52 protein-coding genes, 1 tRNA gene and 2 pseudogenes (1 of these 55 running past the window's edge) are annotated in these 57,671 nt (G+C 71.2%); 41 read left to right on the top strand and 14 right to left on the bottom strand.

The features are described from left to right. The 12 genes from IDM29_RS00275 to IDM29_RS00220 all read left to right on the top strand — a co-directional run. Positions 1-874: the 3' portion of a heme o synthase gene (locus IDM29_RS00275; RefSeq protein ID WP_182114146.1), read on the top strand. It extends 53 nt beyond the left edge of the window; only the last 874 of its 927 coding nucleotides appear in the window; its start codon lies beyond the left edge, outside the window; its stop codon occupies positions 872-874. 6 nt (positions 875-880) lie between these two features. Continuing rightward, positions 881-1,864 (top strand): site-specific tyrosine recombinase XerD, encoded by a 984-nt coding sequence (gene xerD / locus IDM29_RS00270; protein WP_182113827.1) that lies wholly within the window; start codon positions 881-883, stop codon positions 1,862-1,864. Positions 1,865-1,957: 93 nt separating this feature from the next. Further along, entirely contained in the window at positions 1,958-2,800 is an 843-nt protein-coding gene (locus IDM29_RS00265) for a ParA family protein (protein WP_182114147.1), read from the top strand. Then, positions 2,790-3,656 carry a ScpA family protein gene (locus IDM29_RS00260; protein WP_182113828.1) on the top strand — a complete coding sequence of 289 codons (867 nt, stop codon included), beginning with the start codon at positions 2,790-2,792 and terminating at the stop codon, positions 3,654-3,656. The genes IDM29_RS00265 and IDM29_RS00260 overlap by 11 nt, the downstream gene beginning before the upstream one ends. Beyond that, positions 3,653-4,318 (top strand): SMC-Scp complex subunit ScpB, encoded by a 666-nt coding sequence (gene scpB, locus IDM29_RS00255; protein WP_182113829.1) that lies wholly within the window; start codon positions 3,653-3,655, stop codon positions 4,316-4,318. The genes IDM29_RS00260 and scpB overlap by 4 nt, the downstream gene beginning before the upstream one ends. Further along, positions 4,315-5,073 (top strand): pseudouridine synthase, encoded by a 759-nt coding sequence (locus tag IDM29_RS00250; RefSeq protein WP_182113830.1) that lies wholly within the window; start codon positions 4,315-4,317, stop codon positions 5,071-5,073. The genes scpB and IDM29_RS00250 overlap by 4 nt, the downstream gene beginning before the upstream one ends. A 67-nt stretch (positions 5,074-5,140) precedes the next feature. Beyond that, entirely contained in the window at positions 5,141-5,503 is a 363-nt protein-coding gene (aroH, locus tag IDM29_RS00245; protein WP_182113831.1) for a chorismate mutase, read from the top strand. Then, the gene (locus IDM29_RS00240; protein ID WP_182113832.1) at positions 5,500-6,609 is read left to right on the top strand and encodes a prephenate dehydrogenase; all 1,110 of its coding nucleotides are present in this window, start codon (positions 5,500-5,502) and stop codon (positions 6,607-6,609) included. The genes aroH and IDM29_RS00240 overlap by 4 nt, the downstream gene beginning before the upstream one ends. Further along, positions 6,606-7,328 carry a (d)CMP kinase gene (cmk, locus tag IDM29_RS00235; protein WP_182113833.1) on the top strand — a complete coding sequence of 241 codons (723 nt, stop codon included), beginning with the start codon at positions 6,606-6,608 and terminating at the stop codon, positions 7,326-7,328. Before IDM29_RS00240 ends, cmk begins: the two co-directional genes overlap by 4 nt. Beyond that, positions 7,325-8,017 (top strand): 1-acyl-sn-glycerol-3-phosphate acyltransferase, encoded by a 693-nt coding sequence (locus IDM29_RS00230; RefSeq protein WP_182113834.1) that lies wholly within the window; start codon positions 7,325-7,327, stop codon positions 8,015-8,017. Before cmk ends, IDM29_RS00230 begins: the two co-directional genes overlap by 4 nt. A gap of 43 nt (positions 8,018-8,060) precedes the next feature. After that, positions 8,061-9,650, top strand: a complete 1,590-nt coding sequence (der, locus tag IDM29_RS00225) for a ribosome biogenesis GTPase Der (protein WP_182113835.1) — start codon at positions 8,061-8,063, stop codon at positions 9,648-9,650. Continuing rightward, positions 9,647-10,738, top strand: a complete 1,092-nt coding sequence (locus IDM29_RS00220) for a hypothetical protein (protein ID WP_182113836.1) — start codon at positions 9,647-9,649, stop codon at positions 10,736-10,738. Before der ends, IDM29_RS00220 begins: the two co-directional genes overlap by 4 nt. Positions 10,739-10,783: 45 nt before the next feature. Here IDM29_RS00220 and IDM29_RS00215 read toward each other — a convergent pair whose 3' ends face one another. Beyond that, positions 10,784-11,296, bottom strand: coding sequence for a hypothetical protein (locus IDM29_RS00215; RefSeq protein WP_182113837.1), 513 nt, complete (start codon positions 11,294-11,296; stop codon positions 10,784-10,786). Between the two features lie 107 nt (positions 11,297-11,403). On the opposite strand from IDM29_RS00215, the gene IDM29_RS00210 reads away from it, so the two are divergent. Beyond that, on the top strand, positions 11,404-11,928 hold the full coding sequence (locus IDM29_RS00210) for a DUF4262 domain-containing protein (RefSeq protein WP_182113838.1): 525 nt from the start codon (positions 11,404-11,406) through the stop codon (positions 11,926-11,928). A gap of 83 nt (positions 11,929-12,011) precedes the next feature. Next, positions 12,012-12,085: transfer RNA gene (locus IDM29_RS00205), tRNA-Pro, on the top strand. 332 nt (positions 12,086-12,417) lie between these two features. Here IDM29_RS00205 and IDM29_RS00200 read toward each other — a convergent pair. Continuing rightward, positions 12,418-12,918 (bottom strand): hypothetical protein, encoded by a 501-nt coding sequence (locus IDM29_RS00200; RefSeq protein ID WP_182113839.1) that lies wholly within the window; start codon positions 12,916-12,918, stop codon positions 12,418-12,420. 764 nt (positions 12,919-13,682) lie between these two features. Here IDM29_RS00200 and IDM29_RS00195 point away from each other — a divergent pair. The 7 genes from IDM29_RS00195 (at position 13,683) to IDM29_RS00165 (ending at position 22,398) form a co-directional block, all read left to right on the top strand. Further along, positions 13,683-14,030 carry a hypothetical protein gene (locus IDM29_RS00195; RefSeq protein WP_182113840.1) on the top strand — a complete coding sequence of 116 codons (348 nt, stop codon included), beginning with the start codon at positions 13,683-13,685 and terminating at the stop codon, positions 14,028-14,030. Continuing rightward, entirely contained in the window at positions 14,018-14,335 is a 318-nt protein-coding gene (locus tag IDM29_RS00190; protein WP_182113841.1) for a hypothetical protein, read from the top strand. Before IDM29_RS00195 ends, IDM29_RS00190 begins: the two co-directional genes overlap by 13 nt. Positions 14,336-14,342: 7 nt before the next feature. After that, positions 14,343-15,380, top strand: a complete 1,038-nt coding sequence (locus IDM29_RS00185) for an ImmA/IrrE family metallo-endopeptidase (RefSeq protein WP_182113842.1) — start codon at positions 14,343-14,345, stop codon at positions 15,378-15,380. A gap of 357 nt (positions 15,381-15,737) precedes the next feature. Further along, positions 15,738-17,006, top strand: a complete 1,269-nt coding sequence (locus tag IDM29_RS00180) for a hypothetical protein (RefSeq protein WP_182113843.1) — start codon at positions 15,738-15,740, stop codon at positions 17,004-17,006. Continuing rightward, positions 17,003-18,685: a hypothetical protein gene (locus IDM29_RS00175; RefSeq protein WP_182113844.1), complete on the top strand. Its 1,683-nt coding sequence runs from the start codon at positions 17,003-17,005 to the stop codon at positions 18,683-18,685. Before IDM29_RS00180 ends, IDM29_RS00175 begins: the two co-directional genes overlap by 4 nt. Then, positions 18,682-21,330, top strand: a complete 2,649-nt coding sequence (locus tag IDM29_RS00170; RefSeq protein WP_182113845.1) for a hypothetical protein — start codon at positions 18,682-18,684, stop codon at positions 21,328-21,330. Before IDM29_RS00175 ends, IDM29_RS00170 begins: the two co-directional genes overlap by 4 nt. A gap of 339 nt (positions 21,331-21,669) precedes the next feature. Then, positions 21,670-22,398 carry a DUF429 domain-containing protein gene (locus IDM29_RS00165; protein WP_182113846.1) on the top strand — a complete coding sequence of 243 codons (729 nt, stop codon included), beginning with the start codon at positions 21,670-21,672 and terminating at the stop codon, positions 22,396-22,398. Between the two features lie 104 nt (positions 22,399-22,502). Here the strand turns inward: IDM29_RS00165 and IDM29_RS00160 are convergent, their stop codons facing one another. After that, positions 22,503-23,123 carry a DUF6308 family protein gene (locus IDM29_RS00160; RefSeq protein ID WP_220458034.1) on the bottom strand — a complete coding sequence of 207 codons (621 nt, stop codon included), beginning with the start codon at positions 23,121-23,123 and terminating at the stop codon, positions 22,503-22,505. A 437-nt stretch (positions 23,124-23,560) separates the two neighbouring features. Between IDM29_RS00160 and IDM29_RS00155 the strand changes: the two genes are divergently transcribed. Continuing rightward, positions 23,561-24,388: a hypothetical protein gene (locus tag IDM29_RS00155; protein WP_182113848.1), complete on the top strand. Its 828-nt coding sequence runs from the start codon at positions 23,561-23,563 to the stop codon at positions 24,386-24,388. Positions 24,389-24,915: 527 nt separating this feature from the next. On the opposite strand, the pseudogene IDM29_RS00150 reads toward IDM29_RS00155, so the two are convergent. The 4 genes and pseudogenes from IDM29_RS00150 to xerC all read right to left on the bottom strand — a co-directional run bounded on the left by IDM29_RS00150 (position 24,916) and on the right by xerC (position 29,323). Further along, positions 24,916-26,073 (bottom strand): annotated as a pseudogene (locus tag IDM29_RS00150) (IS3 family transposase). Between the two features lie 245 nt (positions 26,074-26,318). After that, positions 26,319-27,527: a hypothetical protein gene (locus IDM29_RS00145; RefSeq protein ID WP_182113849.1), complete on the bottom strand. Its 1,209-nt coding sequence runs from the start codon at positions 27,525-27,527 to the stop codon at positions 26,319-26,321. Positions 27,528-27,720: 193 nt separating this feature from the next. Further along, a complete protein-coding gene (locus tag IDM29_RS00140; protein WP_182113850.1) occupies positions 27,721-28,020 on the bottom strand; it encodes a helix-turn-helix domain-containing protein in 300 nt (99 codons plus the stop codon). 151 nt (positions 28,021-28,171) lie between these two features. Then, complete coding sequence (xerC, locus tag IDM29_RS17540) at positions 28,172-29,323, bottom strand: tyrosine recombinase XerC (RefSeq protein ID WP_182113851.1); 1,152 nt, start codon at positions 29,321-29,323, stop codon at positions 28,172-28,174. 456 nt (positions 29,324-29,779) lie between these two features. Here xerC and IDM29_RS00130 point away from each other — a divergent pair, with 456 nt between their 5' ends. Next, a complete protein-coding gene (locus IDM29_RS00130; protein ID WP_223147790.1) occupies positions 29,780-31,468 on the top strand; it encodes a nuclease-related domain-containing DEAD/DEAH box helicase in 1,689 nt (562 codons plus the stop codon). A gap of 286 nt (positions 31,469-31,754) precedes the next feature. Here IDM29_RS00130 and IDM29_RS00125 read toward each other — a convergent pair whose 3' ends face one another. After that, positions 31,755-34,982, bottom strand: coding sequence for an SNF2-related protein (locus IDM29_RS00125; protein ID WP_182113852.1), 3,228 nt, complete (start codon positions 34,980-34,982; stop codon positions 31,755-31,757). Between the two features lie 377 nt (positions 34,983-35,359). Between IDM29_RS00125 and IDM29_RS17755 the strand changes: the two genes are divergently transcribed. From IDM29_RS17755 to IDM29_RS00105, 4 genes are all read left to right on the top strand, one after another. Further along, positions 35,360-35,836: a transposase gene (locus tag IDM29_RS17755; RefSeq protein ID WP_223147789.1), complete on the top strand. Its 477-nt coding sequence runs from the start codon at positions 35,360-35,362 to the stop codon at positions 35,834-35,836. 78 nt (positions 35,837-35,914) lie between these two features. Then, positions 35,915-36,442 (top strand): GNAT family N-acetyltransferase, encoded by a 528-nt coding sequence (locus IDM29_RS17750; protein ID WP_182113854.1) that lies wholly within the window; start codon positions 35,915-35,917, stop codon positions 36,440-36,442. A gap of 573 nt (positions 36,443-37,015) precedes the next feature. Continuing rightward, positions 37,016-37,303 carry a hypothetical protein gene (locus IDM29_RS00110; RefSeq protein WP_182113855.1) on the top strand — a complete coding sequence of 96 codons (288 nt, stop codon included), beginning with the start codon at positions 37,016-37,018 and terminating at the stop codon, positions 37,301-37,303. A gap of 359 nt (positions 37,304-37,662) precedes the next feature. Beyond that, on the top strand, positions 37,663-37,806 hold the full coding sequence (locus tag IDM29_RS00105) for a hypothetical protein (RefSeq protein WP_255491855.1): 144 nt from the start codon (positions 37,663-37,665) through the stop codon (positions 37,804-37,806). A gap of 20 nt (positions 37,807-37,826) precedes the next feature. Here the strand turns inward: IDM29_RS00105 and IDM29_RS00100 are convergent, their stop codons facing one another. From IDM29_RS00100 to IDM29_RS00090, 3 genes are all read right to left on the bottom strand, one after another. Next, a complete protein-coding gene (locus IDM29_RS00100; protein WP_182113856.1) occupies positions 37,827-38,369 on the bottom strand; it encodes a hypothetical protein in 543 nt (180 codons plus the stop codon). A 487-nt stretch (positions 38,370-38,856) separates the two neighbouring features. Next, the gene (locus tag IDM29_RS00095) at positions 38,857-39,738 is read right to left on the bottom strand and encodes a hypothetical protein (protein ID WP_182113857.1); all 882 of its coding nucleotides are present in this window, start codon (positions 39,736-39,738) and stop codon (positions 38,857-38,859) included. Between the two features lie 54 nt (positions 39,739-39,792). After that, positions 39,793-40,332: a hypothetical protein gene (locus IDM29_RS00090; protein ID WP_182113858.1), complete on the bottom strand. Its 540-nt coding sequence runs from the start codon at positions 40,330-40,332 to the stop codon at positions 39,793-39,795. Positions 40,333-40,966: 634 nt separating this feature from the next. Here IDM29_RS00090 and IDM29_RS00085 point away from each other — a divergent pair. From IDM29_RS00085 to IDM29_RS00030, 12 genes are all read left to right on the top strand, one after another. Next, positions 40,967-42,478: a sugar ABC transporter ATP-binding protein gene (locus IDM29_RS00085; protein ID WP_182113859.1), complete on the top strand. Its 1,512-nt coding sequence runs from the start codon at positions 40,967-40,969 to the stop codon at positions 42,476-42,478. Continuing rightward, entirely contained in the window at positions 42,475-43,533 is a 1,059-nt protein-coding gene (locus tag IDM29_RS00080; protein WP_182113860.1) for an ABC transporter permease, read from the top strand. Before IDM29_RS00085 ends, IDM29_RS00080 begins: the two co-directional genes overlap by 4 nt. After that, positions 43,530-44,564: a hypothetical protein gene (locus IDM29_RS00075; RefSeq protein ID WP_182113861.1), complete on the top strand. Its 1,035-nt coding sequence runs from the start codon at positions 43,530-43,532 to the stop codon at positions 44,562-44,564. The genes IDM29_RS00080 and IDM29_RS00075 overlap by 4 nt, the downstream gene beginning before the upstream one ends. Positions 44,565-44,616: 52 nt before the next feature. After that, a complete protein-coding gene (gene lsrB, locus IDM29_RS00070) occupies positions 44,617-45,678 on the top strand; it encodes an autoinducer 2 ABC transporter substrate-binding protein LsrB (protein WP_182113862.1) in 1,062 nt (353 codons plus the stop codon). A gap of 67 nt (positions 45,679-45,745) precedes the next feature. Beyond that, on the top strand, positions 45,746-46,738 hold the full coding sequence (locus IDM29_RS00065; RefSeq protein WP_182113863.1) for a sugar-binding transcriptional regulator: 993 nt from the start codon (positions 45,746-45,748) through the stop codon (positions 46,736-46,738). Then, complete coding sequence (gene lsrK / locus IDM29_RS00060; RefSeq protein WP_188036996.1) at positions 46,735-48,291, top strand: autoinducer-2 kinase; 1,557 nt, start codon at positions 46,735-46,737, stop codon at positions 48,289-48,291. Before IDM29_RS00065 ends, lsrK begins: the two co-directional genes overlap by 4 nt. Positions 48,292-48,328: 37 nt before the next feature. Then, entirely contained in the window at positions 48,329-48,706 is a 378-nt protein-coding gene (locus tag IDM29_RS00055; RefSeq protein ID WP_182113865.1) for a cupin domain-containing protein, read from the top strand. Between the two features lie 58 nt (positions 48,707-48,764). Beyond that, a complete protein-coding gene (gene lsrF, locus IDM29_RS00050; protein ID WP_182113866.1) occupies positions 48,765-49,652 on the top strand; it encodes a 3-hydroxy-5-phosphonooxypentane-2,4-dione thiolase in 888 nt (295 codons plus the stop codon). A 1-nt stretch (position 49,653) separates the two neighbouring features. Further along, positions 49,654-50,859: a class II aldolase/adducin family protein gene (locus IDM29_RS00045; RefSeq protein WP_182113867.1), complete on the top strand. Its 1,206-nt coding sequence runs from the start codon at positions 49,654-49,656 to the stop codon at positions 50,857-50,859. Between the two features lie 78 nt (positions 50,860-50,937). Next, positions 50,938-51,510 (top strand): TetR family transcriptional regulator, encoded by a 573-nt coding sequence (locus tag IDM29_RS00040; protein WP_182113868.1) that lies wholly within the window; start codon positions 50,938-50,940, stop codon positions 51,508-51,510. Between the two features lie 35 nt (positions 51,511-51,545). Next, the gene (locus IDM29_RS00035; RefSeq protein WP_255491856.1) at positions 51,546-52,313 is read left to right on the top strand and encodes an ABC transporter ATP-binding protein; all 768 of its coding nucleotides are present in this window, start codon (positions 51,546-51,548) and stop codon (positions 52,311-52,313) included. Further along, positions 52,310-53,077: an ABC transporter permease gene (locus IDM29_RS00030; RefSeq protein ID WP_182113870.1), complete on the top strand. Its 768-nt coding sequence runs from the start codon at positions 52,310-52,312 to the stop codon at positions 53,075-53,077. The genes IDM29_RS00035 and IDM29_RS00030 overlap by 4 nt, the downstream gene beginning before the upstream one ends. A 16-nt stretch (positions 53,078-53,093) precedes the next feature. On the opposite strand, the gene IDM29_RS00025 is transcribed toward IDM29_RS00030, so the two are convergent. Together IDM29_RS00025 and IDM29_RS00020 are read right to left on the bottom strand one after the other, a co-directional pair. Then, on the bottom strand, positions 53,094-54,005 hold the full coding sequence (locus tag IDM29_RS00025; protein WP_182113871.1) for a sensor domain-containing diguanylate cyclase: 912 nt from the start codon (positions 54,003-54,005) through the stop codon (positions 53,094-53,096). Between the two features lie 80 nt (positions 54,006-54,085). Then, entirely contained in the window at positions 54,086-54,958 is an 873-nt protein-coding gene (locus tag IDM29_RS00020; RefSeq protein ID WP_182113872.1) for a hypothetical protein, read from the bottom strand. A gap of 79 nt (positions 54,959-55,037) precedes the next feature. Here IDM29_RS00020 and IDM29_RS00015 point away from each other — a divergent pair, with 79 nt between their 5' ends. Beyond that, positions 55,038-56,249 (top strand): S1C family serine protease, encoded by a 1,212-nt coding sequence (locus IDM29_RS00015; protein WP_220458035.1) that lies wholly within the window; start codon positions 55,038-55,040, stop codon positions 56,247-56,249. A 16-nt stretch (positions 56,250-56,265) separates the two neighbouring features. Here IDM29_RS00015 and IDM29_RS00010 read toward each other — a convergent pair whose 3' ends face one another. Then, a complete protein-coding gene (locus IDM29_RS00010; protein ID WP_182113873.1) occupies positions 56,266-57,033 on the bottom strand; it encodes a BTAD domain-containing putative transcriptional regulator in 768 nt (255 codons plus the stop codon). A 350-nt stretch (positions 57,034-57,383) separates the two neighbouring features. Here IDM29_RS00010 and IDM29_RS00005 point away from each other — a divergent pair. Then, positions 57,384-57,671: pseudogene (locus IDM29_RS00005) on the top strand (hypothetical protein); the annotation flags it as partial.

Genomic DNA, 57,671 nt, shown 5'->3' with positions numbered 1-57,671 from the left:
GGTCGGGGCGTACGTCGCCCTGACCAAGCCCCGCATCATCGAGCTGCTGCTCATCACGACGGTGCCCACCATGATCCTCGCCGAGCGGGGCTTCCCGGCCGTCGGGCTCGTCCTGGCGACCCTCGTGGGCGGCACCGCGGCCGCGGGCTCGGCCAACGTCTTCAACTGCTACCTCGATCGCGACATCGACGAGGTGATGAACCGCACGAAGCGGCGCCCCCTGGTCACGGGCGAGGTCACGCCCCGCGCGGCGCTGGTGTTCGGGTGGCTGCTCGGCCTCTTCGCGATCGCCTGGTTCGCGGTCCTCGTCAACGTCCTGTCGGCGGCCCTGGCGCTCGGCGCGATCCTGCTCTACGTCGTCGGCTACACGATGATCCTCAAGCGGCGCACGCCGCAGAACATCGTGTGGGGCGGCGCGGCCGGCTGCATGCCGGTGCTGATCGGGTGGTCCGCCGTGACCGACTCGATCGCCTGGGCGCCCGTCGCGCTCTTCGGCGTGATCTTCTTCTGGACGCCGCCGCACTACTGGCCGCTGTCGATGAAGTTCCGCAAGGACTACGCCGCGGCCGGCGTCCCGATGCTGCCCGTCGTCGCGGACGACGTGAAGGTCTCCTGGGAGATGGTCGCCTACACGCTGGGCATGATCGGCTGCTCGCTGGCGCTGGTGCCCCTCGCCGACATGACGTGGGTCTACGCCGTCGCGGCGGGCGGGCTGGGCCTGTGGTTCCTGGGCTCGACCATCGGGCTGCTCCGCCGGGCACGCGCCCCGCGCCCCGGCGTCAAGCTGGGGGAGATGCGGGTCTTCCACGGCTCGATCACGTACCTGACCCTGCTCTTCGTCGCCATCGCGGTCGACCCCTTCCTGCCGGTCTGAGCCGCCGTGGCCGCACCGGCGCGGGACGCGCGGACCGAGGCGGACCGTGCGGCCGGTGACGCCCTCGAGCGCGAGGTCGGCACCTACTTGGACCACCTCGCGGTGGAGCGCGGCCTCGCCGCCAACACGCTGGCCGCGTACCGCCGCGACCTGCGGCGCTACACGGCCCACCTCGCGGCCCGCGGCAGGACGTCGGTGGCTCAGGTGACCGAGGCCGACGTGCAGGACTTCGTCACCTCGGTGCGGACCGGGTCCGACGGTTCCAGCGCGCTGTCGGCGGCGTCGACCGCGCGCACCATCGCGGCGGTCCACGGCTGGCACCGGTTCTGCACCCTGGAGGGCCTGACGGAGCAGGACCCCTCGCGCGCGGTGCGTCCGCCGGCGCAGGCCCGGCGCCTGCCCAAGGCGCTGTCCACCGACGACGTCGAGCGGCTGCTCGAGGCCGCCGGCCTCGGAGACGGCCCCGTGCCGCTGCGCGACCGCGCGCTGCTCGAGCTCCTCTACTCCACGGGCGCGCGCATCAGCGAGGTCGTCGGGCTCGACGTCGACGACCTGGAGCTCGACCCCGCCGCGGCCGCGGCGCGCCTGCTCGGCAAGGGGCGCAAGGAGCGCGTCGTGCCCGTCGGGTCCTTCGCCCGGGAGGCGACGGAGTCCTACCTCGTCCGGGCGCGTCCCGTGCTCGCCGCGGCCGGGCGCGGCACGCCGGCCGTCTTCCTCAACACGCGCGGCGCCCGGCTGAGCCGGCAGAGCGCCTGGGCCGTCCTGCGGCTGGCGGCGGAGCGCGCGGGGCTGGAGCGGGCCGGCGACGTGTCGCCGCACACGCTGCGGCACTCGTTCGCGACCCACCTGCTCGCGGGCGGCGCCGACGTGCGCGTCGTCCAGGAGCTGCTGGGCCACGCCTCGGTGACCACGACGCAGATCTACACGATGGTGACGCCGGACACGCTGCGCGAGGTCTACGCCGCGGCGCACCCCCGCGCCCTGGGCTGAGCCGGCGGCGACGGCGTTTGCGGCGGGGCGCCGGGCGGTGCCTGGGGTAATCTCGGGGCCGTGACCAGCCTGGATCCGGACGCCCCCGAGACGATGGCGACCGACCCGGTCGGCCGCCCGTTGCCGGTGTTCGCCGACCCCGCGCCGCTCGCCTCCCACGGGCCGGCGCGCATCATCGCGCTGTGCAACCAGAAGGGCGGCGTCGGCAAGACGACGACCACCATCAACCTGGGCGCCGCCCTGGCCGACTACGGCCGCCGCGTGCTCATCGTCGACTTCGACCCGCAGGGCGCCGCGTCCGTCGGCCTCGGCACCTCGCCGCACGAGCTCGACAAGACCGTCTACAACCTGCTCATGGAGCGCAGCGCGTCGCTCGCCGACGTCATCCGCCCGACGGCGGTCGAGGGCCTCGACCTGCTGCCGGCGAACATCGACCTGTCGGCCGCCGAGGTGCAGCTGGTCGGCGAGGTCGCGCGCGAGTCGATCCTCTCGCGCGTCCTGCGGCCGGCCGAGGAGGAGTACGACGTCATCCTCGTCGACTGCCAGCCGTCGCTCGGCCTGCTGACGGTCAACGCGCTCACGGCCGCCCACGGCGTGCTCATCCCGCTCGAGTGCGAGTTCTTCGCGCTGCGCGGCGTCGCGCTCCTGGTCGAGACCGTCGAGAAGGTCCGGGACCGGCTCAACCCGCGCCTCGAGGTCGACGGCATCCTGGCCACGATGCACGACCCGCGCACGCTGCACTCCAAGGAGGTGCTCGCGCGCGTGCACGAGGCCTTCGGGGACCAGCTGCTCCACACGGTCATCGGCCGCACGGTGAAGTTCCCGGACTCGTCGGTCGCGGCCGAGCCCATCACCAGCTACGCCCCGTCGCACGCCGGAGCGGCGGCCTACCGCCAGCTCGCGCGCGAGCTCGTGGCGCGCGGCGATGCCGCCTGACGTCGCGGTCGCGACCGCAGCACCCACGACGCCGGCCCGCGGCGAGACCTCGCGCGGGGAGCCCTTCGAGGTCCACCTCGAGAACTTCACGGGGCCGTTCGACCTGCTGCTCGGCCTGATCGCGAAGCACAAGCTCGACATCACCGAGGTGGCCCTGGCCCAGGTGACCGACGAGTTCATCGCCGCGGTCCGCGCCGCCGAGCAGGGTGACGCGCCGTGGGAGCTGGGGCGCATCAGCGAGTTCCTCGTCGTGGCGGCCACGCTGCTCGACCTCAAGGCCGCGCGCCTGCTGCCCACGGGGGTGGTCGAGGACGCCGAGGACCTCGAGATGCTCGAGGCCCGGGACCTGCTGTTCGCGCGGCTGCTGCAGTACCGCGCCTACAAGGAGGCGGCCGCCGCCATGGCGGAGCGGCTCGCGGCGCAGGCGCGCAGCCTGCCGCGCGCCGTGGCCATGGAGCCGCAGCTCGCCGCCCTCCTGCCGGAGCTGGTGCTCGGGATCGGGGCCTCCGAGCTCGCGATCCTCGCGGCGCACGCGCTGCGGCCCCGCGAGGCGCCCCCGGGCGTGGACCTGTCCCACCTGCACGCGCCGGCGGTGTCCGTGCGCGAGCAGGCGGCGGTGCTGGTCGAGCGCCTGCGGCGCCACGGTGCCGGCTCGTTCCGGGCGCTCGTGCAGGACGCCGACTCGACGCTCGTCGTCGTCGTGCGCTTCCTGGCGCTGCTCGAGCTGTTCCGGGAGGGCGTCGTCGCGTTCGACCAGATCGACCCGCTCGGCGAGCTCACCGTGCGGTGGACGGGCGGCGAGGAGGGCGACGTCGACGTCGTCGACGACTACGACGGACAGGACGCACCGGCATGAGCGACGAGACGACCCCGGCGACACCCCCGGCGGAGCCGGAGGCGTCGCCCGCGGTGGACGAGCTGGCCTTCGAGGTCGCGGACCTGCCCGGGGGCGCCGCGGCGGCGGTCGAGGCCGTCCTCATGGTCGCGGACGAGCCGGTGAGCGCCGTGCAGCTCGCGACGGTGCTCGGCCTGCCGACCGAGGAGGTCGAGGGCCTGCTGCTCGCGCTCGCCGCCGAGTACCGCGGGGGACCGGGCCACCGCCCGCGCGGCTTCGAGCTGCGCCACGTCGCGGGCGGGTGGCGCATCTATTCGGCCCCCGCGCACGCCGACGTCGTCGGACGCTTCGTGCTCGACGGGCAGACCGCCCGCCTGACGCAGGCGGCGCTCGAGACGCTCGCCGTGATCGCCTACCGCCAGCCCGTCACGCGCGGCCAGGTCTCGGCGGTCCGCGGCGTGAACGTCGACTCCGTCGTCCGGACGCTGACCGCGCGCGGGCTCGTGGCCGAGCTCGGCACCGAGCCGAGCGGCGCGGTCCTGTACGGCACGACGTCGTACTTCCTGGAGCGCCTGGGCATGAGGAGCCTCGACGAGCTCCCGCCGCTGGCGCCCTACCTGCCTGACATCGAGTCGATCCAGCTGGACGACGACACCCGTAGCACCCGAGGAGCAGACGCATGAGTCCCCAGAAGCAGCGAGACGTGCACGACCCGGACGGGGTGCGGCTGCAGAAGGTGCTCGCGACGGCGGGCCTCGGCTCGCGCCGCGCGTGCGAGCGGCTCATCGAGGCCGGCCGGGTCGAGGTCGACGGCGTGAACGTGCGCGAGCTCGGCGTGCGGGTGGATCCGCGGCGCGCGGTCGTGCACGTCGACGGGATGCGGCTGCAGCTCGACACCTCGCTCGTGACGCTCGCGCTCAACAAGCCGCTCGGCGTCGTCTCGACGATGCACGACCCGCAGGGCCGCCCGTCGCTCGCGGACCTGGTGGCGGACCGCGAGGAGCGCCTGTTCCACGTCGGCCGGCTCGACGCGGAGACGGAGGGCCTGCTGCTGATGACGAACGACGGCGAGCTGGCCAACCGCCTCGCCCACCCCTCGCACGGCGTGCAGAAGACCTACCTGGCGACGGTCGAGGGCCGCCTCAAGGGCATCGTGGGCCAGCGCCTGCGCTCGGGCGTCGTGCTCGAGGACGGGCTGGCGAAGGTCGACGAGTTCCGGGTGGTCGACACGGCCCCGGACCGCACCCTCGTCGAGGTCGTGCTGCACGAGGGCCGCAACCACATCGTGCGCCGCCTCCTGGAGGAGGTCGGCCATCCCGTGACCCGGCTCGTGCGCACCCAGGTCGGTCCGATCCGGCTCGGCTCCCTGCGCCCGGGGCGCACGCGCGTCCTGGGCCGCGAGGAGCTCGGGGCGCTCATGACGGCGGTGGGGCTGTGACCCGGGCGCGGGCGGGTACGCTGCCCGCCGGTCGCGCCGGTCGGCGCGCCGACCAGGGAGGTGCCCGATGACCGTCCGCGCGATCCGCGGGGCGACCCAGCTCGAGCGCGACGACCGCGAGCACCTGTTCGAGCGGACCGCGGAGCTGGTCCGGGCGGTGCTCGAGGCGAACGAGCTCGACACCGACGCGCTCATCTCGATCCTCTTCACGTGCACGCCCGACCTGCGCAGCGACTTCCCCGCCACGGCCGCGCGCGAGATGGGCATGGGATCCGTGCCGCTCATGTGCTCGGTCGAGATCGACGTCCCCGGTGCGCTGCCGCGCGTCGTGCGGCTCATGGCGCACGCCGAGCTCGACCGGCCCCGCGAGGACGTCCGTCACGTGTACCTCCACGGCGCGACGGTGCTGCGTCGCGACCTGGCCCAGTGACCCCGGCCGCCACGCGCGGCCCCGTGCGCGTCGTCGGCACGGGTCTGCTCGGCGCGAGCATCGGCATGGGCCTGCGCGCGCTCGGCGTCGACGTGGTGCTGCACGACCCGTCGCGCACCACCCTCCTGCTCGCGCAGGACGTCGGCGCCGGACGGGTCGCGGCGCCGGACGAGCGCGACGTGCGCCTCGTGGTCGTGGCCGCCCCGCCCGACGTGACCGCCGACGTCGTCGCCGCCGAGCTCGAGGCGTTCCCCGACGCCGTGGTGACCGACGTCGCGAGCGTCAAGGGCGCCGTCCTGGCCGCGCTGCGCGAGCGTGGGGCGGACCTGACGCGCTACGTCGGCTCCCACCCGATGGCGGGCTCGGAGCGCACCGGGCCCACCGCGGCCAGGCCGGACCTGTTCCTCGGCCGGCCCTGGGTCGTCGTCGGCTCCGGCGCCTCCACCGGCGAGGCGCTCCTCGCGGTGCGCGGCCTGGTCACGGACCTCGGCGCGACGCCGATCCTGCTCGAGGCCGACGCCCACGACGACGCCGTCGCCCTCGTCTCGCACGTGCCGCAGATCGCGGCGTCGCTCGTCGCGGCGCGGCTGCGCGAGGCCGACCCGTCCGCGCTCGACCTCGCGGGCCAGGGGCTGCGCGACGTCACGCGCGTGGCCGGCAGCGACCCGGCGCTGTGGACCTCGATCCTCGCCGCGAACGCCGCCGCCGTCGCGCCCGTCCTGCGTGCGCTGCGCGACGACCTCGACGGCGTCGTGACGGCGCTCGAGAGCGCCGCGGTCCCGTCCGGGCAGGCGCCGCCGTCCGGCGCGCTCGGGACCGTCGCGGGCGCGATCGCCGCCGGGAACGCGGGCGTGGCCCGGATCCCGGGCAAGCACGGCGGTGCCCGCACCGCCTACGACGTCGTGACGGTCCTCGTGCCGGACCGGCCGGGCGAGCTCGCCCGGCTGCTGGCGGAGATCGGCGCGGCGGGGATCAACCTGGAGGAGCTCCAGCTCGAGCACGCCCCGCGGCAGGCCGTCGGCCTGGCGTCGGTCTCGGTGCTGCGCGGGCTGGGCGGCCGGCTCGAGGCCGAGCTGCGCGGACGTGGATGGAGGCTGGCCGGATGAGTGCGCTCGTCATCGCCGTCGACGGGCCCTCGGGCTCGGGGAAGTCGAGCGTGTGCCGCCAGGTCGCGGCGCGCCTCGGCCTGGCGTACCTGGACACGGGCGCGATGTACCGCGCGGCGACGTGGTGGTGCCTGGAGCAAGGCATCGACCTCGCCGACGGGCCGGCGGTCAGCGCCGCCGTGCACGCCATGGTCCTCGAGCTGGACCTCAACCCGCGGTTCCCGGTGTTCCGGGTCGGTGGGACCGACGTCGGCACCGCGATCCGCACCGGGGAGATCTCGGCGGCCGTCAGCGCCGTGGCGACGAACCTCGACGTGCGCGCCGACCTCGGCGCCCGCCAGCGGCGCGTCATCGAGGTCGAGCGCGGGACGCAGGGGTTCGCCGAGGGCAGGGGCGTCGTCGTGGAGGGCCGCGACATCACCACCGTCATCGCGCCCGACGCCGACGTCCGCATCCTGCTCACGGCGAGCGAGGAGGCGCGCCTGGCGCGCCGCGCGCGCGAGCTGCACGGGTCCGCCGACGCGACGAGCCTCGCCGCGACGCGGGACCAGGTCGTGCGGCGCGACGAGCAGGACTCCACGGTGGTCGAGTTCCGCACCGCCGCCGACGGGGTCGTGACCGTCGACTCGTCCGAGCTCGACCTCGAGCAGACGGTGGAGGCGGTCCTGGCCGTCGTCGAGCGGTCGACCGGCCGGTCCGCCCACACGCCGACGCCGTGAGCCTGAAGCCGGCGGCGGGCGACCCCGCGTCGAGCCCGCCCGGGGGCAGGCCCGTGCCGCGGTGGTCACGCGCGGTGGGCCGGTTCCTCGCCCACGTCGTGTGGCGCACGCGCGTCGTGGGCGCGCACCACGTGCCCGCCAGCGGGCCCGTGATCCTCGCCGCCAACCACCTCGGCGTGGCCGACGGCCCCGTGCTGCACGGCGCGGCCCCGCGCGGCACGCACATCCTGGTCAAGGAGGAGGCCTTCCGCGGCCCGGTCGGGTCGATCCTGCGCGCCGCGGGGCAGATCCCGGTCGACCGCAGCGGGGGGCGCGCCGCCCTGGTGACGGCCCTGGCCGTGCTGCGGCGCGGCGACGTCGTCGGGATCTTCCCCGAGGGCAACCGCGGCCGGGGCGACGGGTCCACGGGTCGCGCGGGCGTCGCCTGGCTCGCGGTGACGTCCGGCGCGCCGGTCGTGCCGGTCGCCGTGCTGGGGACTCGACGCACGGGGGAGTCCACGGGGCGTCTGCCCGGGCCGCGGCGGCGGCTCCACGTCGAGTTCGGCCCGCCGCTCGTGCTGGAGCGCGCGCCGGGCGTCAGCGGCCGGGCGGCCGTCGAGCAGGCGAACGCGGCCCTGCGCGAGGCGCTCGGCGCCCACGTCGTCGCCGTCGTGGGGCGCGCGGGGCTCCCGCTGCCCGACGACGCCTGACGCCGGTTCGTCGGCGGGGCCTCCGGCAGGGGAGGATGGGCCCATGACCGACCAGCACCGCGACGACGTCGTGCCCGACGCCGCACCCCCCGCCGAGCCCGCAGCCCTTCCCGAGGGCGCCGACGAGTACGGCGAGTACGACGGCGACCTCGACGCCCCCGCGCTCGTCGCGCCCGACGCCTCGGTGCCGCAGACGCCCGAGGAGCTCGCGCGCGAGCAGGCGCTGCGCGCCGGCCTCGACGACTTCGAGCTGGCCGAGGAGGACCTCGCCCTGCTCGACGGCCAGGGCGAGGGCGACGGCACCGCGACGCCGGCGGGCCCGCTGCCCGTGCTCGCCGTCGTCGGCCGGCCCAACGTCGGCAAGTCGACCCTGGTCAACCGCATCCTGGGCCGCCGCGAGGCGGTCGTGGAGGACAAGCCCGGCGTCACGCGCGACCGGGTGAGCTACCCGGCGGAGTGGGCCGGCACGGACTTCACGCTCGTCGACACCGGCGGCTGGGAGGTCGACGTCGCGGGGATCCACGCGCGCGTCGCCGAGCAGGCCGAGATCGCGATCGACCTGGCCGACGTCGTCATCTTCGTCGTCGACGCGACCGTGGGTGCGACGTCGACGGACGAGCAGGTCGTGCGGCTGCTGCGCAAGGCCGGCAAGCCCGTGGTCCTGGCCGCGAACAAGGTCGACGGCCCGCGCGGCGAGTCCGACGCGGCCGAGCTGTGGAGCCTCGGCCTGGGCGAGCCGCACCCGATCTCCGCGCTGCACGGGCGGGGGATGGGCGACCTGCTCGACGCCGCCGTCGACCTGCTGCCCGAGGTCTCCGCCAAGGGCTCGGCGCGACCGGGCGGGCCGCGCCGCGTCGCGCTCGTCGGGCGCCCCAACGTCGGCAAGTCGAGCCTGCTGAACAAGCTGCTCGGCGAGGACCGCGTCGTCGTCGACGCCGAGGCGGGCACGACGCGCGACCCGGTGGACGAGCTCGTCGAGCTCGGCGGCAAGACCTGGTGGTTCGTCGACACCGCGGGCATCCGTCGTCGCGTGCACCAGACCACCGGCGCCGACTTCTACGCCTCGCTGCGCACGCAGGCCGCGATCGAGAAGGCCGAGGTCGCCGTCGTCCTGGTCGACGCGAGCACCAAGATGACCGAGCAGGACACGCGCGTCATCTCGCAGGTCGTCGACGCGGGCCGCGCGCTGGTCATCGCGTACAACAAGTGGGACCTCATGGACGAGGACCGCCGTCCGTACCTGGAGCGCGAGATCGAGCAGGACCTCGTGCAGGTGCAGTGGGCCCCGCGCGTGAACCTGTCCGCCCGGACCGGGTGGCACCGCGACCGGCTCGTGCCGGCGATCGAGAAGTCCCTGGCGTCGTGGGACATGCGCATCCCCACGGGGCGGCTCAACGCCTTCCTCGGCGAGCTCGTCGCCGCGCACCCGCACCCGCTGCGTGGCGGCAAGCAGCCGCGCATCCTGTTCGCCACGCAGGCGGACACGCGCCCGCCGCGCTTCGTCATCTTCGCCACGGGCTTCCTCGAGGCGGGCTACCGCCGGTTCATCGAGCGGCGCCTGCGCGAGACGTTCGGCTTCGAGGGCTCGCCGATCTCCATCTCGGTGCGGGTGCGGGAGAAGCGCAAGCGGTGACCGGGACGCGGGCGCCAGCCGCGCGCGCGGGCCGGGAGACGACCGCCGCGCGCGGCCCGGTGCTGCGCCTCGGCCTGCCCCGCGACCCCGCGGCGACGTCGCACCTGACGACGTTCGTCGTCGCGACCGTCGCGGCGGTGCTGCTCACGCGCGGGTTCCTGGCCGCCACGGGCTACCCGCAGATCGGCGGGGGCGGCCTGCACGTGGCGCACGTGCTGTGGGGCGGCCTGCTGATGGCGCTCGCCTTCGTGCTGCTGCTGTCGTTCGCCGGCCCGGTCGTGCGCCCCGTGGGTGCGCTCGTCGGCGGCGTCGGCTTCGGCCTGTTCGTCGACGAGATCGGCAAGTTCGTCACGTCCGACAACGACTACTTCTACGAACCGACGGCGGCGCTGATCTACGGCACGGTCGTGGTGCTCGTGCTGCTGGGCGAGATGCTGCACGGCCGGCGCGAGCACCACCCCGCGGAGTACCTCGCGGCGGCCGCGGACCAGGCGGTCGCCGGGCTCGCGGGCGGCTTCACGCCGAGCGCCCGGGCGGAGGCCAAGGACCTGCTGGAGCGCGCCGGGCCGGTGCGGGGCGCCGCCGAGGTCGCTGCCGTGCTCGACGTGGTGGACGACGACGAGCACGAGCTGCCCAACCCCGTGGGCGCGGCGAGCCGTGCCGTCGTGCGCACCATGCGCCGGCTCGTCACCGCGCGCTGGGTGCCGTGGGTGACCGTCGGGGTGCTGGTGCTCACGTCCCTGGTCACGGTCGGCCGTGGGCTGGCGGCCTGGTGGGGTGGCGCGGACGTGCTCTGGTGGGTGCTCGCAGGGCTGCTCCTCAGCGCGGCGGCCTCGACGGCGTTGGCCGTCGCGGGGCTCGTCGTGGTGCGCCGCGACCGCCTGGCCGGCTACCTGCTCTTCCGCCGCGCCGTCCTGGTGAGCCTGCTGTTCACGCAGGTGTTCCTCTTCCGGATCCAGGAGTGGACCGCGACCGCTGGCGTGCTCGTGGACCTCGTGGTGCTGGGCCTGGTCGCCGCGGAGCTCAATCAGATCAGCGAGGCGCGGCGCCACCGGAGCGAGCGCGCTGGGGAGCGGTCGGGCGGCTGACGGCCAGCCGGCCCGCAGTGCCACGAGCGGCGCGCGGGCGGCGGATCAGCAGGGCGCGGGGTTCGAGCAGCGGTAGCGCCCGTCGTCGAGCACATCGACCACGTAGCTGCGGCCGGCGGCCGGCTCGCCGTCGAGGTCGTCACGGTCCACGGACCAGACCTCCACCTGCTGCGGCATCCAGCCGCACACCGTGTCGGGCTCGACGGCGATGCGCAGGCGCACGGTCCGGTCGTTCTCGTCCACCACGAGCTGGCTGACCTCGGTGCACTGCCCGTAGGACGCGATGAGGAGGGCGACCTCGTCCAGGTCCGCCTCCTCGACGGGCGCGGTGTCGAGCGTGAAGGCTTCGGGGAGCGCGTCGAGGAAGGCGTCGCGGTCGGCGTCCGAGGTGAGCAGCCGCGGCTTGCGTGCGTCGATGTCGACCACGGCGTCGTCGTCGGCCTCGGACCACCCCACGACGAGGTCGCCGATCTCGCGCCGGTCGTCGAGTCCGGGGCCGGGGGCTGCGCACCCCGCGCACAGGAGGACCACGGCGAGGGCTCCGGCGGTGCGTCGCACGTGGCCTCCGCGGCTCGGGGAGAGGGGCGGGTCCGACCGTAGCGCTCCGGTCGTGTCGGCGCCCGGTCGTAGCGTCGCGGCCAGGACACGACGAGAGGGGTGGCGCGATGTGCGTGGAGTGTGACGAGGCGGCGTGGGGCGAGGGACCGCGGTGGGGCGACGAGTGGTCCTGGTTCGACGAGGAGGCGCGGCGGCCGCGCGGCGCCCGGTACCTGGAGGAGATCGCCGAGACGGGCTGGGCGGTGTGCACGGTCCCGGGCGACGGCCTCGAGCTGCCGTACGGCTACACGGTGGGGCTGACCCGCTACCACGGGCACCCGGAGGTGATGGTCAGCGGGGTCGACTCGTGCGGGGCCATGGAGTACCTCGACCGTGTCGGGGCGCGGGTGCGCGCGGGGGAGCGGTTCGGCTTCGGCGACGAGGTGGAGCTCGGCGCGGAGCGGGGCGTGTTCCTCGCGGTCGACCAGCCCGAGCGCCTGGACATCGCCCAGGCGGTCTACGGCCACCCGGAGACGAGCGTGGTGCCGGCGCTCCAGCTCGTGGTCTCCGACGACGCCGGCCGGTGGCCGTGGGAGCGCGGCTGGCAGGGCTGGGCGCAGGTGCTCTACGGGACGCCGCGGGCGGTCGGCTGACGTCTGGGTGCGTGGAGTGGTCCCCGGTGGGGCCGAGGCTGCGATAGAGTTCTCCAGGCCCTCCGGCGTAGCCGGTCGGCCATCGGGATGTGGCGCAGCTTGGTAGCGCACTTGACTGGGGGTCAAGGGGTCGCAGGTTCAAATCCTGTCATCCCGACAGTGTTAATGCTGGTCAGAGGCCCGCACCGCTTCGGCGGGGCGGGCCTCTGTGCGTCCGGTAGGCCTATCGGTAGGCCTAAGTACGCCCTGGACGAACAGGGACGGCGACGTAGGCAGTTGGATGTCCGGTGGATGCATGAATGAGAACCGCCTGGGTGCGCCACTCCGGCGGCGAGTAACGCCACCAGGCACAGATGTGCTGGCTGCCCGGCGGTCATGTGCGCGGAAGATCAGCGCGAGCTCGTACCGGCGATGGTCCGGTGCACTGACGGGGAGGCGTCGCGTGCGCGACAACGCGCAGCTCGGCGCCCTCCGAGGCGCCGGGGGCGCTCAGTTCGGTGTGGGTGGTGGCACATCAACCGTCACCAGGACGCTCCACCACTCGTCGCCGACCGCCGCATCGGCCTGGATCTGCAGACGCTGTTGCGAGACATCGTTCAGCTCAAGTTGCCAGGTCGCGCGATCGAATGGCTTAAGGGCAACACCGTTGTGCACCGGTGCGAAGGCCTCGTGGTGCGGCGATCGACTCGACGTGTCTATGCCCAACTGGCCCGACGAGAACTGCACGTCCACCGGCGCGTCCAGCAAGCGCACCCGCAACTCCGTCAGCGCCGGCGAGGTCTCCAGTCGCAGACACAATCGGGCGTAGGGGGCCGCGTGCTTCAGCCGCTCCACCTCCCCGCTGATGCGTGGCACCACCTCGTCGTGACGGCGGGCTTCCTCCAGCGCGAGCGTTCCTGACGCGGCTTTCGCCTGTCGGCGGGTGTACCAGGCCGCAGCCACGGCCACAGCTAGGGCGAGAAGCGAGATCACGAGCGCCGCGATGGTCACATGTGGATCATCCCGCCCACTTCGGTCGCCGCGCCCCGATTCGCGGAGAGACGCACCTCCGGCGGCGCCCTACTCCTTCAAGGGATCACTCCGTAGAGGGGCGTCCGTGTCGAACCGCACCCGCTGGGCAGCCGCCCTGCCGTGCCTTCGGCTCTATGCCGAATCAGGAAGCCAAGCGCGGGGACGTCTACCGGGTCCACCGGTCGGCGACCGTCGAACAGGACGACCTCCGTGCTGCGCATCCGATGGTGTGCGTGGCTGAGCAGCCGAGGGACCCTGCAGCCTGGAAGGGTATGGCGCGGGTTTCGACGGGAGCCCAGCCAGAGGACCTGGAGAGCCCTCAGCGCGCCGACCTGCCATTCACGAAGGATGGGCACTGGACGTACCGTTACCTCCGCGCGGTGAAGAAGTCGCTAACTGGGGACCCTGGACTCTGCCCGTTCCAGGTCACCCTGCCCGAGCCTTTGAGGACGGAAGTTCTCGACCACTACAAGAACCGGCCTCGCGCGGACGGCACCACTAGGAAGATGGGTTCACACTGAACCGGATGGCCGGATACTCCCTGACCGAAGCACCTGCCGGCGTCGTGAACCCGGAGGTCTGGACCAAACGGCGTGCCCGACAGGGTCGCTGCGGGGGACTTGTGGTTGCTGTCGTGGGACGGAATCGGCTTGGGCCTTGGCGTGATCTCCGCACACATGCGTGACTACGTCCTGATGTGGCCAGTGACGCTTCCGTCCGAGCCGAGCCACTCTCCAGCTCTGTTGACCGAGGACAGCCCGCTCGGCGTGCCCGTGAGCATCTGGCCCACCCGCGAGACGGGCGTCGGTGACGCGTTGCTGCACCGCCGCCTGGGCCGGCTGCTCACACCCCGCCTCATGGTCGCGATCGAGGACGCGCTCGACGAGGACGAGAGCCCTCCACTACCGATCGCGGCTCCTCCGTCGGACCCGGCCCAGCAGCGCGCCCAGGACGAGGAGATGATCGACCGTTGGGAGGCGATCTGCCTGATGCAGTGGCCAGCGCCGACGGCGACGGACCTCAGGCTTGATCGTGAGGCTGCCGGCCGCCACGGCCTGACGCCAACCCGCCTGAGCCAGTGCTCGAGGTAGACGCTGGCGAAGCGGTCGCGCTCCAATTGGGCGAGGTCCCCCTTGCACCGGAGCAGGCGGAGGCCATCGCAGCCGACCTCGAAGTGGCAGTCACCGAGCTCGTTTCGCCGACGCGCGTAACGGCCACGACCGCCCTCCTGGACCCGGTGTGGAAGAGCGACGTTCTACGGGTAGCGGCTTCTCGTGCCATCGGCGAGGCATCGGCCCGTGACCTCGTTGCCACGGAGTTCGCGCTCGCCGCGCGGTCGTCGAACTCTCCGGCCGACTTGGTCCGCGCGGCGTTCGCTCGCCTTCTGTGCGAGTGAGGCTGCGATGGCCCGCGACCTCCGAGATATGGCGGCTCGCCACGCACATCGGGAGATCGCCGACGCGCTGCTCGACCTCGAGGCTGGCCGGCGCGTTTATGACTTCGCTCGGCTGGCGGACGACCCTGCAGAAGAGCTAGGCATCGTCGGTGAGGTTGAAGTCCACTTCGACACCGTGACGCCCGGAGACTGTGGCGTCTCCGGCTACTACCGGCACGACGGGCCGCGCGGCCCGCAGATTGTCGTGCACCCGTCGGGCGTGTCAACCCGTGACAACTTCACGATCCTGCACGAGTTCGCCCACCACTTGCAGCGCACCCACCTTGCCTGGGCGGACGTGTGGGTCACGATGGGGGAACGCGAGGCCCGACTGCTCAACGAGGGCACCGCCGATGCCGTTGCCGCCGAAATCCTCATCCCTGGCGACCAGGCAGCTTTCTCGGCTTCGGATGTCACCGCCGCGGATCTCGCGCAGGCACATCTGGCGCACCCGTCCGTGTCGCGTTCGGCTGTCGGCTATCGGGCGCTGAGCGACGCACAGCCTGCGGACAACCTCGCCGTTGCGGTCCTCGATCTGGATGGGTGCGTGGTATTCGCCAGGTCCGTGGGAACCGTCATGGCGCCGCGTCGTGGGGCCGTGCAGGAAGCCCTCGCAGCGCTGGTAACCCGAGCCACCGAGGGGTCCGGGCAGGTGTCCGGGACGCTGCTCCCTGGCCTTGAGGCAGGGTCCGGGTATATCCAGGACGGCTTGGCCGCGTCGCTGGCACTCGATGCCAATGGCGAGTACGCGTTCGCCGTAGTCAGGCCACTGCATCGGTACGTTGCACCGCGCTGGTCCAAGGAGCAGCGCGAGTGCTCGAGTCCTGCATGCGAGCACGTGTTCGAGACCGACGACCAGACCAGCTGGTGTCGCCGCTGCCACGCGCCGCTCTGCCCGGAGTGCGGTGCCTGTGCCTGCGAGGCACAACGGGCGGTGTGCAGCGCGTGCGGGTTGACACTCAGCAACGCTGAGGAGTCCGATCCGAGTCGTCATGAGTGCTGGTGACGTCTAGGACGGACAGGGTGAGATGACAAGGCGACGGCGCCTTGGCCGGGGTCATACAGTTGTTCGGGTGGAAGACCTGGCGGCGTTCCTACGTACCCAGCCGCTGGGAGACCCACGTCCGAGTGGAAGTCAGCTGAACTCCCGCTCGAGGACGCGATGATGGGGGCAACACCCCACCTAGAAGGTCTGAAACCACGAACGTCACTTCTCTTGGCAGTTGAGTACGCATAGTGTCGACTGTGCGGACAGCAGCCGCACCTTTTCCGCACAGGAGAGTCCCTTTTACACATGCCAGCAGACCGCTGCCGCAGCGGAACTCGCCGCCGCGGCGAGCCTGCAAGAAGGGGACGGAGCCGCGTGACAACGGACGACGCACTCCTGGGACGGCTGAGCCTTCCGGTCGCTCCCGGTGCACCGGCGACGGTGGTCTGCAAGCACCCCGCGCTGCGCCTCGCCGTCGTCGAGCGTGACTCGGTCGGACACCTGAGCGACGAGTGGGACGTCGCCGGCGTCTACCTCCTTCTCGGCCCCGTCGCCGCGGACGGGACATACGAGGCCTACGTGGGCAAGGCTGCGCTGCAGGGCCTACGGAGCCGGCTGAAGGGCCCGGACCACAGGAACAAGGTCCACTGGACCCGGGCGCTCCTGGTGGCGCGCGACGCAAGCGAAGCCTTCCACTCCGCCGAGGTCGGATGGCTCGAGGGCCGGCTCTGGGACCTGCTGAAGAACGCCCCCGCCGCGACCCTCATCAACAAGCCCCAGCCCAAGGACGAAACGCTCCACCCGTCAGAGCGCGCCTTCCTCGAGGCATGCGTCGGTCCGGTCGCCGGCCTGCTACGGGTGCTCGGCGCGTCCCCGGACACACTCGACCAGCTATCAGCGAAGCCCACCAGGAAGCGCCGCCGCTACGACGAGACCGTCTCCGACCTCATCGACGCCAAGCTCCTGTCGATTGGAGGTGGCCTGCATCCGATGGAGACGAAGTTCACGACGGTGGCGACGGTGCTCGGCGACGGCTCGCTCGAGATCGGCAACGCCAACTACAAGGCGGTGTCGGAGGCTGCCACCGTCGTCGCAGGGTCCAATCGCAATGGTTGGGACTTCTGGGGGGTTCCTTCAGGGTCTGGATCGCTCGTGTCGCTAGCTTCGCTGCGGAACCGCCTTCAGGACAACGCGAAGTCGACCTCCACCGCGCCGGCATCGGCACCGGCAGCACAGAAGCTGCCGTCGCTCGAGAGAACAACCGTCGGCACGGAGAAGCGCGCCAAGAAGGCCGCAGCGAGGCGGCAGCGGTCGTCCGGGGAGACGACCACCTCGCTGGCTGACATGGTGGCTGACGGGTTCTTGAGCCCCCCGGCGCCGGTACGGGCGACATTCCGCGGCGTGTCGTTCGAGGCCGTCGTCGACCCCCAGGGTGCCGTTGTCCTCGGCGGCCGTTCCTACACGCCCTCGGGTGCCGGAAGGGCTGCGAAGACCTCCGTCGCGGGCGCCGACGCCAGCAAGGGCGTCCTCGCCACCGACGGGTGGATCTTCTGGAGTGCGCAGGACTCCGCTGGCGAGTGGGCCACCTTGGCGGAGCTCCGGCGCCGTTACGTCGAGCAGCTGCCTGCGCGGGACGAATCGTGACGACGACTGAGCCTGCCCCCGCCGGCTCCGGTCCGGGCACGCCCCTATGGCTGCAGCGCTCACTCGATGTCCGCGAGGGGCGCGACCCGCTCGGCCTGCAGACCACCACACAGGACCGACTGACGCCGATCCTGCTCCCGGGCATCCTTGAGCTGTCCCGGCGGGCCCGGTACTTCTCGTTCCATGCCTGGCTGTTGCACACGTACCGGGAGCGGAAGTTCAAGGCCGAGAGCAGTGCCCTCTCGAGCTTCATCAAGGCCCGGGAGTGGGACTACGGCCTTGCAGTGCTCCGCTGCCCGCACGACTGTGGCTCGAGCCCGGTGGGTGCCCTCAGCCTGCGAGGCGTTGTGGCCCAGGCTGGCCCGTACCCGCGCGGGGAGTCGGTGAAGAGCGCGTTGGGCGGCTACGGGCTCTACTACCGCTCACCGATGGCCGAGCTCAGACTCGTCGCCCGTGCGGGCACCCCGCTTGGAGAGGGCCCAATCCCGATCGACGTCCTGCACGACACCGACCGCGCCCGAGGTCTTGTTGAGACCTTCAGCGCCGCCGTGACCGACACCAGCTACGTCAAGCACTGGATGTTCACCAGCGACCCGCTGCCGGCTGACGTGCTTGACGAGCTGGCCGAAACCGCCTGCCTATGCCAGCTGCGGGCCCGGCCCGAGGAGCGCAACGCCGTTCACGCTGCGCTGTTCACCATCGACGAGTACGCCGGCGCCGCAATTGCGCCCGGCGATGCCGGCGCAGCACCGGAAGGCGAGGAGGTACCGCCGCTTGTTCTCGACGCCGAGGCAGCGGTCGCCCAACGCCGGGCCAGCTTCGCTCACTACCTGAGCCTCATCGAGGCGGCTCCGACCATCGTCGGGGACGAGTCCGCGTTCCGCGAGTCCTTGTGGTCGTCGTCGGCGGCGCGGTCTGACGCCCACCGGGTCGTGGCTGGCCAGTGGGCGGGGCTCGTCGCCAAGGATGTCTGGCAGGACGCACTGTGCAGCATCTGGGCCGAGTTCGGCCGGGCCGGCTTGGACCGGGCGCGGGCTACTGGTGAGGGCCTGACCTGGACCGAGACGGGGGACCTCACCCGATCGCTGGTCGCCGGACCGCCGCCCCTCGACGCTGCGGCTCCTACAGTCGAGATCGCCGCTGCCGTTGAGGGCGGACAGGTAACCCTCCCCGGCGTCGACGGGACCCTCGCTGCGACCTCTCTCGAGAGCCTGCGGGCTGCCACGGTTGAGCTCAACACAGCCAGCAGCGGCCTGATCGTGCTGCTGGAGCTCCATCGCCGCGCCTACGGCCGGGCCGACCCCGGCTGGACCCAGACCGCCACGGTCCGCTCCGCTTGGCAGCCCTCTGTCGTCGACGTCCTCGCCGCTCTCCATACCCATCTCGCCGAAGGGCCGACCGTCGCCGACACCTTGTGGTATCTCGTGCAGCGCTACGTCATCCGCGTGCATGAGCGCATTGCCTACTCCAAGCTGCCCGAGGACACTTTCCGCTTCCGGTGGGAGGACGGCCGGATGCGCTTCTACGACAACGGCATCGGCCGGTTCCCGCTCGCCGCGATCCGCAAAGATCCGTTGGCGCTCATCTCCCTCGACCTAGGGTTGTGCACTCGCAGCGACTCAGACGAGGCGCAACTGACCGCTCGCGGAACCGCCTTCATAGCCGAGGTCTTCGGGTGAGTGGGACAGGCGTCGAGGGCATCCGCCCCATCGCCGAACTGTTTCGAGGCGACTGCGTCGCCCTTTGGGCCACCACATTCAACATCGAGCTGAGCCTGTTCAACGAATACCTGCTGCGACGCCTCGGCGACAGTCCGCTAAACGCCGTCGTGCTCGCCGACCAGCGTCGCTTGGACGAGTCGCTGGAAGCCATCCCTGCTGAGCGACTCGACACTCTCGGAGCCGTCAACCGCCGCTGGCTGCTGCGCGGAGTCCAGGTGGGCAGCGGCCGCTTCCACCCGAAGTCCTATCTGGCGGTTCGAGCGCGCACTGCCACGCTGATGGTCGGCTCCGGCAATCTCTCCACCGATGGTATCGACGCCGGCCGCGAGGTCTTCAGCTCTTTCACCAGCGGGACCCCGGTCGGTGACACCGCGCTGGCGACCTGGAGGTCCTGGATGCGCCGGCTCGTCGGCGAGTCCGGCGACACCCTGCTGGCCGAGCGCTTCGCCGATCTCGAGCAGCGCCTCCCGAAGCCCGAAGGGCTGACCGCCGTCGCAGACAGCCCGGTGTGGCACAACCTCGACGCGCCGCTCGGACCCCGCTTCTGCGACAAGGTGGCGGCAGCGGCGGACGGGCCCATCGACGAACTGATCGCGACTGCGCCCTTCTTCGACGAGGAAGCCGTGGCACTTGGATCCCTCGTACAGCGGCTCCAACCGAGACTGCTCCGGCTCTACATGACCTCGACCACCTCGGTGGCCGGCGCCGCCCTCCGCCAGCGGCTTCGCGAGGCCGGCTGCGCGGTCGAGCTGTACGCGTACGAGCCTGACCGCTTCACCCACGCCAAGCTCATCGGTGCCGTGGCCGCGGACCGGGGCTGGATGCTCTCGGGCTCGGCGAACCTCTCGCGTGCTGCGCTGACGCTTCCGCCGGGCGTGGCCAACGTCGAGCTAGCCGTCTTCGCGGAGTTGGGTGCCGAGCACCTGCGAGGCGTCTTCCTTCCTCCCGGCGTCCACGCGATACCGCTCAACCTCGACGAGCTCGAGAAGATTACCTACGACGCCGACGACACCCCCGCCCACACCAATAAGGTTCGTCTACAGCGGGCGACGCTGGTTGGTGAGGGCAGGATCCGGGCTCAGACCGAGCCGGCAGCAGAAGAGGGCTGGCAACTCGCCGACCACCAGAACCGCAGCGCACTCGTCCTTGGGATGGGCGCCGCGACGACCGCCGAAGCACTCGTCGGACCCCTCGTGCGTATCGAAGACCAGGCGGGGGAGACGCTCTCGAACTGGGTGGTGCTGGAGGACCCCGACGCACTTGCTCGCACGCTCGCCGCCACGCAGGCCGGCGGATCGTCCCGACCGGTCGAGCTCACCGGTGCCGAGCTCGACACTCCTCTCGGCCGGGCCCTGCTATACCTGCATCGCAATCTCGTCATGGACGCGGCCGAGATCCCGACGGCCACGGCCGGAGGCAGCAGCGTGGTCGGCGACGAGGTCGCCTCCAGCGACACCGACAACCTCTGGGATCGCCTCGAGCGCGAGACGCTCGGCCGCGACCCGCGCGCCGGCACCTACGGCAGGCTCGTGGCCGCACGGGCCCGAACGGACACGCTCACCGACCCCCTCGTCGAGTTGCTCGATGCGATGCGGGAGCGGACCCCGGCGGGGGAGCGCCTGCAGAGCCGTGCTGGCGGATCGGTACTCGCCAGACTGGTGCGCGAGCACACCGAGCGCGGTGAGCGAGCCCACGTGAGGTGGAGCACAAGCGCCCGCATCCGAGTGCGCACCCGCAACGTGCTTCGACGCTGGGCCTCGGCCCAGACGGACCCACGCCTCGCCTGGGTCAACCCGCTGGCCCCCCTACTCAACCTGCAGGCGGTGGCCACGGTCTTCGCCGACCTGTACCTGCGGGCCATCGACGACGACCAGCAGAGCGAACTTGACTCCGCCGACCTCGACGACCTGTGGGTCCGGTGGTTCGCGCCAATCGTCGGGACCGGCCAGCGGGACGGCTGGCTCGACCGCGCGGGACTCAGCACCGCCGAGCTCGCCGAGTACATCACCGACGGCTTCGCCGAGATCTGCAGTGCCCTCTGCTGGTTGGCCCTCCGCCCAGGCTCGTCTCGACGAGAGCGCATCATCCGTTGGCAGTCCCCGCTGGCGGCCGCGCTCGATCGGGGCCTCCTCGTTGACACCGACGACAGCGCGGCGTACGTCTCGCTAATCGTCGGTCACGAGGTATCGCGCGACCAGCTCACTACGGACTTTCTCGAAGCGATCGAGTTCGTCGACGACCGCTTGTGGTGCGAAAAGACGGCCCACGAGCTGGCGCTGGACACCCTCGACCTAGAGACCGCGGCCAGCGACAACTTCGCGAAGGTGGTCGTCCGAGGCGTCGCCGACCCACTCCACGATCCTCGCTTGGCGCGTTTGGTCGCTGCCGTCAGGGCCTACCGCAGAGTCGACGCCGTCGCCGTTTATGCCGCCGACCTCGACTGGCGCATCGTCATCGAACCCGGGCAGAGGGCCTACTTCCTCCCGCAGCTGGGCGCCGATCCATTCGAGTCGGCCGCGCTCTCGGTCGAGGACCTCGACCAGTTGGTAGCCGCGCAGCGGGTTCTGGCTGACCTCTTCCCGCCGACGGTGAAGGTCGCGTAGGCCCCCATAGCGTTGACGATGGGTCGTTCGCAGGTGGCGCTTCGAGTCGGTGGACACTGAGGCCGGCGAGGCATCCATGTTCAGTCGCCGGGGCCGGAGCCCCACTACGTGAGATGGCGAGGGCGGCCGGGGACAAGCGCAACCTCAGCCGCCAACCCGCGAATATGGGCCGTCTCGCTCGGGACATCGTCCGACCGACAAGTGGCTCCACAAACGCGCCGCGGCAGCGGGGTCCGACGGTCAGGTCCGCGAGCGCCTGAAGCCGTCCGCTCTCCGGTCGTGCGCGTCGCAGTGCATGGCGCTCTACTGACGCGCAGGAGGTGCGCGATTATAGGTCGCATGCTCACAGCAGGAATCGACCTGGCGGCGCAGCCTGCCAAGACCGGTGCGGTCGTTGTCGACTGGTCAGGGCGGGCCCCGGTGGTGGTGCAGGCCGTGCGCGGGGCCGATGACGCCGACGTGCTGGCGGTGTGCGCGGTGGTCGCCGAAGCCGGCGGCAAGGTCGGCATCGACTGCCCCCTCGGCTGGCCGCGCGCCTTCGTGGACTACGTCAGCGCCCACGCCGCACACCGTCTCCTCCCTGACCCGCTGCCGTCGTCGGCGGAGCTGCGCCTGAGAGTCACAGGCCACGTGCAGGTGGCCGCTGGCCGGCGGCCGCTGTCCGTCAGTACCGACAAGCTCGGCAGCACCCCCCTGCGGGCCGCGCGGATCCTCGCCGCCGTAGCAGCGGCCCACGGGCCCTCGGCTGCTGAGCGCGCAGGAAGAGCACTAGTGGCCGAGGTGTACCCCGCAGCCAGCCGTCACGCCTGGCGCCTGTCGCCAACCCAGCGGGACCTCGCGCCACTCATCGAGCCGCTGGACGCCCAGGTCATGCCTGCGCTGGCCGGCGCGCTCCTAAACGAGCACGTCTTCGACGCCCTCGTCGCAGCGCTGACCGCGCGGGCTGTCGCCATGGGTCAGACGGTTCTGCCGGAGCAGGACCAGGTCCAATCAGCGGAGGAGGAAGGGTGGATCCACGCACCCACCCCCGGCCACCAGCTCTCCAAACTGCGCGGTTGTGGAAGATAGGGCCGCGGCGCCCGGCGACGCCGGGCTAGGGCCCGCGAATTGTAGGAGCGTCAACGACGGCGGTCGACCGGGTGGCCAGGGCGCGCTAGCCGTCGTGGCGACGGTCACCGCCGCTTCTTCTTCGGCGCCCACATCCACAGGGCCGCGTCCAGGAGCCGTAGCCGACTCGTGTCCCCACGCACATCCCGGTCCGGCAGCCCCGCCTTCAGGGCGTCGGCGAGTTCGTCGATCGCCTCGATGATCTGCGGGGTGCCGATGAGGGCCCGATAGACCTGCGAGTCGATCCGGTAATCGCCCCTGTCCTTCTCGCCCCTCGCGGACGGGATAAGGCCCAGGTACTCGCAGCCGACCTCGTCGCGGACTGGGAACAGCTCGTATCGCTTCCGAGCGCACAGTTTCGAGGGTGTCACCCATGCATTCGGGTTCCTCGTGGCCGGGTCCGACAACGCGGCCTTGACCGCGAGGTACAGCCGCTCCATCGCGAGGAAGTCGAGAGGTCCAGCGACCAGAAGGTCTTTGTGGTCTACGTCCGCGAGTGCCTCAAGGATCGCGGGCCGGTGCGTGTTGCCCTCGAGGATCCGGCGCGTCGCACCCGACCCGACTTCCACCTTCATGAGCGTCACGGCGTGTAGATCGACGGCGGTGATGTCGCTCGGGTCGTTCGGGTGTAGTTCGACGAAACTGGCCCCCGACGTAGTCCCCGGTCCGGTCGTAGTAGCTGGCAACCCGGTCGATCGGGCGTCTTGTCGTGACGCTGGTCAGAGCCTCCATCGACTTCGTCGCCGCCGCCGCGATCAGGGTCGGGTCGACCTCCGGCCAGCCCTCGGGAACCTGCTTCCACACGTCGGCGTCGGCCATGCGGGTGATCGTTGCACGCCTTGGTGCCGCTTCGTGCCGGTCTAGTGCCTATTGGCTGTGCGAGCCCTGCCTGGCGGCATCCGGCGGCGCTCTCGGCGGGGACAGATGGATCGCGCGTCTGATGTTGTCCAGGCACCTGATGGCGGGCGACCACGCCCGTCTTCGGGCGCCGCGTCCCGGAAGTTCGAGTTCATCACTGCGCTCGAAGCTCACGATGACGGCAAATGCGGACCTTGATGGGGACCGAGGGATACGTCCTGGATGAGGCTTCCGGCTTGTCAGTGGCCGCCAGTACCCTCGGAGCATGCCCTATGAGCCAATTGTCCCCGAGGGGCAGCACCTCGGGACATCGCGCAACGTTGATGGCGCTGTCGTTGGGCACCTCTTCGAAGACGGCACAAACGAGCTCAAAGGGCATGCCGCGTGGCGCTGGGTGGACGAGCCCGAAGAGAACTACTCGTCGAGCTACGTGTACGAGGCGCCGCGTGAGCTGACACCAGAGGAGCGAGAGCTCGCCGAGAAGATCGCTGGCCTGATCCTGGCTGGCATCGTTCGGGGCGTCGTCAAGGCGACGCCGCACGTCAAGCGATGGTGGAGCGAGAAGGCTGTCCCAAGCGTGAAATCTGCGTGGAAACGTGTTCCCGCGCCGCGCAAGGCGAGCAGCCAGGTTGCGGTTGCCGAGTCTTCCGCGCTGGACCAGGCCACATTCGTCGCCTCCGCAGCGGAAGCAGAGGTCGCACACGCGAATACCAGGATTACCATGAGCCGCGCCGAGTGGGAGCGGCGATTCTTAGCGATGCTCGCGGCTGGGGCCTTTCAAGAGGAGCAGCAACGAATCCTCCGCAATGCTCAAGTCGAGGATGGTGACCGATCGCTTGAAGCGTCGAGCGCGATGGAGCAGTTGACGGCTCAGCAGTTTGCTGAACGCATCAAGCTAATGCTTGAAGCCAATCCGTTTCTGCTCAACGAGGAGACTTCGGCCAAGTTGATGAGAGTCTTCAGCGCGAGGTCGGAGTCGTCTGACGACCCGGGCAGCGGAGGACCACGGCAACGGCGGCTGGGTCCACCGGCGGCACCTGATGCGGCAGGAATCGCTATCGCATCGCGGAAGCCGAAGAACCCTGTCGAGTGAGGTTGGAACCGCATCGACGACGGGGCGGATCGGGTCAGTAGTTCTTCTCCTCGAGCAACGTTCGCCGACTCGGTCACGGCCAGCGAGTACGCCGAGCTGAAGGACGCCTGCTGTCCGTGGGCTTCTGAGCCTAGGAACTGGCGCTCACGCGGCTTGCGGTCTCCGGGTGGCGAGGCTGGTGGATCGTTCCGGCCGATAGTGTTCTGGGACCGAATGCACAGGGGCTCTCTAGGAAGGTTCGGGCCGGAGGGCCCCGGGGACTCCCGGATCCGGCCATCGGGTCCGTGCAGCCCGACGAAGGATCTCATTGACCACGGTCGGCAGGTCGCCTGCCGGTGCGATCTGCGCCTCAGCCATGCGCTGTACGACGTCGGGGTAGTCCTCCTTGAGGGCGACGCCGATCAACCGACTAGCCCAGTCCTTGAAGCTCTCATCGGACCGCTGCGTGTCGCGGCGCCTCCTCAAGAGGTCATCCCAGTTCTCGATGTTGCCGCTGGGTCTGCTGCACGGATAGGTGACAGTCGGTCTCAGGCGGCGAGTGCGACCTGAGGGGTCATGATGGTCTCGTATTCGATCGGTGTCAGGCGACCGAGCCGGGCTTGGCGTCGGCGACGGTGATAGGTCCGCTCGATCCAGGTGATGATGGCCAGTCGCAGCTCCTCGCGGGTGGTCCAGCGGCGCCGGTTAAGGACGTTCTTCTGCAACAGCGAGAAGAAGGACTCCATGGCGGCGTTGTCGCCCGCGGAGGCGACCTGACCCATCGAGCCAACCAGATCGTGGTGAGCCAGGACGCGGGCCACCTTGCGGCTTCGAAACTGGCTGCCTCGGTCCGAGTGCACCACGCATCCGGCCACGTCTCGGCGTCGCTGCACCGCGCTGACCAGGGGGTTCACTGCGATCTGGGAGGTCATGCGGTCGCTGATCGAGTAGCCGACGATCCGGTTGGAGAACACGTCCTTGATCGCGCAAAGGTAGATCTTGCCCTCGCTCGTGGGGTGCTCGGTGATGTCCCAGAGCCATAACCGGTTCGGCGCGGCGGCGGTGAACCGGCGCAGCACCAGGTCCTCGTGGGCCGGCGGGCCGGCCTTCTTGGCGTTCCTTGAGCGCTTCTTGCCGAACACCGACCACCACCGGTTGCCCGAACAGATCCGCCACACCCGCCGGTCGCAGGCGACCAGACCGGCACGGGCGGCCTCGTCGCAAGAGCCGGTAGCCGAACTCGGGGTCGTCGCGGTGGGCGTCGAACAGCGCGTTCGCGAGGTACGCCTCCGCCAGGTCGCGGGCGCTCATCGGGGCGGCGAGCCAGCGGTAGTAGGGCTGGCGGGCGAGCTTGAGGACCCGGCACGTCACCGCGACGGGGATCCCGTCGCCGGCGAGCTCAGTCACGAGCGGGTAGATCATTTTCCCGGCAGATGCGCCTGGGACAGGTAAGCCGCAGCCCGGCGCAGGACCTCGACCTCCTGCTCGAGCAGCCGCTTGCGCCGGCGCAGCTCACGCAGTTCCGCGGGCTCGCTCGCGCTCGAGCCGGGGCGGTTGCCGTCCTCCACGTCGGCATCGCGCAGCCAATTGCGCAGGCACGACTCGGCGATCCCGAAGTCAGCCGTGACCTGCTTGATCGGCGCGTCACCGCGGCGCGCGACCGCCACGACGTCCCGCCGGAACTCCATCGGATAGGGCCTGGGCACGGTGCTCATCCTTCCAGTGGCGCCCTCCGGCACCACAGGTCAGGTGTCACCTATCCGTGCAGCAGACCCTTTGTTGGTTCGCGCTGGGCCCAAGTGTCAACTCATCGTGCCACGCCGCCCCGCCGACTCAGCGGGTCACCGTCCGCAGCCGAGGCCGGTGGCCAGGTTGGGAGCCGCTGCGCGCGCCGGCCGGAGGGTGGCTCAGCACCACCGCTTCGCGGGGCGATCACGGCGACGTCAGCGCGTCAGAAGAGCGGTCCGGTCGGCAAGATGACGGCGGGCTTGGCGGACCCGTCCGGGTCGGGTCGCATGCTCAGGAATGGCACGTCCAGGCTTGTCTTGCGCCCCCGGGCACGAAACCCGCTCCAGGCTGTGCCCGCCGCTGCGCTGGCTGCTCCTGTCGCGACGGACGTAGTCAGCGTGGCGCCGACCGACACCGAGGCGAGGCCGGTCAAGGCGCCTACAACCAGCCGTTCCACTCCAGTCCGGCGAACCTCGCGCCACGCGTGCGACTCGAACGACTTCATCAGTACCTGCGCCGGCCCGGTCAGGGTGTCGTGTACGAAAGCCTGGGCGTCACGCACCGTTTGGGCGCTGAGATCCACGTTCAAGAGTGCCACGGACAGGGCCTGGAACCATGACTGGAACTCGTCCAGGCCGCGGAGCTCGGCGACTTTTCGAGCCGTGACCTGGTAGGTCGGGAAACGGAAGCCTGCCAGTGCCGCGACGTGATCTTCCGAGGGCGAAGTGGGTCGCTCGAGCAGCAGGCCAGCCAAGTCCGCGTCGAACCCCGCGACGAACAACGGCTGCAAGATTTGCGGGTAGCGCTCCACGAGTGCGAGATCCTGGCGGATCTCCCACAGGTGCTGGTAGCCGCGGAAGCGGCCCGTGGGGTGCCGTCCCCCAAGGTCCCGGTTGAAGTCGCCGATCGCGTCGCTCAGGCCGCTCTCGGAGTAGCGACGTAGCAACTCCGAGTCGACCTCGAACGCGGGCAACCCGTCAGCGAAGTCGCGGCAGGTTGCCGGAGGCAGCAGGTCAAGGGCTCCTGATGCGACCAGCGGATATAGTTCGACGAGGGCGCCCGCCGCACCCGCGAGCACCTCACGCAGCTCCGCTGGGTCCCAGCCTGAGCCTGGTGCCGTCGCCCACTCCTCGACCGTGAAGGTCAGCGGATCGAACGCCGTCGCGGCTCGGGCGTACGTCAGGAGCGTGCACACGCGATCCATGAGGTTGTTGGGACCCCACGCGAGGTCCAGGGCACGCATTGTCGTGACGTTGGGTCGGAGTTCACCGGGACGGGTCGCCCTGGGGAGAGCCGTAGGCGTCCGTGCTGCGCCCCGGAGGTGCTCAGCGAGGTCGACGCATTGGGGGCCGCTGAGGCGGCTGATGTCCTCGGGCGTGGCGGGGCCGAAGTCGGTGCCGAACCAAGCCTCGAGGACTTCGTAGGGGAACACGCCTCAGTCCTAGCGGCAACGCCGGGTGTTGGCAATGGTCGGTCAGCAGCGCGGCGTCCGGTCACGCCGCCCTGCGCATTCCAGGACCCTGCGTCGACTCGCTCGAGATGAGCAGCTGGCGCCACGCCACAGTCGTGCGTCGGCGGCCGACACGCCCCATGAGCATGGTCATTCCTCGTCGCACGATCCTCGATCAGGGGGTCGACGGTGCTGAGGGCGTCGACGGCCGTGAGGCCAAGAATTCGTCGATAGCATCGACGGGTACTTTGCAGAGTCTGCCGATGTGGATCGTGCGGATCTCGCCTGCGGCGACGAACTCGTACAGCTTGCTTCGGCCGATACCCAGAACGGCAGCAGCCTCCGGGATGCTGAACACACGCCGCTCGTCAGATTGCAGTGTGATGTTGATGATCGGCTGCTCCGCCTCGCGGATCCGTCGGCGCGACGGTGCGGTACTGGTCGAGACGAGGCGAAGGGGACTCGTGCTGGCCATGGGACCACCTCCTTATCGAAGAGCCTCAGGGTCGCTCGAACTGATAGCCGAGCCGATGACGGCTCTTCATCTGCGTGACGGCGTCATCGCCACGGCTACCCGTATCGCCTCGACGACAGGGTGTGGTGCGGATGACGGCGGCGGGACCCCCTCATTGCGCCGACGCCTGTGCGCTACGAGACCGCTTCGCCGGGGTGAACTGGTTCATCGCCGCCATGTGTCCGGACCGGACGGGTGCGATGGGGTGCCGGTAGACCTCGGCTGTAACAGCTACCGACCGGTGCCCGAGCGTGTCGGAGATGTCTTCGATGGGGACGCCCGCAGCAGAGAGCAGGCTGGCGGCGGCATGCCGGAGCATGTGCGGGTGCAAGTGCTCGAGCTCGGCCTGCTCGGCAAGTCGGGAGTAGGTCCTTCGGACGTTCGACGGATCCAAGGGCGTGCCGACGTCCGTGGTGAAGACCAGGCCTATGGAGTTTTGCCATCCCCGTCCCGCCGTCTCACGGTCGGACTTCTGCTGGGCGTGCTGAGCCTTGAGCGCCTCGACAACCGGGGGAGGGATCTCCAGCGTGCGGTGGCTGGTGCGTGTCTTCGGCGGGACGAGCACCATTGCGCCCATCGGTGTGCGGCGGAGGCTGGCGGCCACCGTGAGCGTCGGGCGCTTGCCCTTGAGCTTGACGTGCTCCCAGGTGAGCCCGGCCGCTTCTCCGGGCCGCAGGCCGAGCAGCAGGGAGACGGTGACGAGGTTGCCCAAGCGGTCGTTCGCCGCGACCTTCAAGAGTCGGCGGGCCTGCTTCACGGTCAGGCCGTAGCGCTCCGCCGTCGGTCCTGTCGGCGCACGAACCTTCGTCGCGACGTTGCGGTCGACGACGTCCCGGCGCATGGCGTAGTCGAGGACGCGCTCGGTGAGGTTGCGTGCCAGACGCATGTACCGCGCCGAACGGCCGAGCTCTTGTAGTTCGAGCAGCATCTTCTCGACGTCCGCGGCGCGCAGCTGCGTCACCGGCGTCGTCCCGATGGCACGGGAGATCCGCCCCCGAAGCAGCGAGGCGTAGTTCGAGAGGGTGTCGTCGGAGACGTGACCCTCGACGTCCCGCGCGAGCCAGAGCTCGGCGACCTCGTCGAAGGTCACGCGCCGGGACGTGAGGTCGATGCCCTTGCGATGAGAGTCCTTGAGAGCGATGAGGTTCGACTTGGCGTCCTCGCGCGTCGACCCGACGACAGCGAGGCGGACGCGCTTGCCGGTGGAATCGGTGCCGAGGTCGAGTTGGCCAACCCAGCACTTGCGCTGCCGGTTGTAGAACACAGCACCGTCCCCGCGCTCCCTGCGCTGTCGTGCCACCCTCGTCACCTCCTCCGCTGACCCCAGATCGGGCCGGTAGGCGTTTGCCTAACCGTTAGCCTAAGTAGGCCAGATGCAAGCGGGCAAAGATGGTCTTTGGTGGACTGCCGTGGCCCCTGACCTGCGAGAACGCTCTCGTTGAAGCCTGCGCCGTGCGACGAGCAGGAGCCTGGGGGTCAAGGGGTCGCAGGTTCAAATCCTGTCATCCCGACAGAGGCCAGAGGGCCGCTGAACTGGGCAGACGCCCGGATCGGCGGCCCTTTCGCTTGGTCCCGTCGAGGGCTTGGTGCACACAGAGGTGCACACATGTCGGCCCCATCGCCCCCGCAGCACGCGCGTTTGTCCTTGCTGCTCACGCACGGAGGCTTGAGCGTCGCCTCGGCTTGCCGATAGGGCAAGTGACGTCCCTCCGAGGAGCCCATGACCGTGGCACGCACCTATCCCGAGCATCCGCTGTTCCCGGACGACGGCGGAGCGGAGCAGACCGTCTTCGAGGCACTGCGCGACCACCTGCCGGACGACGTCGTCGTGCTCGCCGGCACCGCGCTGCAGGACGGCGCCAAGGAGCGTGAGATCGACCTGCTCGTGGTGTGGCCGGGGCTGGGCGTCGCGGCGATCGAGGTGAAGGGCGGGCACGTCGCTCGGGCCGACGGACAGTGGTGGCAGGGATCGGGTGCCGGGCGGCACGCGATCGACCCTGTCAGGCAGGTGCAGGACGCCAAGCACACCCTGCTGGCGTTGCTCGCCCGGCAGGGCCTCGCGGCGGCGCGGACCCGGACGGCGCACCTCGTCGCCCTGCCCCACACGTTCGTCCCGACCGACTGGGACGCGCCAGAGCTGCCGAGGACCATGCTGCTCGACCGGGCGGACGTCGCCGACGGCGGGCGTGCGGCCCACCTCGCGCGTCGGGCGATCGACGAGCACGGGGTCGGTCGCGCGCCCCTGGACGAACCTGCGGCCGAGGCACTGGTCGAGTGGCTGACCGGTGGGTTCCCGTCCCAGGCGGAGGCCCTCGCCGTCGCTGCGCAGTACGAGGACCACCTCGACCGGCTCACGCGGGAGCAGGCGGAGGCGATGCGGTTCCTCGACGCGGTCCGGCGGGTCCATGTCGTCGGTGGCGCGGGGACGGGCAAGACGTGGCTCGCCCTTGAGCACGCCCGCCGTCGTGCCCGAGCGGGGGAGCGGGTCGCGCTCATGTGCTACTCCCGCGGCCTGGCCAGGTATCTCGAGCGGACCACTGCGGCGTGGCCGGTGCGTGAGCGCCCCGCGTACGTCGGGTTGTTCCACGAGCTGCCGGTGCGTTGGGGTGCCGCTCCGGGCGACGACGCCGACCCAACCGACTGGGAGGAGCGCCTGCCGCGCGAGCTCGGCGCCCTCGCCGCGCAGCGCGCCGAGGCAGACCTGTTCGACGCCGTCGTGGTCGACGAGGCGCAGGACTTCGGCGACGAGTGGTGGGCGGCTCTGCTGCGCTGCCTGGGCGACCCCGACGGCGGCCGCCTCGCCGTGTTCTCCGACGACGGTCAGCGGGTGTTCCCCCGCGCCGGCACCGCGCCCGTCGAGCTCACCGTCATCGAGCTCGACGAGAACCTGCGCTCCACCAAGCAGATCGCCCAGCTCTGCGGCGCACTGCACGAGGGCATCACCCGCCCGCGGGGATGGGCGGGGGCGCCGGTGCGCGTCGTCGACGTTCCTGCGGACGCGGCCCTCGGCGCCGCCGATGACGTCGTCGACGCCCTGCTGGACGAAGGGTGGGAGGCCGGACAGATCGCCCTGCTCACCACCGGGCGTCGGCACCCGCTGCAGGTGGAGGCGGTCGAGGTCGCCGGGCACAAGGAGTACTGGGACGGGTTCTTCGCCGGCGAGGACGCGTTCTACGGGCACGTGCTTGGGTTCAAAGGACTCGAGCGGACTGTCGTCGTGCTCGCCGTCAACGGGATCCGAGACGCGGCGCGGGCGCGGAAGATGCTCTACACCGGGCTGTCGCGGGCGCGGGTGCTGCTCGTGGTCGTGGGGCCGCGGGGGTACGTGGAGGACGTCGGCGGGGAGGCGGTGCGGAGGAGGTTGGGGGATGCGTTGGAGTGGGAGTCTCCGGCCGATACGGCCGGGTGATCCTGCCGGCACCGGGGCGGCCATTCGTTGCGTCACATCGCTCGTGTACCCGTGAAGGCCGTGGCGAAGTCCTGAGTCGTCTTCACGGTCCACTGTGCAAGGGCCGGCGGACGGCTCTCGTCCCGCCGGGCTCCTCCAACTTCCTGGCAACGTGGGTGGAGTCGGGCGCAGAGGGCTGCTCGTTGCGTAGGTTTCGGCTACGAGTCGCTGGAGTGGAGAACCAGCGTCCGACTGCAAGGTGGGCATGCCGGAGTGGCTCGCGATCACTAGCCGGGTGCGGTCATCGTCAATCGCCCTCGGGGACACCGAGGATGCAGGAAGCGACCCGCTGGGCTAGGGGCTCGACGATCTCCAGCCGGCTCATTGCGAGTTCGACCTGATCCAGAGCCAGTGGGCTGCGATCCAGGAGCGGTTCGATGTCGGCGAGGCGGCTGTAGGCGCTGCGGCGCCGTTTGCGTGTGGCGCGCGCCTCCAGGCGAGCCGGTTTCACGAGAGCCAGCCAAGCGTCCGCGGCTTGGTGCAGGTCGACGATCCCCGCCTCCGACTCACCGCGTGCAACGCCCGCGATTGCGTCCCAACGGTCGGCGTCGTCGTGCAGGCCAGTGTGTCTGGCGGTCTCCGCCCACCGGCGACACATGCGCTGTAACTGCTCGACTGCGCGCTGGTGCCGTCGCGGGAGCAGCTCGACCTCTGCCCGCTCCGCGCGATCGATGAAACCTGTGAGCACGGTCTCGCAGTGGTCGTCGAACGATGCGCTTGGCGGGTCGCTCGCCAGAAGCTCGCGCAGCCGCGCTGAGACGCGGTTCAGGCCGACGACGGCGGCCGGTTCATCCTCCTCGAGGAGGATCCAACGCGGCGCACCGACCCCAGCACCGCGGACGGCGAAGAACGCCCAAGCAGTGCGCGTTCGGACCGGGCTGATGCGCGCGAGGACGCGGTGCTTTGCGCTCCGGTGGGCTTCGTACGTTGGCCCGGGTACCAGCGCGGCGGGCCCCGCGACGAGTGAGCGGACCGGTTCCAGCGCGTCCTGGAGCCCGTCCCACTGGCCGCGCTCTGCCGCGGCGAGCGTGGCAAAGGTCTCCGCGGTCACGACAGCGCCGGGGGCGAGGGGGATTGGCAGGTTGGAGCCCAGCAGCGCGGCGCTCTCCTCGTTGCGCGCTTGCAGGAGCTCGTCGGCGTGCGTGGCGAACGAGCGCGAGTCCGCCGGCCAGAACACGTCGATGCTGTCGTGAGGGCTGTCCATGCGGTCGACCCGTCCGACGCGCTGCTCGGCGACACGCAGGGTCGTCGGCATGTCGAACTGCACGACAGCCGAGCCGCCCTGCAGGTTGATTCCTTCGTTCATCGCGTCCGAGCACAAGGCGATTCCGCGGGTCTTCGAGTCCGCGGCCAGAACTTCACGCACCTGGTCGCGACCCTTCTGGGCTCCGCCGGTCGCCACGATCACGGGGACCCCGATGTCGGGGACCAGGGACTTGATGACCGCAAGCGTGATCGGGTGGTGGTCGAACGCGAGCACACGCTCGTGGCGGCCGGCGAGCTCCGCGACGAACTCCGCCTTGGTGCGCTCGCGGCGACTCCCCAACTTCTCGACAAGTGATTCGATCTTCCCGTAGCGGGCCGACTCCTCGTCGCAAGCGCTCTTCCACGCCGATGTGTCGGTGAGCCACTCCGGGACGTCGCACGAGAGGTCCACTCGTGGGGGGCCCGCTACTCGCGCGGCGGCCACCTTGGCGAGCATGTCGCCGGTTGGCTGCGCCTTGGCGAGCTCGGGAATGCTGAGACGCTTCACCGCTTCGGCGGTCCCGACGACGTGTTCCAGGAGGGCCGCCTGGGATGACCGCATCGCCGCGCGCACCTGGTGTGCTGCCAGCCCGCGTACCGCACTCAGACGGGTCGTCAGCCAGCGCTCGTCGGTGTACTCACGTCGCAGCCACTCAGGCAGGCTGATGCTCGATCCGATCCGCGCGATCCCGCTGAGGCCATCGGCAAGCTCCCGGATCTGGTCGGCGATCCGGCAGTCCTGTGGCGTCTCGCCAGTCTCGTATGTCGAGGGCACGTGCCTGGGGTAACGGCACACACGCCCCGTGATCGGGTGGCGGTAGGCATCAGGTTCGGCATCGACTAGCTCATTGAGCATCGTCTTGGTCCTGCGGACGGTAAAGCGCTGGATCTCCGCGCGTAGCAAGGTGCGGTCGTCGTCGGTGAGATGCCAGTCCGCCTGGCGCCGGTGGAGTCGGTCGAGGACGTCCAGAGTCGCGTCATCGAAGTTGTCGGCGCCGAGCTGGTCGACGAGCGACAGCAGGTCCTTGGCGCTGCGGTTGATGGGTGTGGCCGTGAACATCAGGACGTGGTCAGCCGCGGTTCCGCGCACGTGTGCCGTGCGGTTTGAATCGTGCGCGAGGAAGTTGTGCGCCTCGTCGATCGCGAGGATCTGTGCGGCGGCGACCGCTTCCTCCTCAACACGCGGCCCTTGCGACGAGGCGCGGCTCAGGAGCCCGTGCGAGACGGTGTTGAGGGTGAGCCCGCATGAGATCGCTTCCCGCGCCCACTGATCCTCGACGGGCGGCGGGCAAACGAGCACGGTGAGGTCGCCGCGGACTCGACCGGTACTCCACAGTCGATCGCGCACGGCACGCGTGAGGTGGGCGCCCATGCGTGTCTTGCCAGAACCGGTCGCGTCGGCGACGAGGACGCTGCCGACGTCTTCGACGACCCACAGCGCCTCGGCGATCCCCGCGACCTGGGACGGCCAGAGACGTGAGATGCCCGCGGTCGAGCCAAGGTACCCGGCCGCCCACTGGCCTTCCAGGAGGTCGGCGCACGCCCGCGCGAGTGCCTCGTGCCATGAGACGAACTGGAGCATGTCGTGCAGCAGTGCGCGCATCTCGTCCGTCCAGGGCGCCCCGATGGACCAGTAGTTCTCGGCCATTTGCCGGACGCCCTCATACCCCTCGCGATCGGCCGTGCGGAGGAAACGGACGTTGGCCTCAAACTGAGAGCGCATCCCGGGGTCGGTGAAGTTGCTCGACCCGAGGGTGGCAGCTTTGTCACCGACGTAGATTTTCGCGTGCAGACGGGTGCGGCCGGGGACGAACCGCACCTCGAACCATCCTGCGTCGAGTGCCTCGATCGTCTGCACGATCTTGGCGGATAGCAGCAGCGAGACGCCGTGCTGCTCGATCCAGTAGGCACGCACCTCGTCGGTGAACGCTGCCGAAGCCGACCCGAACGCCACGCGTTCGGTGGCGAACGGCTCGGTGCCCAGAAGGACGCGTACCTGTCCCGGTTGGGGCTTGTGCGCCGTGGCGGCGACCAGCTCAACGATGTGTGCGATTGACGCAAAACCCGCGAGAACGAGCGGGGTGCGCGAGTCGGTGAGGTCGCTCCAGACGTGGTCCCGTACGTGCGCACCGGCGTGGTTGACAGGGAAGCCCTCAGGCTCGGGCCAGGACATCTGGCCAAGCCTCAAGTTCAGACGGGGTTCCGGTGTCGACGAGAACAGGTCGAGCATGGCGGGGTCGGGGCGCGTGCGTCCGCGGCGAGCCATGCGTTCCTCCCGGGGTCGTCCGATGCCGGCACGCTAGTCGGCACCACCGACAAAGGAATTGCTCGGAAGAGCCGGAGATGCCGCGCCGCCGGTGGTAACGCGTCGTGGCTGCTGGATGTCGTTCCATGGACCCGCGGAGTGGGACCGCTTCGCATGTGAATGACGCACCTTGGCGGCAGTCCACGTGGCCGGCCCAACAGAACTATCGGCATGGCAGTCGGGATCGTTGATCCGTTTAGGCGAGCGGGCCAGGCGCCACCTAGGGCGTGTCTCCCAAGTTGAGCGAGTCCGGTCGCCGATGCTGCTCGGATGAGTCGTGCGCAGGAGCTCAGTGATGCCCAGTGGGAGCGGGTCGCGCGCTTGTGCCGCAGGTGCGCGGGCGGTCGCGGCCGTTTCGGAACCACCGGCAGGTCGTGGAGGGCATCGTTCACCGGTACCGATGCGGGGTCGCCTGGCGTGATCTGCCAGAGCGCTTCGGACCATGGCAGACGGTGTGGAAGAGGCACGCCCGGTTCAGTCGGGACGGCACCTGGGACAGGATCCTGACGGCGGTATTGGCCGACGCGGATGCCGCTGGTGACATCGACTGGGCGGTGAGCATCGACTCCACGATCAATCGCGCTCATCAGCACGCGACCACCCTGCCGCGCGAACGTGTTGATGATCTCCGACCCGCCCACTCACAACCCATCAGCAGTCCCCGCTGGATTGACCCTTCACCTCATCGGCGAAGAGGACCTCGGGGATGTGGGCCGCGCCTACTGGCGCACCTACCTGGACACGCCCGAAGAGATGTCCCTGACGGAGGCAAGCGATGACGTCCGGGCCGCCTGGAACGGCGAGTACGGTCGCTGGCTGGCCGCGGGATCTCTCCTCGCACGAGTCAACGACGGCCTGTGCGGCGCGACATCACCGTCGAGGACCCGCCCTGGCAGGACGTCCCGCCCGGCCCCTTCATCACCGACCTCTTCGTCCTGCCTGAGATCCGACGTCGCGGCATCGGCCGAGCACTTGTGCAGGCGGTCCAATCCGCGCTCCCAACCGGCATCGGCCTACGAGTCGACGACTCGGCAACTGAGGCGCACGCGCTCTACGTCTCCCTCGGTTTCAGACCTGCCACTTATGAGACGCGCCCTAGCTCGCTTCAACTCGGCTCGCGCCGTGATGGACCCCGCCGGGTACCGCGCCGACGTCGCCGCGAGCGGCGACGCGATGGTCGGCTTGTTCGACCAGGCGCTGCACGCCCCGTTGGTGCAGCCCACACGCTGCTGGGCACCCAGACGCTCAGGGACAACCCGGCGAGATGGCTCGGAGGCCAAGCTCCCGACCTCGCCATCGGTGCCGCGACGGGTGGCGCTGGCATCGCTGCAGGTGCCCTTTCCCGAGCAGGGGAGCGCTGGCCGACGTGTGGAGACTGCAGCTGACGCGGCTGCTGCTGCCGGCGCAACGGGCGGTAGCCGGGGCGTCCAAGTTGTGAACCACCTTGGACAGGTCTACCCCGACGTGCTCGATCCCCGCACCGGCGGTCCGGTCCACTTCCCTGACCCAGCCCCGAGCGTGTGCCACGGGACCAGCGGGTGGCATGGGACAGTCGAGCGGACCGCGGGCGCTTCATCACCGAGTGGCACGATCGTGGCTTCGGTCGGCCGGATGGGGTGGTCGTCGTACGACATCCACCACATCCGCCCCGCGAGTTCGGCGGCGATAACGCCTTCGAGAACCTCGTGCGGTCGTCAGGCAAGTACACCAGGACCAGTTCAGCGAGTGGTGGAGGAACTACCCATGACCGCCGTGGCTGACGTGCTCGCGCGATTCGCCGCTCTGAGCACTCCGCAGGAGTACGACGAGTCCATATTCCGGCTCGCGAGCACGATGGACCCGCCAGCGACCGACGCAGAGGTCCAAGCGACCGCACCAGCCAACGCACCGTCAGAGCTCGGTGACCTATGGCGAGCGACACGTACCGCGCGCCTGTTCGAAGACGTCGACTACGGGCAGTGGGGCCTGGTGATCCTGTCACCATCGGCCTCCGCCGGACGAACCGCGAAGGAGAGGGCGCGCCGCCCGAGGACTTCACGGAGCACGACATCGTGGTGGCCGAGTTCCTGGGCGACTCCGACCTGCTCGCAGCGAGTCCTGAGGAGAACGGTCGTGTGCAGTGGCTCGTGGCACTGCCGCTCGACCCTCGCGAGGACTGGTACCGCCTGGAGGGCTCCCTGGCCCACGTCCTGCGTCGCTTCCTTGAGACGGGCGGCGAAAAATACTGGTCGGCTGGACAGCCGTAACGTGGGTGCGAGTGGCGTCCAGCGGAGTGGTGTGTGACCGGCCCTCGTGAGGGCGTCGTCGTAGACGTGTAGGCGGCCACCGCGTGACTCTTCGAGCTGAGTTCCCGCTCAAGTCCGACGTGATCAATGCGATGAGCGCTGTGCACCCGTTCTCGAACGCGCCAACGCGCGAGGCGGTCGGTCACTCGCAGGACTGAACCATGCCGAAGCTCTATCCGGCCCAGTTCCGCACCGAGCGGTCGCGCTCCCGCAGGCCCGCAAGCCCGCCACCACCGTCGCTGCCGATCTGGGTATAGCGGCAGACCCAGGCCCGCAAGTTCCCGGCTGCCCGCCGCCTCTCTTCCGACGGCGTTCAGTACATGGAGTCGCATCTGAAGATCAGCGAGGGTGGTGGCGACATCGCCCCGCGGGTCTACTTCTACGACGACACCGCCGGCGCCATTCGTAAGGTCCACGTGGGCTTCGTTGGTCCCCACTACCTGGTGCCCAACACGCGCTCATGACTGGGCAGCTTGCTGGGGTCTTAGGTGACGTCGCGCGCCGGAAGTCCGTACTCGGGATCAGTGAGCGCGGCCCAGTCGCCGAACCGGGGGCGATCCAGCCAGAAGCCCGCGACCGGCACGTCGCTCATCGTGTAAACGTCGACCTCTGGCTCCGTTTTCACGTCGTGTCGTACGGTGCCTGTGCCGTCCGGCTGGAACTTCTCCTTCACGATCTGGAGGGCCTGGCCCTGCATGTACCTGTTGTCGAGATCGGGATACGTGTAGGTGACGCTGATCCAGCGCCACAGCCGGCCGTCGATCTCGTCGTAGTCGATGTTCCGCCACACCGAGCCACCGGGGGTGAAGAACCGGACGCGTGCCCGTCCGTTAGCGCTCGTCCCGATCACCCAACGTGGTCGCGGTGTACCGTCAGCGTCGCGCGCTGCCGCGTCGACGACCTCGATGATGCCCTTCCCGGACTCGAAGGCTCGATGCGCCTCCTCCTCGCTCAGCCAGCGGTGCCCTCCCACCGGCTCACGCGTGAGCTCGTTCCATCGGGTCGTGTACAGCACGTCGTCAGGCATCGGCACCTCCTTCATCCACCGTGAGACCGTGCTGTTGCCATCGCGGGTGACGATACGGTCGCGGACGAACGGTTCGCTGCCCAGCAGGATTCTCGGGGCAGCCGTCTCCTTATCGAATGGACGCTGGAGCGGGCGTGGTTCTCGGGCAGGTGATCGGACGCCGGCCAGTCCTTTCGAGCGAGCCTGAAGCGCAGGCCGAGCTGGGACGGCCCGTCCGCAAAGAGGGCGGGCTGGTCCGGGTCCGGAGTCGCGCGCCGCGTGCGAGCCACTCGGTTGCCCCTGACCTCGACCGGCGCCTGTCGCGCGACAGGACGACGCGTCGTGTGTGCGCAGCCGTCGGTGAAGGACGGACGTCAGCCGCCCTGACAAGCTGATGACCTGGAGCAACGCACGGGTTCAGTGGGGCTCCAGGTTGCGGAGGCCTCCTGCGCTTCTGGGTGCGAAGCGCAATACGAGGTAGTTCCCGCCCTCGAAGCCGCTTTCGTCTTCAGGAGCGGGAACCCGTGAGGGCTTCTACGGTTCGCAGACTTGTGGGCGTACCGAGCTCGGCGGTCGTCCCCGCACGCTGGTAGTGGCGCACGACTGCGCCGATTGCGGAGGCGTCGTGAGCCAGAGAGCGGGCGTCGAGGACGGCGATCGACGGTCCGGCTGTACGGGCTGAGATCGGCCAGGGTCGGGAGCGGCTCCGATGAATCGTCCCTCCCGTCGCACTGGCCCGGAACACGACCGTCCCATTCGCCGCGTCCGTGCCGGCGCCGTCGGCGACTACGAGTGACCCCCAGGGGATGCGGGACTCGAGACCGTGGTCGCGGATCACGAGCGCCGAGGGCGTCAGCCACAGACCGCCTGACGACATGCGCCCCGTTGCGGCAAGTGCCACCGGGACCAGCCAGAAGGCGCCCGCCGCGAACAAGAGCGTGCCAGCGCCGGGGGCGTCTCTGGCGGTGAGTGCAAGCCCGCTGCCGACGAGAGGAACCGCGATGAGCAGCCACATCCCCACGGTGAGGGCGAGATGGCTGGCGGGTGCGGTGATCGCGGTGGCGGGCTCGCCGTCCAGGGTGGTCAGGCGCGGTGCGGGTCCGCGCGGACCGGTGCCGCGCTCCCTGCCGTTCCGTACGGAGCGGCCCCAGAGGATGAGCACCGCGAGAGTCAGAATCCATGCCCCCACCGCCAGCAGGGCCGGGTGCGTTGTGCCGCCGGCTGCGACGACAAGGCCGACGACTCCAATGCCGGCGACCACCGGGACCTCGAGGCGGCGTGTTGACCTCTCCTGAGCCTCCAGACGTCGGCGTAGCTCGGCGATCTCTAGCGAGGTGTGCGCCGGCGGGCCGGCTTCTTCGGGGTCGTGCCGCGGTCTTTGCGCGCTCATCCGAAGAGACCTTCCCAAGCGTCCGTGAGGCCGTCGCCGATGGCGTCCACCGCGTCACCGACCGCACCGTGAGGGGACGCCGTATTCCGGATTGGTCAGGCCCTCCCAGTTCCCGAAGTCGGGCCTATCCATCCAGAAGGCGCCGACCGGGGCATTGGTCAATGTGTAGGCATCGACGTTCGGCTCGAGTTTGGAGTCGTCCTTCACGCGACCTGTGCCGTCGGGGCGGAACTCCTCGGTGAGGATGCGGGTCGCCTGCAGCCGCATGTAGCGCGTCTGGTCGTCGGGGTACACGTACGTGATGCAGATCCAGCGCCACAGTCGGCCATCGATGTCGTCGTAGTCGATCTGGCGCCACACCGCACCGCCCGGGGTGAAGAACTGGACGCGAACTCTGCCCTTGGCGCCGGCGCCGATGACCCACCGTGGGCGCGGGACATCGCCATCACCACGCGTCGCGGCGTCGACGATCGTGATGATGCCCGATCCGGACTCGAACGCCCGTCGCGCTTCGTCCTCAGGCAGCCAACGGTGCTTCATCGCCGGCCGGCCCGTCAGGGGGTTCCACCGGCTGGTGTACAGGACCTCAGTCATCGTCTCCTCCGTCATGGACCGTAGACGGTGCCGGTGACGTCACGGATGATGACACCGTTCTCGGCGGCGTACTCAATGATCTCCAGTGGCACCCCGTTGACCCGGTTCGGCGGAGATGCAGGTGAGGTCGTGTGGGCTGCTTCGTCCGAGAGGTCGGATCATGCCGAGGCCGCTGGTCGAGGCTCTTCGATCGCTCGGCGGCTCCGGCTCCGTGATCGGCGTGAGCAAGGACGTCTGATCTAGGCCGCGGGATGCGGAGGGACCGCTCCAGGCGCTCGATCACCCGCAGTAGCCGCGTCCGCTGCTGCTCCTCACGACTCAGCGGTAGCGCGGCGCGGACCTCTCGATGACGGGCCCTCCGGGTCGCTCGCCCACCCAGAACGGCTCGATGTCGGCCGTCGTCACGCAGATGTGCGCCGCGCAGGTCGGACGCCGACGGGAACCGGATGAGGCCGTCGGGAAGTACGCACCGAGCGGACCCGGCGACGAGGAGCGCGTCCGCGCGGCACGTCACGAAACCGCAACGACGGGTGCCCAGATCCTTGCGCTCGCCTCGAACCCGGCCCTACGTTGAGCGCACTCGCTCAGCGCGTGAGCATCTGCTCAGGCCTTACGAGAGGCAGCGTCAACGGTGATGCGTCCCGACAGCTCGAACCACGACCCCGTGGCCCCGGTCGCGGTGCTCGAGGGCATCTGGAAGTCCTACGGCGGGGTCGCCGTGCTCAAGGACGTGAGCATCGACCTGCAGGCCGGTGAGATCCACGCGCTCGTCGGCGGGAACGGTGCCGGCAAGTCGACCCTCATGAAGATCGTGACCGGTGTGGTGAGCCCGGACGCCGGGAGGATCGCGATCGCGGGGGAGGAGGTCCGACGCCTCTCGCCCCGAGCCGCTCACGCCAACGGCGTGTACCTGGTGCCGCAGGAGCCCGAGCTCTTCCCGAACCTGTCCGTCCTCGAGAACGTGCAGCTCTCCCTGGGCCGCGACCGCGTGCCGCCGGCACGGGTGCGGCAGGTCGCGGAGCAGCTCGGCGCGTCGATCGACCTCGACGCCCGCGCCTCGGACCTGTCGATCTCCGACCAGCAGCTGGTCGAGCTCGTGCGCGGCATCCTGCGCGGTGCGCGGCTGCTCATCGTCGACGAGCCGACGTCGGCCCTCACGGCACGCGAGGTGGAGCGGCTGTTCACCCAGCTGCGCACGCTCGCCGCCGACGGCGTCGGCATCTTCTACGTCTCGCACCGCATGCCGGAGATCTTCGCGCTGTGCGATCGCGTGACGGTGCTGCGCGACGGCGCGACCTGCCTCCAGGAGCGCACCGCCGACACGTCGATCCCCGCCCTCGTCGCGGCGATGGTGCCGGACTCCGTCGCCGCGGTCCGCCCCGAGCGCCGCGCCGCCCAGCAGCCGGACAGCCCGCCGGCACTGTCGCTGCGCGAGCTGTCCGGCAACGGGTTCCGGGACATCACCCTCGACGTCTTCCCGGGCGAGGTGCTCGGCATCGCCGGCGTCGTCGGCTCCGGACGCACCGAGCTCGCGGAGACCGTCTTCGGGCTGCGTCCCGGACGGGGCAGCGTGAGGCTCGGCGGGCGCGGGTACAGCCGTCGGAGCCCGCGACGCAGCATGACCCGCGGCCTGTCGTACGTCCCCGAGGACCGCCACGAGAACGGCGTCTTCCTCCTGGGGTCGATCGTGGAGAACATCTCCTCGACCGTGCTCGCCGCGGTCAGCAGGGCGGGCTTCGTCGATCGCCGGAGCGACCGGGCACTGACGGACGAGATGTGCCGCGACCTGGCCATCCAGACGGGGTCGCGGGACCGGCACGTCGCCAACCTGTCTGGCGGCAACCAGCAGAAGGTCTCGCTCGCGAAGGCGCTCGCCCCGCGTCCGGGCGTGATCATGCTCGATGAGCCCTCGCGCGGCATCGACGTCGCTGCGCGCGCGGACCTCTACCGGCTGGTCGAGAAGCTCGCCGCCGAGGGCCTGGCGGTGCTGCTCATCTCCTCCGACTTCGAGGAGGTGGTCCAGCTCAGCAGCCGCGTGGTCGTGATGCGGGACGGCCGTCTGACCGACGAGCTGGTCGGTGACGCCATCACCCTCGAGAACGTCCGCAACACGGCCTTCGGTGCGCTGAAGGGGGTGTCAGCATGAGGGTCCCTGCCTTCCTCCGGGCCCGCGAGGCCGTGACGATCATCGGGGCGCTGCTCTTCCTCCTCGTCGTCGGCCTGGTGCAGTCGCGGTTCGTCGAGGTCGGGAACCTCGTGCGGATGGCCAACTCGGCCGTCATCCTCGCGCTGCTCGCCGCCGGCGTCGCGCTGGTGATCATCACCCGGAACATCGACGTCTCGGTCGGCTCCACCATGGCGCTGACGGGCATCCTCGGCGGCCTCATGCTCCGCGACGGGGTCCCAGCCGCCCTCACGGTGCTCGCCGTGGTCGCGGCAGGCGCCGCTCTCGGCGCGATCAACGGCGTCGGGGTCACGTACGGCCACGTGCCGTCCATCGTCATGACCCTCGGCACACTCGGCGCCTACCGGGGCATCTCCTTCATCATCACCGGAGGCCACTCGGTCGAGAACATCCCGGCCAGCTACAAGCGCATCGGCACGCTCGAGGTCCTCGGGATGCCCGTGCTGGTGTGGACGGCGCTCGCGCTGCTCGTCGCCCTGATGCTCGTCATGGCGCGAACCCGCACCGGCCGGCACATCTACGCGACGGGCGACAACGCCACCGGCGCCCACCTCATCGGGGTCCGCACCAACGGCATGGTCGTGCTCGCCTTCACGGCGTCCGGCACGCTCGCCGCCGTCGCCGCCCTGGTCTTCCTCGCCCAGATCGGCTCGGTGTCGAACCAGGCGGGCATGGGGATCGAGATGCGGGCGATCGCCGCAGCCGTCATCGGCGGAGTGGCCCTCAGCGGTGGCGTGGGCAGCATCCTGGGCGCGACGTTCGGCGCCGTGTTCATCACGACGGTCACGAGCTCGCTCAGCTTCCTCGGGATCCCCGGCTTCTGGGCGGACACGGTCATCGGAGCCATCCTCCTGGCCGCCCTGTTCGCCGACTCCCGCGTGCGGGCCGGCCTGGAGCGGCGTCGTCGCGCTGCTCGGTACCGCACCGACGAGGTGCCGGGAGACGAGCCAGTCGAACCCCCGCCGGCGGCCGCGGTCGCCGAGAGCACGCGCGTCACCTCGGGAGGGGCATCGTGAACGACCGCATCCGTGTGCTGCTCGCGCCGCTGGCGCGGTGGGAGGGCGCTCTCGTCGTGGTGCTGGCCGTCGAGATCCTCGTGTTCGGTGCCCTCAACCCCCGCTTCCTGGACCCGACCCGCCTGATCGGCTCGACGTCGGACTTCCTGTACCTGGGCATCATCGCCCTGCCGCTCGCCATCGTGATGATGACCGGCGGCATCGACATCTCGATCGGCTCGATCGTCAGCCTCTCGGCGATCGTGACCGGCGTCCTGTTCGCGAACGGCACGAACATCTGGCTGGCCTGCGTCGGCGGGCTCGCGGCGGCGCTCCTCGCCGGGCTGGTCAACGGCGGTGCCATCCTGCTCACCGGCGCGAACCCCATGGTCATCACCCTGGGCACGCAGTTCCTGTTCGCCGGGCTGGCGGTGGGGATCTCCGGACTCGCCAACGTGTCCTCCTTCGAGGGGATCTCGGGACTGCCCGACGGGTTCGTGGAGATCGGGAACGGCAAGACCTTCGGCCTGCCCAACATGCTGCTGATCTTCGGCGTCGCGGCGGTCGTCTTCACGGTGCTGCTGCACGGCACGTCGTTCGGGCGCCAGGCGCGGTTGATCGGCGCGAACCCGCGGGCCGCCGTCTACAGCGGCTTCTCGGTCGGACGGATCACGCTCACCGGTTACCTGCTGACCGCTCTCGGCGCCGGGGTCGCCGGCCTGCTCCTGACCTCGTACCTGGCCTCCGCGCGGGCCGACATCGGGTCCTCGGTGCTGATGCCCGTCTTGACGCTCGTCGTCATCGGCGGCGTGAGCATGTTCGGCGGCGAGGGAACCATCGGCGGCGTCGTCATCGCCGCCTTCGTCATCGGGTTCCTGCAGCAGGGGCTGCGGTTCGCCGGGATGACCGAGTCCCAGGTCGCCGTGGCGACCGGCACGGCGCTCGTCGCGGTCGCCAGCCTCCGCTGGTGGACCTCCCACGCGGCGGAACGGTTCAAGAACCAGCGTGCCCGACGGCGGCGGGCGCTGCTCGCCGACGTCGCGGCCTCGTAGACACCCACCGCACGCTGCGTCGTCAGCGTCCAACCAGATCGGAGAACGTTCAATGAAGATCCGTTCCAGCATCCTGGCTGCGAGCGCGGCACTCGCGCTCGCCCTGACCGCGGCCTGCTCGTCGGGCGGCGGCTCCGAGACCGACACCGGTGAGGAGGGCGCGTCGGACGGCGCCCGGGTGGCGTTCATCCCCAAGCTCACCGGCGTGGGCTTCTTCGAGAGCGGTGGCGCCGGCGCCGTGGCCGCGGGCGACGAGTACGGGCTCGACGTGCGCTACGTCGGCTCGCCGGAGGCGGCGGTCGCCAAGCAGGTCGAGCTCATCAACACGGAGGTCCAGCAGGGAGCCGAGGCGATCATCGTCTCCTCCGTCTCGCCCGACGGGCTCTGCCAGGCGCTCCAGCGGGCCATGGACCAGGGCGTCAAGGTGCTCACCTGGGACTCGGACACCAACCCCGAGTGCCGCAGCCACTACATCAGCCAGGGCACGCCCGAGCAGCTCGGCGCGCTCCTGGTGGAGATGGTCCAGGAGGACATCGGTGCCGACGAGGCGGTGGACGTCGCCTTCCACTACTCGAGCCCCACGGTGACCGACCAGAACCAGTGGACCGAGGTCGCCAAGCAGATCATCGACGAGGACACGCAGTGGAACGTCGTCGACACCGTCTTCTCCGAGAACCAGACCGAGCTCGCCGTCCAGCAGGCGGAGGCGCTCATCAACGCCAACCCGAACCTCAAGGCGATCATCTGCCCGGACGCGAACGCCCTGCCCGGAACGGCGCAGGCGCTCGAGAACCTCGGGCGCGACGACATCGTCGTCGTGGGCTTCTCCACGCCGAACGTCATGCGGACGTTCGTCGAGAACGGCACCATCGACCGCTTCGGGCTCTGGGACGTCACGAAGCAGGGCGCACTCTCCGTCGCCGTCGCCAAGCGGCTGCTCGACGGTGAGGAGCTCAACGTGGGTGACACGTTCGAGGTCGAGGGCATCGGCACGGTCGAGGTCTCGCCCAACTCGGTCCAGGGCTACGACTACGAGGCCGACGGCAACGGCATCGTCGTGATGCCCGAGCGCGTGGTTTTCACCGCCGAGAACATCGCCGACTACGACTTCTGACGGCCCGGGTGGGGCGGACCCGGCCGGTCCGCCCCACCCGGCCACCAGCACTCCCCGAGGAGGGACAGTGGACAGCACCCGCCGGTACGGCGACGACGACTGGCCGGCGCAGGAACAGCTCCTGCGCGTCGCCTGGTACTACTACGTCGACGGCATGACGCAGGACGACATCGCCAAGCGGATCAACGTCTCGCGCGCGTCGGCCGGGCGCCTGCTCGAGCGGTGCCGGCAGTCCGGCGTCGTCAGCTTCACCATCAACTCGGAGTACTACAGCGCCTTCCGCGTCAGCCGGATGCTGAAGGAGAAGTTCGGCCTGCGGGAGGTGCTGGTCCCGCCGGGCCTGGAGACGGACGCGGAGCAGCAGTCGGTCGTCAACACGCGGCTGGGACGCGGGGGAGCGCAGTACCTCCAGAGCCACCTGCGGCCGGGCGACCTGCTGGGCATGGGGTGGGGCGACACGGTCCAGCAGACCATGGAGCAGCTCCAGCCGGACGCGCTCGCCGGCGTCCGCACGGTCAGCCTCACGGGCGGCGTCGGCGCCTACCTGGACAACCTGCGCCGGGCGCGGGCGGGCCGGGACCACGGCACGCTGGACGCGGTGCTCCCGACGCCGATCCTCGCCTCGTCCGAGGGCCTGGCCGAGGCGCTGCGGGCGGAGACGCAGGTGCAGCAGGGGCTCGACCTGGCCCGCCAGGCCGACCACGCGATCGTCGGGATCGGTGCGCTCAGCGGTGGCCCGACGCTCGCCAAGCTCGGCTACGCGGCCGAGGACGAGCTCGAGCGGAACGCGGCGGCCGGAGCGGTCGGCGACATCCTCGGCGTCTTCTACGACGCCGAGGGCACCCCGCTCGACCTGCCCATCCACCGGCGTCGCATCGGCATCGACCTCGACGACCTGCGCGCCATCCCCAACGTCGTCGGCGTCGCCGGCGGCCGGGCGAAGCTCGACGCCATCCGCGGCGCGCTGGGCGGCGGGTATCTCGACGTGCTCGTCACCACCGAGGAGGTCGCCCGGGCGCTCCTCGACGAGGAGGGCACCGAGACCGAGGACGTGGCATGAGCCACGTCCTCGCGATCGACGCCGGCACGGGCTCGGTCCGCGCCGCACTCTTCACGGTCGAGGGCCGGTTCGTGGCCGTCGCCTCCCGGCCGTGGGAGCACGACCCCGAGCCCGGGGTGCCGGGGTCGATGGGCTTCGCCACCGAGCGCAACCACGCCCTGGTCCTGGAGACCGTGCGCGAGGTGCTGGCCACGTCAGGGATCGGCGGCTCGGCCGTGCAGGCCGTCAGCGCGAGCGCGATGCGGGAAGGGCTCGTCGTCCTCGACGCCGCCGGCCGCGAGCTGTGGGCGTGCGCGAACGTGGACTCCCGGGCCGACGTCGAGGTGGTGGACCTCCAGGCCCGGACCGGCCTGCTGGAGGAGGTCTACCGCCGCAGCGGACAGACCTTCGCGCTCGCCGCCCAGCCCCGCCTTCTCTGGCTCGCGCGCCACCGCCCGGACCTCTACGAGCGCGCCGCGCGGGTGGTGATGCTCAGCGAGTGGGTGCTGCACCGGCTGGGCGCCGAGCCCGTGATGGAGCCCTCCAACGGCTCGACGTCCGGCATGCTCGCCCTGGCGACGCGCTCTGCCGACCCGGAGCTGGCCACCCTGTGCGGCCTGCGCGGCGACCTCGTGCCGGACGTCGTCGAGCCGGGGACCGCGGTCGGGAAGCTCTCGGACAGCGCCGCCGAGGCCACAGGACTGGCCGCCGGCATCCCGCTCGCCGTCGGGGGCGGCGACGCCCAGCTCGCGGCGCTCGGCCTGGGGCAGACGGAACCCGGCCAGGTCCTCCTGACCGGGGGGACCTTCTGGCAGCTCAACGTCAACATCGGGGAGCCGCTCACCCACCCGGACCTCGCGGTCCGGGTCAACGGCGCCGCCGTGCCCGGCCTGTGGCAGGCGGAGGCGATCGCGTTCCACCCCGGCACCGCCGTCCGGTGGTTCCGCGACACCTTCGCCGCGCCCGAGGTGGCGACCGCCCGCGAGGGGGGACGCAACCCGCTCGACGTGCTCACGGAGGCGGCGGCGCGGGTGCCGGTCGGTGCGGACGGCGTCATCCCGATCTTCAGCGACGTCATGGACTACCGGCACTGGCGGCACGCGGCGCCGTCGTTCCTCAACCTGTCCCTCGACGGCGGGCCGCGGCTCCGCGCGGCGATGTTCCGCTCGCTGCTGGAGAACGCCGCCGTCGTCTCGGCGGCGAACCTCGACCTCGTCTCCTCGTTCGCGCCCGTCGCCCCGGACGCCCCGGTGGTGTTCGCCGGCGGGGCCGCCGCGTCGCCCGTGTGGTCGCAGATCGTCGCCGACGCCCTCGGCCGGAGCCTGCGCGTGCCGAAGGTCACCGAGGCCACCGCGCAGGGGACCGCCGCCTGCGCCGCGACGGCGGCGGGCGCGCTCGGCACGCCGGCGGACGCCGCCGCGTGGGTGACCTGGGAACGGGAGGTCACCCCCGATCCCGAGCGGCACGAACGGTACCGGGAGGTCCGTGCCCGCTGGGAGACCGCCTACACGCCCCAGCGCGAGCTCGCGCGTCGGGGTGTGACCACCCCGATGTGGCACGCGCCGGGCAGCTGACCACCCTCACGACCGATCCACGCGAGAGAGAGCCACCGTGATCCACCGCCATCTTGACGACACCGAGCACCGGTTCGGGCAGTACGGGCCGGGCTACGTCATCCGCGGTCCTCGTACCGACGTCGGGCTCGTGCGCCTGCGCCCGGGCGACGACGCCTCGAACCACTACCACGCCGCCATCGAGGAGACGTTCGTGGTCCTCGAGGGGCGGGCCACGCTGTGGGTGGACGGACGCCGCGCCTACGCGGTCGGCGTCGGCGACGTCTACCAGATGGAGCCCGGCGAGCAGCACTACTTCGTCAACGAGTCCGACGAGGTGTTCCGGGCGCTGTTCATCAAGGCGCCGTTCGACCCGCAGGACGGCGTCCAGGTGCCGTGGGTCCCCGGCGAGCCTGAGCCCGACCTCGCTCCCTGAGCCCTCGTCGTGGGCACCACGACGACCACCCCACCCACGTCGACGAAGGGAATCACCGATGGCCGACCTCGAGGGCAACGTCTCGGCGAAGCAGTACCACGCGGACATCCCGCAGGAGACCCACGGGTTCCACGTCAAGGGAGCGTCCGGGCTCGACTTCGGCATGAAGCACCGGCTGGGCCGGATCTTCGACCCGGCCGACGGCCGGACCGTCATGCTCGCGTTCGACCACGGGTACTTCCAGGGCCCCACCAGCGGCCTGGAGCGGGTCGACCTGTCGATCGTGCCGCTCGCGGCTCACGCGGACGCGCTCATGGCGACCCGCGGCATCATCCGCTCGGTGATCCCCGCCGGCACGGGCACACCGCTGGTGGTCCGGGCGTCGGGGGGCCCGTCGGTGCTCAAGGAGCTGTCCGACGAGCGCGTGGCGATGGACATGGAGGACGCCGTGCGGATCGACGCCTCCGCCGTGGCCGTCCAGGTGTTCGTCGGCGGTGCCCACGAGACGCAGTCGGTGCACAACATGACGACCCTCGTGGACGCAGGCCTGCGGCTCGGCATCCCCGTGCTCGGCGTGACCGCGGTCGGCACGGAGCTCACGCGGGACGCCCGGTACCTGCGCCTGGCCACCCGGATGATCGCCGAGCTCGGCGCGCAGCTCGTGAAGACGTACTACTGCGACGGCGAGTTCGAGTCCGTCACGGCCGCGTGCCCCGTGCCCGTGATCATGGCCGGGGGGAAGAAGCTCCCGGTGCTGGACGCCCTGACCATGGCGCACGACGCGATCAGTCAGGGGGCGGCCGGTGTCGACATGGGGCGCAACATCTTCCAGCGGCAGGATCCCTCGGCCATGATCCGGGCCGTGCGTGCGGTGGTGCACGGCGGCGCCAAGCCGACGGAGGCGCTGGAGATGTACACGGACCTCTCGGGGGGCAAAGAGGACTGAGGTGGCAGAGAGGACTGAGGAGCTGATGCGCTCGACTCACTGGCCGACCGACCCGGCACCCGCGGACGGGGCCGACAGCCCTGCCGACGTCGTCCGCGCGTCGCGCCTCCTGGGGTCCGACCCCTCCCTGGTGCTCCACGGGGGTGGCAACACCTCGGTCAAGGACGAGGGGGTTCTCTACGTCAAGGGCTCCGGGCACGACATGAGCTCGATCGGACCAGAGGGTTTCGCGCCGCTGCGGCGGGCCGCGCTCGCCACCCTGCTGGCTCGGGATCAGGTGAGCGACACGGAGATGGTCGCCGCCCTGCGCGCTGCGCTGGTCGACGCGTCGGCGCCGAACCCCTCGATCGAGGCGCCGCTGCACGCCTTCCTGCCGTACGCAGCGGTCCTGCACACCCACGCGGACGCGATCGTGACGCTCACGGACACCGTGAACGGGGCGGCCCTCCTCGACGACCTGTTCGGTGACACCGCTCCGTTGCTGCCGTACTGCATGCCGGGCTTCGAGCTCGCCCGCCTCGTGCGTTCCCGCTGGCCCGAGATCGCCCGGGGCGGCGCGGTCGGGTTCGTCCTGGCGCACCACGGTGCGTTCACGTTCGGCGACGACGTCCGGACGGCGTACGAGCGGCACCTGCGCCTGGTCGATCTCGCCGAGTCGCTCATCGCGGAGCACACGGGCGTGCGCTTCGTCGACGACCCCCACGAGAGGGTCGTCGACGCGGCCGAGGACGGTGCGCTCGCCGCTTTCGCGAGAGAGGTGCGCGACGTCGTCGGCGGGGAGGTGGTGGCCGAGGCGGTCCGCTCGGACCAGGTCGACGTCTTCCTCGACAGGGCCGACCTCGCCGAGGTGACGAGCCGGGGGCCGACCACGCTCGAGCACGTCATCCACACGAAGCGCGTCCCTCTCATCGGTCGGGACGTCGAGCAGTACGTCGCCGACTACCGGGCCTACTTCACGCGGAACCGCCCCAGAGCCCGGATGCCGGTGCGGATGCTCGACCCGATGCCTCGCGTGGTCCTCGACCCCGAGCTCGGCCTGGTGGGGCTCGGCCGTACCGCCAAGCAGGCCCGGGTCGCGCGCGACATCTACCGGCACACGATCCGGGTGATGACGGCGGCGCAGGCGCTGGGCGGGTACGTCACGACCAGCGAGGGCGAGCAGTTCGACATGGAGTACTGGGAGCTCGAACAGGCCAAGCTCCGCTGATCGAACGACGCACCGGGAACCGTTCACTGAGCAACCGGGCCCTGGCCCTAGCGCAATGTTAGTCACTAACATTGCGCTATGACGCGGACCCGCGAACGACTGCGTGCGAGCGCGCTGCGCCTGTTCGCCGAGCTGGGGTTCGACGGCACCACCGTCCAGCGGATCGCCCAGGACGCCGGGGTCTCCCACATGACGTTCTTCCGGCACTTCCCGACGAAGGAGTCCGTCCTGTTCGACGACCCCTACGACGACGCCATCGCCTCCCAGGTCCTCGCTCAGGACCGGCGGCTCCCCGTCCTGGAGCGGGTGCGGCGTGGCCTCGCCGGCGCGTGGGGGCAGCTCCCGCCATCGGCCTCGGAGGAGACGCGGCTGCGGGTGCGGATCGTGGCGGAGCACCGCGGACTCATGGCGAGCGCGTGGTCGCACAACCGGCGCACCGGCGACCTCGTCGTGGAGGCGCTCGTGCTGGACGGGGTGGACCGCTTCGAGGCGCGGGTCGCCACCGGCGCGTGCCTGGGCGCACTCATGGAGGCGCTGTTCGACTGGGGTGCCGGGCCCGACGACCGCGACCTCGGCGACGTCGTCCTGCAGGCCCTCGCGGTGCTGGGGCCCGGCACCGGGGAACCGGCTCCCGACGGAGCGGCCGGATGACGGCGGGACGCGCGAAACCGGCCGTGGGTGGCGGCGTGCCGGACGATGCGCTCCTGCGCCTGCGCGGCATCTCCCGGACGTTCGGCACCGAGGTCGCCGTCGCCGGTGTCGACCTCACGGTGCGCCGCGGCGAGGTGCACGCCCTCGTGGGCCTCAACGGCGCGGGCAAGACGACGTTGATGCGGTTGTGCCTCGGGATGCTGCGGCCGGACGCCGGCAGCGCCGCCGTCACCACCGCCACAGGTGCGGTGAACGCGTGGCGAGCGCCGTCGCCGACCTGGGCGCGCACCGGGCACCTGGTCGGCGTGCCCTTCCTGTACGGCGAGCTCACCGTGACCGAGGTGATCCGCTCCGCCGCCCTCCTTCGCGGCGTCGACCGTCGGGACGTCCCGGTGCTGAGCGACCGCATCATCGACGAGCTGGAGCTGCGGCACTGGGCGGACCGTCGCTGCGCCCACCTGTCCACCGGCAACCGGCAACGCGTCGGGTTGGCGTGCGCAGCAGTCCATCGGCCGGAGCTCCTGGTGCTCGACGAGCCGACGAACGCCCTCGACCCCGCGGGCGTCCTCGTCGTGCGCCGCTGGCTCCAGGAGGCTCGCCGGCGCGGCACGGGCGTCCTGGTCTCGAGCCACCACCTCGACGAGGTCGCGCGCGTGGCCGACCGGATCACCGTCCTGCACCGCGGCACGGTCGTGGACACGCTGGCGCCCGGGGCCGTCGACCTCGAGCGGGCCTTCTTCGCCACGGTGTACCGGGCCGAGGCGAGTCGGACCGGGGAAGGCGTGAGCGAGTGGCCGGCATGAGGGCGGCGTGGCGGGTGGAGGTCCTGAAGCTGCGGCGCTCCGGCGTGGGACGCACCGCCGCCGTCGTGCTGACGCTCGTTCCCGTGGCCATGGCTGCGGCCTTCAGCGCCGTCGCGCTCGGCACCGGCGACAGCGTGATGGCGTCGAAGGTGCGTCCGATGATGCAGGGCACCGGCTGGGAGGGCTACCTCGGGGTCCTGGCGCAGATCCTGTCGGTGGCCGAGCTGCTCTGCGTGGGGATCGTGGTGAGCTGGTCGGTGGGCCGCGAGTTCACCGACGGCACCGTCACGGGGCTGCTCGCCCTGCCGACGCGGCCGGGCGCCATCGTGACGGCCAAGCTGGGAGCCGTCATGGTGGGCGCCGTGGGGGCTGCCGCGATCACCGCCGTCCTGGCGCTCGGCGTGGGCGGCGTCATCGGGCTGGGCGCGCCGGACGCGGACGCGCTCCGGGGCGTCGGACGCGTGCTCGCGGTCGCCGTCCTCATGGCGATGCTGGCGCTGCCGCTGGCGACCGTCGCGAGCGGACGTCGGGGCTATCTCCCTGCGATCGGGGCGCTGCTCTGCATCGTCGTCGTCACGCAGGTCGCCACCGTCGCCGGCGCGGGCGCGTGGTTCCCGTGGGCGGCACCCAGCCTCTGGGCGGGCATGGGGGGAGCCGACGCGGCGTCGGCGGTCCTGCCGGTCCAGCTGCTGATCGCGCTTCCCGTCGCAGGCCTCGCAGCGCTCTGGACCGCGGTGTGGTGGGAGCGGTCGGAGCTCGGGTGAACGCCCCACCGCCCGGTCAGCGTCGCCGCTTCGCCTCGTACATCCGGGCGTCGGCCTGCGCGAGCACCAGGTCGGCGCTCGGTGCCTCGCCCGCCTCGACGAAGGTCACGCCGACGCTTGCGGTGACGCTGATCGGCACTCCCTCGAGGCGCACGCTGCCGCCGACCGCCTCGGTGATGCGCCGCGCGAGGCGCTCGGCCTCGTCCTGGTCGTCGGCCGCACCGACGACCACGAACTCGTCGCCCCCGATCCGGGCCGCGACGTCGCCCGGGCGCACGGCGGCGCGCAGCCGGTCGGCGACCACCACGAGCAGCTGGTCGCCGATGCGGTGGCCGAGCCGGTCGTTGATCGCCTTGAACCAGTCGAGGTCGATGAAGACCACGGCGAGGCCCGCGCCCTGCCGCCGGTGGAGCATGAGGTCCATCTGCTCGAAGAGCAGGTCCCGGTTGGCCAGCCCGGTCAGCGGGTCGTGGGTGGCGCGGCGCTCCAGCTCCTCGCGGAGTGTGGCGGCCTCCTCGAGCGCCGCCTTGAGGTCCTCGATGTCGGTGCAGGTCCCGAACCACTTCACGATCGCGCCGGTGTCGTCGCGCATCGGGACCGCGCGGCCGAGCATCCAGCGGTAGACGCCGTCGTGGCGCCGCAGCCGGTACTCGATCTCGTAGGGCTGCCCGGTGCGGGTCGCCTCGGCCCACAACCGGCGCGACAGGGGACGATCGTCGGGGTGGAACGGGGGGTTCCACCCGTCGCCGAGGCTCTCGGCCAGGGTCAGCCCCGTGTAGTCCAGCCACTGCTGGTTGAAGTACGTGTGGTAGCCGTCGGGCCGTGCGACCCACACGATCTGCGGCAGCGTCGAGACCAGCTCGGCCCACCCCGCCTCGGCGCCCTCGACGCTCGGCAGGTCAGGACATGCGGGACGCGCGAGGAGCATGACCTGCGTATCGGCCGGTCAGCGCCGCCGATGAGCCCTCCGACGGCGCCGGTCGGCCGGGCGACGACGACGACGTGACGCTAGCCGCGCGATGGCGGCATGAGCTCGCGCCGGTCGGCCACGTGCCACAGCTCGACCGTCTGGACCAGCCAGAACGCCGCGAACTCCGCGACGAGCAGTGCCTCGACCACGAGTACTGCGTGGGTCCACTCCGGCACGACGACGAACCGGAGCAGGCCCACACCCGCGAGCGTGACGAGCATCGCGAGGGCGATCACCGCGTACACCCGCGCGTAGCGGGCGCGTCGCGCGACCTGGTCCTGCCAGGCGTTGATCGCCACGACCACGACGATCCCGGCGAACATCGCGGGCGCCGCCACGTCGTGACCCGACGCCGCGAGCCGGTCCGGGTCGGCGACGGCGACCACCCCGCCCGCGAGGGCCAGGACCCAGGCGAGCGCGCGGACGACGTCGGCCGGTCCGCTGCGCTCCCGCACGACGGCGCCGCGGCGCTCCAGCACCGCGGCGACCGCCTGCGCGAGCGCCGCGACCAGCAGGGCCGCCAGCACGTTGGCGCGCACCCCGTCGACGGCCATGTCCTGCGGTGCCAGCATCGCGGGGCCGCACGACGGCTCGCGGGCGGCCGGGACGAGCGCCACGACGAACGCGAGGAACCCCGACAGGTCCAGCAGCGTGTCCTCGAGCGGCGAGCTGCCGCGGTACACGAGCAGGCACGCGCCGACCGCGCACAGCACGCCGACGACGACGTCGTGCGCGCCGGTCCAGTAGTACGCGCTGAGCGACGTCTGCCAGCAGCCTGTGGTGAGCGCCTGGGTCGCCACCGCGGTGGCCAGGAGCAGGACGAGGAGCACGACGGCGAGCCGGATGGCGCGGTAGGTGTCGAGCACCGTCGGGGCGTGGACCCGTCGCGCGCGGACGTCGTCGTCGCTCACGCCCCGAGTGTGCGTCCGAGCGGCGCGCGCGGCACATCGGGCGTCCACTGGTAGGGCTGCTACTTCCTCAGGGGGCGTCATGTCGCACGAACCGTTCGACCCGAAGCCCGCCGCCGGCCCGCACCCCCCACCACGGACGACGACCCGCGGGGCGCAACGGTCGCGGCCGTCGTGGTGGGCGCTCGGACTGGCCGCGGTCCTCGCCGCCGTCGTCGGCGCGCTGGCGGCCCTGGGCCTGAGCCAGGGCGCGGCCGCGTCGGACGACCAGGCGGCCGCCACCGTCACGGCCACGGCGGACGACGACCGAGGCGGCGGCGCCACCACGGGCGGCGGCGCGCCCGACTGGGTCGCCGTCGCGGAGGAGGTCGAGCCCACCGTCGTCGCGATCGACGTGCGGACGGCGTCGGGCGGCGGCGCGGGCTCGGGCGTCATGCTCGGGGAGCCGGGCCGCGTCGTGACGAACCACCACGTCGTCGCCGGGGCCGTGGACGGCGGCGTCGTGGTGACCCTGCACGACGGCCGCATGTACCAGGCCGAGATCGTCGGCACGGACGAGGCCACCGACCTGGCGGTCCTCCGGCTCGTCCACCCGCCCGACGACCTCCGGGTGGCCGAGCTCGCAGACTCCGACGCCGTGCGCGTCGGCCAGCCCGTCGCGGCGATCGGCAACCCGCTGGGCCTGAGCAACACGCTGACGACCGGGACGGTCTCGGCCCTGGACCGGCCGACCACGACGGTGCAGCAGGCCCAGTCGCCGGGGGAGCAGGCGGTGGCCTCGACGACGAACGCGATCCAGGTCGACGCGCCCGTGAACCCCGGCAACTCCGGCGGCCCGCTCTTCGACGCGCAGGGGCGCGTGATCGGGATCAACAGCTCGATCGCGTCGCTGCCGACGGACTCCGGCGGGCAGGCCGGCAGCATCGGCCTGGGCTTCGCCATCCCGAGCGACGTCGTGGACCTGGTCACCTCCCAGCTCGACGAGGACGGCGTCGCGGAGCACGCCTACCTGGGCGTCGCGCTCGACGACACGGTCGTGGCGGTCGACGACGCCCGGCGGGCGGGCGCCGAGGTGCTGACCGTCGAGCCGGGCAGCCCGGCCGACCAGGCGGGACTGCGCCCCGGCGACGTCGTGATCGCGATCGACGGCGACCACGTGAGCGGCGCGGAGTCGCTCATCGGGTTCATCCGCCAGCACGCGGCGGGGGACGACGTCGCGCTGACCGTCGTGCGCGACGGCACGCCGACCGACGTCGACGTCACGCTCGCGGTGCGGGAGGACGCGGAGTCCTGATCGCGTGCCGTGCGGCTCATCGCGTGCGCGGGAGGCCGTTGTGCCCGGCGTGCGGCGCGAGCGCCCGCGCGGCCGGGCCCCCGATGCCGAGGAGGTGCTGCAGGGCCGGGCTCGGCTCGATGCCGAACTCGGCCAGGACGAGCTTGCCGTACAGGCTGTAGGCGTCGAGCGCGAGCGCGACGTTCCCCTCACGCAGATGGACCTCGATCACGGCCCGGTGCGCGCTCTCGCGCAGCGGCTCGAGCCGGACGGCGGCGAGCGCGGCGTGCATCGCGGCTCCCGGGACGCCCCGGCGGAGCAGCTCCGAGGCCGCCAGCTCCAGGGCGTGGACGCGCAGCTGCCGGTCCCGCTCGCGCTCGGCGAGCACCCAGTCGTCGTACCACCCCGGCAGCAGCTCGAGGGCGTGCAGGTGCGGCATCAGCGCGTCCGTCGGCACACCGGCGGCGTCCCGGATGACGGACATCGCGAGGGCGTGGGCCTGGTGCACGTCCACCACGGCGTGCGGCGCCAGCATGAGAGCGTCACCAGCGTCGGCCACGAGGTCGGGGCACAGGCGCCTGACCTGCCAGATCGAGGTGCGCAGGTTGCCGTGGGCCCGGTGCTCCGGCAGGTCGGGCCACAGCTCCCCGGCGAGGAGGGCCCGAGCGGCGCGGCCGCCCAGGGCGACGCGCGCGACGAGGTGCTGCAGCGTCCGGGGCAACCGGATCTCGTCCGCACCGCACCACGCCTGGAAGCCGCCGAGCAGGCGCAGCTCGACGGGCGGCGGGGACGCCGGTACGGACATTCGTAACCGCGCCTCCCCCCGGGGCGGCCTGCTCCACGTCGGGCGGGTGCCACGTGGCCGCGCCGCCGTGGGCCGATGCCGCAGCGCAGGAGCGGGTGAGGTGCCGCGACCAGTCTTCACCCGGGCGAGCAGCGGGGACAAGGGCGCCCCACGGGCACGGTCGGTGGTCGCGTGCACGCGACACCGCCGCGCGGACGGCGTCGAGACGCCGGCCCGACGGCGTCCCGACGTGCGTCCCACGCGCGCCGGACACGGGACCGACGTCGGGCACACCTCCGCCGGACGCCGCGGCGCATACGTTCGCTGCGCACGGCACCTCCGGCGCCGGCGCCGGGTCGAGGGAGGCTGGCATGGACCAGGGGCAGGGCACGGACCCCGGCGGGCTGCCGTGGGACGGGGGGCACGGTGCGGCCTGGTCCGACCGGTCCCAGGACGCTGCGCTCGAGTGGCTCACGGACGACGCCGGCACCGACGAGGCAGAGTTCCTCCCCGCTCTCGCGGCGATCATCCCGGCCGTGATCAGCGCGGCACCCGCGATCATCAGCGCGGTCCAGCAGCTGACGAGCCGACCCCGGCCGGCCGCGCCGCCCGCCGCCGCGCCGGCCCCGGCCCCACCGGTCGCGGCACCCCGGCCAGCC

It is taken from the genome of Actinotalea sp. JY-7885, assembly GCF_014525465.1.
Lineage (GTDB): Bacteria > Actinomycetota > Actinomycetes > Actinomycetales > Cellulomonadaceae > Actinotalea.
This window is presented reverse-complemented; position numbering and strand designations above follow the sequence as displayed.

Coding starts and splice junctions, on each gene's coding strand:
- IDM29_RS00265 (WP_182114147.1), top strand. CDS start 1,958: ATGGCGACCGACCCGGTCGGCCGCCCGTTGCCGGTGTTCGCCGACCCC.
- IDM29_RS00260 (WP_182113828.1), top strand. CDS start 2,790: ATGCCGCCTGACGTCGCGGTCGCGACCGCAGCACCCACGACGCCGGCC.
- scpB (WP_182113829.1), top strand. CDS start 3,653: ATGAGCGACGAGACGACCCCGGCGACACCCCCGGCGGAGCCGGAGGCG.
- IDM29_RS00250 (WP_182113830.1), top strand. CDS start 4,315: ATGAGTCCCCAGAAGCAGCGAGACGTGCACGACCCGGACGGGGTGCGG.
- aroH (WP_182113831.1), top strand. CDS start 5,141: ATGACCGTCCGCGCGATCCGCGGGGCGACCCAGCTCGAGCGCGACGAC.
- cmk (WP_182113833.1), top strand. CDS start 6,606: ATGAGTGCGCTCGTCATCGCCGTCGACGGGCCCTCGGGCTCGGGGAAG.
- der (WP_182113835.1), top strand. CDS start 8,061: ATGACCGACCAGCACCGCGACGACGTCGTGCCCGACGCCGCACCCCCC.
- IDM29_RS00210 (WP_182113838.1), top strand. CDS start 11,404: ATGTGCGTGGAGTGTGACGAGGCGGCGTGGGGCGAGGGACCGCGGTGG.
- IDM29_RS00185 (WP_182113842.1), top strand. CDS start 14,343: ATGGCCCGCGACCTCCGAGATATGGCGGCTCGCCACGCACATCGGGAG.
- IDM29_RS00165 (WP_182113846.1), top strand. CDS start 21,670: ATGCTCACAGCAGGAATCGACCTGGCGGCGCAGCCTGCCAAGACCGGT.
- IDM29_RS00155 (WP_182113848.1), top strand. CDS start 23,561: ATGCCCTATGAGCCAATTGTCCCCGAGGGGCAGCACCTCGGGACATCG.
- IDM29_RS00140 (WP_182113850.1), bottom strand. CDS start 28,020: ATGGCCAGCACGAGTCCCCTTCGCCTCGTCTCGACCAGTACCGCACCG.
- IDM29_RS00130 (WP_223147790.1), top strand. CDS start 29,780: ATGACCGTGGCACGCACCTATCCCGAGCATCCGCTGTTCCCGGACGAC.
- IDM29_RS00125 (WP_182113852.1), bottom strand. CDS start 34,982: ATGCTCGACCTGTTCTCGTCGACACCGGAACCCCGTCTGAACTTGAGG.
- IDM29_RS00105 (WP_255491855.1), top strand. CDS start 37,663: ATGGAGTCGCATCTGAAGATCAGCGAGGGTGGTGGCGACATCGCCCCG.
- IDM29_RS00100 (WP_182113856.1), bottom strand. CDS start 38,369: ATGCCTGACGACGTGCTGTACACGACCCGATGGAACGAGCTCACGCGT.
- IDM29_RS00095 (WP_182113857.1), bottom strand. CDS start 39,738: ATGAGCGCGCAAAGACCGCGGCACGACCCCGAAGAAGCCGGCCCGCCG.
- IDM29_RS00090 (WP_182113858.1), bottom strand. CDS start 40,332: ATGACTGAGGTCCTGTACACCAGCCGGTGGAACCCCCTGACGGGCCGG.
- IDM29_RS00085 (WP_182113859.1), top strand. CDS start 40,967: ATGCGTCCCGACAGCTCGAACCACGACCCCGTGGCCCCGGTCGCGGTG.
- IDM29_RS00080 (WP_182113860.1), top strand. CDS start 42,475: ATGAGGGTCCCTGCCTTCCTCCGGGCCCGCGAGGCCGTGACGATCATC.
- lsrB (WP_182113862.1), top strand. CDS start 44,617: ATGAAGATCCGTTCCAGCATCCTGGCTGCGAGCGCGGCACTCGCGCTC.
- lsrK (WP_188036996.1), top strand. CDS start 46,735: ATGAGCCACGTCCTCGCGATCGACGCCGGCACGGGCTCGGTCCGCGCC.
- lsrF (WP_182113866.1), top strand. CDS start 48,765: ATGGCCGACCTCGAGGGCAACGTCTCGGCGAAGCAGTACCACGCGGAC.
- IDM29_RS00040 (WP_182113868.1), top strand. CDS start 50,938: ATGACGCGGACCCGCGAACGACTGCGTGCGAGCGCGCTGCGCCTGTTC.
- IDM29_RS00030 (WP_182113870.1), top strand. CDS start 52,310: ATGAGGGCGGCGTGGCGGGTGGAGGTCCTGAAGCTGCGGCGCTCCGGC.
- IDM29_RS00025 (WP_182113871.1), bottom strand. CDS start 54,005: ATGCTCCTCGCGCGTCCCGCATGTCCTGACCTGCCGAGCGTCGAGGGC.
- IDM29_RS00015 (WP_220458035.1), top strand. CDS start 55,038: ATGTCGCACGAACCGTTCGACCCGAAGCCCGCCGCCGGCCCGCACCCC.
- IDM29_RS00010 (WP_182113873.1), bottom strand. CDS start 57,033: ATGTCCGTACCGGCGTCCCCGCCGCCCGTCGAGCTGCGCCTGCTCGGC.